At 73.9% G+C, this 56,950-nt stretch carries 44 protein-coding genes and 1 pseudogene (1 of these 45 running past the window's edge); 25 read left to right on the top strand and 20 right to left on the bottom strand.

The annotated features are described in order from the left end of the window. Positions 1-124: 124 nt before the first annotated feature. Positions 125-985: an NAD-dependent protein deacetylase gene (locus WMF33_RS23200; RefSeq protein WP_437339162.1), complete on the top strand. Its 861-nt coding sequence runs from the start codon at positions 125-127 to the stop codon at positions 983-985. 36 nt (positions 986-1,021) lie between these two features. Here the strand turns inward: WMF33_RS23200 and WMF33_RS23195 are convergent, their stop codons facing one another. Continuing rightward, positions 1,022-1,597 carry a 2OG-Fe(II) oxygenase gene (locus WMF33_RS23195; protein WP_437339161.1) on the bottom strand — a complete coding sequence of 192 codons (576 nt, stop codon included), beginning with the start codon at positions 1,595-1,597 and terminating at the stop codon, positions 1,022-1,024. A 122-nt stretch (positions 1,598-1,719) separates the two neighbouring features. Here WMF33_RS23195 and WMF33_RS23190 point away from each other — a divergent pair, with 122 nt between their 5' ends. The 3 genes from WMF33_RS23190 (at position 1,720) to traA (ending at position 6,237) form a co-directional block, all read left to right on the top strand. Next, positions 1,720-3,492, top strand: a complete 1,773-nt coding sequence (locus WMF33_RS23190) for a helix-turn-helix domain-containing protein (RefSeq protein WP_437339160.1) — start codon at positions 1,720-1,722, stop codon at positions 3,490-3,492. 35 nt (positions 3,493-3,527) lie between these two features. Next, complete coding sequence (locus tag WMF33_RS23185; RefSeq protein WP_437339159.1) at positions 3,528-4,727, top strand: hypothetical protein; 1,200 nt, start codon at positions 3,528-3,530, stop codon at positions 4,725-4,727. A gap of 217 nt (positions 4,728-4,944) precedes the next feature. Beyond that, positions 4,945-6,237 carry an outer membrane exchange protein TraA family protein gene (gene traA / locus WMF33_RS23180; protein ID WP_437339158.1) on the top strand — a complete coding sequence of 431 codons (1,293 nt, stop codon included), beginning with the start codon at positions 4,945-4,947 and terminating at the stop codon, positions 6,235-6,237. Between the two features lie 78 nt (positions 6,238-6,315). Here the strand turns inward: traA and WMF33_RS23175 are convergent, their stop codons facing one another. Beyond that, positions 6,316-6,804, bottom strand: a complete 489-nt coding sequence (locus tag WMF33_RS23175) for a type II toxin-antitoxin system RatA family toxin (RefSeq protein WP_437339157.1) — start codon at positions 6,802-6,804, stop codon at positions 6,316-6,318. A gap of 224 nt (positions 6,805-7,028) precedes the next feature. Between WMF33_RS23175 and WMF33_RS23170 the strand changes: the two genes are divergently transcribed. From WMF33_RS23170 to WMF33_RS23135, 8 genes are all read left to right on the top strand, one after another. After that, the gene (locus WMF33_RS23170; RefSeq protein ID WP_437339156.1) at positions 7,029-7,493 is read left to right on the top strand and encodes a hypothetical protein; all 465 of its coding nucleotides are present in this window, start codon (positions 7,029-7,031) and stop codon (positions 7,491-7,493) included. Positions 7,494-7,590: 97 nt separating this feature from the next. Next, on the top strand, positions 7,591-8,184 hold the full coding sequence (locus tag WMF33_RS23165) for a Uma2 family endonuclease (protein WP_437339155.1): 594 nt from the start codon (positions 7,591-7,593) through the stop codon (positions 8,182-8,184). 154 nt (positions 8,185-8,338) lie between these two features. Continuing rightward, the gene (locus tag WMF33_RS23160; protein ID WP_437339154.1) at positions 8,339-13,066 is read left to right on the top strand and encodes a tetratricopeptide repeat protein; all 4,728 of its coding nucleotides are present in this window, start codon (positions 8,339-8,341) and stop codon (positions 13,064-13,066) included. Positions 13,067-13,594: 528 nt separating this feature from the next. After that, positions 13,595-14,482, top strand: a complete 888-nt coding sequence (locus WMF33_RS23155; RefSeq protein WP_437339153.1) for a hypothetical protein — start codon at positions 13,595-13,597, stop codon at positions 14,480-14,482. A gap of 183 nt (positions 14,483-14,665) precedes the next feature. Next, positions 14,666-16,027: an RNA polymerase sigma factor gene (locus WMF33_RS23150; protein WP_437339152.1), complete on the top strand. Its 1,362-nt coding sequence runs from the start codon at positions 14,666-14,668 to the stop codon at positions 16,025-16,027. Then, a complete protein-coding gene (locus tag WMF33_RS23145; RefSeq protein WP_437339151.1) occupies positions 16,024-17,274 on the top strand; it encodes a hypothetical protein in 1,251 nt (416 codons plus the stop codon). The genes WMF33_RS23150 and WMF33_RS23145 overlap by 4 nt, the downstream gene beginning before the upstream one ends. A gap of 145 nt (positions 17,275-17,419) precedes the next feature. Next, positions 17,420-18,565: a hypothetical protein gene (locus WMF33_RS23140; RefSeq protein WP_437339150.1), complete on the top strand. Its 1,146-nt coding sequence runs from the start codon at positions 17,420-17,422 to the stop codon at positions 18,563-18,565. A gap of 36 nt (positions 18,566-18,601) precedes the next feature. Beyond that, positions 18,602-19,069, top strand: coding sequence for a hypothetical protein (locus WMF33_RS23135; protein WP_437339149.1), 468 nt, complete (start codon positions 18,602-18,604; stop codon positions 19,067-19,069). Here the strand turns inward: WMF33_RS23135 and WMF33_RS23130 are convergent. Next, the gene (locus WMF33_RS23130) at positions 19,035-19,415 is read right to left on the bottom strand and encodes a hypothetical protein (RefSeq protein WP_437339148.1); all 381 of its coding nucleotides are present in this window, start codon (positions 19,413-19,415) and stop codon (positions 19,035-19,037) included. The genes WMF33_RS23135 and WMF33_RS23130 overlap by 35 nt on opposite strands. 351 nt (positions 19,416-19,766) lie before the next feature. Here WMF33_RS23130 and WMF33_RS23125 point away from each other — a divergent pair, with 351 nt between their 5' ends. Then, positions 19,767-21,278: a DUF308 domain-containing protein gene (locus WMF33_RS23125; protein WP_437339147.1), complete on the top strand. Its 1,512-nt coding sequence runs from the start codon at positions 19,767-19,769 to the stop codon at positions 21,276-21,278. Positions 21,279-21,354: 76 nt separating this feature from the next. On the opposite strand, the gene WMF33_RS23120 is transcribed toward WMF33_RS23125, so the two are convergent. Together WMF33_RS23120 and WMF33_RS23115 are read right to left on the bottom strand one after the other, a co-directional pair. Further along, entirely contained in the window at positions 21,355-21,789 is a 435-nt protein-coding gene (locus WMF33_RS23120; protein WP_437339146.1) for a hypothetical protein, read from the bottom strand. Next, on the bottom strand, positions 21,771-22,508 hold the full coding sequence (locus tag WMF33_RS23115) for a hypothetical protein (RefSeq protein WP_437339145.1): 738 nt from the start codon (positions 22,506-22,508) through the stop codon (positions 21,771-21,773). Before WMF33_RS23115 ends, WMF33_RS23120 begins: the two co-directional genes overlap by 19 nt. 289 nt (positions 22,509-22,797) lie before the next feature. Between WMF33_RS23115 and WMF33_RS23110 the strand changes: the two genes are divergently transcribed. The 3 genes from WMF33_RS23110 to WMF33_RS23100 are packed head-to-tail and all read left to right on the top strand — an operon-like array spanning position 22,798 to position 27,694. After that, entirely contained in the window at positions 22,798-24,879 is a 2,082-nt protein-coding gene (locus WMF33_RS23110; protein ID WP_437339144.1) for a hypothetical protein, read from the top strand. A gap of 8 nt (positions 24,880-24,887) precedes the next feature. Beyond that, entirely contained in the window at positions 24,888-25,874 is a 987-nt protein-coding gene (locus WMF33_RS23105) for a hypothetical protein (protein ID WP_437339143.1), read from the top strand. Next, positions 25,871-27,694: an ArnT family glycosyltransferase gene (locus WMF33_RS23100; RefSeq protein WP_437339142.1), complete on the top strand. Its 1,824-nt coding sequence runs from the start codon at positions 25,871-25,873 to the stop codon at positions 27,692-27,694. The genes WMF33_RS23105 and WMF33_RS23100 overlap by 4 nt, the downstream gene beginning before the upstream one ends. A 6-nt stretch (positions 27,695-27,700) precedes the next feature. Here the strand turns inward: WMF33_RS23100 and WMF33_RS23095 are convergent, their stop codons facing one another. The 5 genes from WMF33_RS23095 to WMF33_RS23075 form a co-directional block, all read right to left on the bottom strand. Beyond that, positions 27,701-29,164 (bottom strand): hypothetical protein, encoded by a 1,464-nt coding sequence (locus WMF33_RS23095; protein WP_437339141.1) that lies wholly within the window; start codon positions 29,162-29,164, stop codon positions 27,701-27,703. A 65-nt stretch (positions 29,165-29,229) separates the two neighbouring features. After that, positions 29,230-29,445: a hypothetical protein gene (locus WMF33_RS23090; RefSeq protein WP_061628901.1), complete on the bottom strand. Its 216-nt coding sequence runs from the start codon at positions 29,443-29,445 to the stop codon at positions 29,230-29,232. A 55-nt stretch (positions 29,446-29,500) separates the two neighbouring features. Next, positions 29,501-30,592: a hypothetical protein gene (locus WMF33_RS23085; protein WP_437339140.1), complete on the bottom strand. Its 1,092-nt coding sequence runs from the start codon at positions 30,590-30,592 to the stop codon at positions 29,501-29,503. Positions 30,593-30,648: 56 nt separating this feature from the next. After that, positions 30,649-31,665: a tetratricopeptide repeat protein gene (locus tag WMF33_RS23080; protein ID WP_061628897.1), complete on the bottom strand. Its 1,017-nt coding sequence runs from the start codon at positions 31,663-31,665 to the stop codon at positions 30,649-30,651. A gap of 208 nt (positions 31,666-31,873) precedes the next feature. Then, positions 31,874-32,326 (bottom strand): hypothetical protein, encoded by a 453-nt coding sequence (locus WMF33_RS23075; protein WP_061628896.1) that lies wholly within the window; start codon positions 32,324-32,326, stop codon positions 31,874-31,876. Positions 32,327-32,516: 190 nt separating this feature from the next. Here WMF33_RS23075 and WMF33_RS23070 point away from each other — a divergent pair, with 190 nt between their 5' ends. After that, positions 32,517-32,849, top strand: a complete 333-nt coding sequence (locus tag WMF33_RS23070; RefSeq protein WP_437339139.1) for a hypothetical protein — start codon at positions 32,517-32,519, stop codon at positions 32,847-32,849. Positions 32,850-32,931: 82 nt separating this feature from the next. On the opposite strand, the gene moeB is transcribed toward WMF33_RS23070, so the two are convergent. Both moeB and WMF33_RS23060 read right to left on the bottom strand, forming a co-directional pair. Then, positions 32,932-34,095, bottom strand: coding sequence for a molybdopterin-synthase adenylyltransferase MoeB (gene moeB / locus WMF33_RS23065; protein ID WP_020736552.1), 1,164 nt, complete (start codon positions 34,093-34,095; stop codon positions 32,932-32,934). Between the two features lie 94 nt (positions 34,096-34,189). Then, the gene (locus WMF33_RS23060) at positions 34,190-35,740 is read right to left on the bottom strand and encodes a hypothetical protein (protein WP_437339138.1); all 1,551 of its coding nucleotides are present in this window, start codon (positions 35,738-35,740) and stop codon (positions 34,190-34,192) included. A 99-nt stretch (positions 35,741-35,839) separates the two neighbouring features. Here WMF33_RS23060 and WMF33_RS23055 point away from each other — a divergent pair, with 99 nt between their 5' ends. Continuing rightward, positions 35,840-36,550, top strand: coding sequence for a cob(I)yrinic acid a,c-diamide adenosyltransferase (locus tag WMF33_RS23055; protein WP_437339137.1), 711 nt, complete (start codon positions 35,840-35,842; stop codon positions 36,548-36,550). A 47-nt stretch (positions 36,551-36,597) separates the two neighbouring features. Here the strand turns inward: WMF33_RS23055 and WMF33_RS23050 are convergent. The 4 genes and pseudogenes from WMF33_RS23050 to WMF33_RS23035 form a co-directional block, all read right to left on the bottom strand. Then, positions 36,598-37,230: pseudogene (locus WMF33_RS23050) on the bottom strand (phosphatase PAP2 family protein); the annotation flags it as partial. 257 nt (positions 37,231-37,487) lie between these two features. Next, positions 37,488-38,285, bottom strand: coding sequence for a CDP-alcohol phosphatidyltransferase family protein (locus tag WMF33_RS23045; RefSeq protein WP_437339136.1), 798 nt, complete (start codon positions 38,283-38,285; stop codon positions 37,488-37,490). A 213-nt stretch (positions 38,286-38,498) separates the two neighbouring features. After that, a complete protein-coding gene (locus WMF33_RS23040) occupies positions 38,499-39,677 on the bottom strand; it encodes a hypothetical protein (RefSeq protein ID WP_437339135.1) in 1,179 nt (392 codons plus the stop codon). A gap of 353 nt (positions 39,678-40,030) precedes the next feature. Then, positions 40,031-40,513 (bottom strand): MarR family winged helix-turn-helix transcriptional regulator, encoded by a 483-nt coding sequence (locus WMF33_RS23035; protein WP_061625553.1) that lies wholly within the window; start codon positions 40,511-40,513, stop codon positions 40,031-40,033. Positions 40,514-40,738: 225 nt separating this feature from the next. Here WMF33_RS23035 and WMF33_RS23030 point away from each other — a divergent pair, with 225 nt between their 5' ends. Together WMF33_RS23030 and WMF33_RS23025 are read left to right on the top strand one after the other, a co-directional pair. Continuing rightward, positions 40,739-43,516, top strand: coding sequence for a transglycosylase SLT domain-containing protein (locus tag WMF33_RS23030; protein ID WP_437339134.1), 2,778 nt, complete (start codon positions 40,739-40,741; stop codon positions 43,514-43,516). Positions 43,517-43,699: 183 nt separating this feature from the next. Then, positions 43,700-45,052, top strand: coding sequence for a hypothetical protein (locus tag WMF33_RS23025; protein ID WP_437339133.1), 1,353 nt, complete (start codon positions 43,700-43,702; stop codon positions 45,050-45,052). Positions 45,053-45,121: 69 nt separating this feature from the next. Here WMF33_RS23025 and WMF33_RS23020 read toward each other — a convergent pair whose 3' ends face one another. Further along, entirely contained in the window at positions 45,122-49,555 is a 4,434-nt protein-coding gene (locus WMF33_RS23020) for a protein kinase domain-containing protein (protein ID WP_437339132.1), read from the bottom strand. A gap of 293 nt (positions 49,556-49,848) precedes the next feature. Here WMF33_RS23020 and WMF33_RS23015 point away from each other — a divergent pair, with 293 nt between their 5' ends. Beyond that, entirely contained in the window at positions 49,849-50,268 is a 420-nt protein-coding gene (locus WMF33_RS23015) for a response regulator (protein ID WP_237245555.1), read from the top strand. A gap of 103 nt (positions 50,269-50,371) precedes the next feature. Further along, the gene (locus WMF33_RS23010; RefSeq protein ID WP_437339131.1) at positions 50,372-51,142 is read left to right on the top strand and encodes a carbon-nitrogen hydrolase family protein; all 771 of its coding nucleotides are present in this window, start codon (positions 50,372-50,374) and stop codon (positions 51,140-51,142) included. A 46-nt stretch (positions 51,143-51,188) separates the two neighbouring features. Here the strand turns inward: WMF33_RS23010 and WMF33_RS23005 are convergent, their stop codons facing one another. Continuing rightward, positions 51,189-52,130 carry a pyridoxal-phosphate dependent enzyme gene (locus WMF33_RS23005; protein WP_437339130.1) on the bottom strand — a complete coding sequence of 314 codons (942 nt, stop codon included), beginning with the start codon at positions 52,128-52,130 and terminating at the stop codon, positions 51,189-51,191. Between the two features lie 79 nt (positions 52,131-52,209). Beyond that, positions 52,210-53,445, bottom strand: coding sequence for a radical SAM family heme chaperone HemW (hemW, locus tag WMF33_RS23000; RefSeq protein ID WP_437339129.1), 1,236 nt, complete (start codon positions 53,443-53,445; stop codon positions 52,210-52,212). Between the two features lie 56 nt (positions 53,446-53,501). Here hemW and WMF33_RS22995 point away from each other — a divergent pair, with 56 nt between their 5' ends. Together WMF33_RS22995 and WMF33_RS22990 are read left to right on the top strand one after the other, a co-directional pair. Further along, positions 53,502-53,774 carry a hypothetical protein gene (locus WMF33_RS22995; RefSeq protein WP_437339128.1) on the top strand — a complete coding sequence of 91 codons (273 nt, stop codon included), beginning with the start codon at positions 53,502-53,504 and terminating at the stop codon, positions 53,772-53,774. A gap of 42 nt (positions 53,775-53,816) precedes the next feature. After that, positions 53,817-55,991 carry a RelA/SpoT family protein gene (locus WMF33_RS22990; protein WP_061625547.1) on the top strand — a complete coding sequence of 725 codons (2,175 nt, stop codon included), beginning with the start codon at positions 53,817-53,819 and terminating at the stop codon, positions 55,989-55,991. A 9-nt stretch (positions 55,992-56,000) separates the two neighbouring features. Here WMF33_RS22990 and WMF33_RS22985 read toward each other — a convergent pair whose 3' ends face one another. After that, complete coding sequence (locus tag WMF33_RS22985) at positions 56,001-56,603, bottom strand: YkgJ family cysteine cluster protein (protein ID WP_437339127.1); 603 nt, start codon at positions 56,601-56,603, stop codon at positions 56,001-56,003. A gap of 259 nt (positions 56,604-56,862) precedes the next feature. Between WMF33_RS22985 and amrB the strand changes: the two genes are divergently transcribed. After that, positions 56,863-56,950 carry the start of an AmmeMemoRadiSam system protein B gene (gene amrB / locus WMF33_RS22980; RefSeq protein WP_437339126.1) on the top strand. The gene runs 1,178 nt beyond the window's last position, so the window shows 88 of its 1,266 coding nt (coding positions 1-88); the start codon lies at positions 56,863-56,865; the stop codon falls past the right edge of the window.

Genomic DNA, 56,950 nt, shown 5'->3' with positions numbered 1-56,950 from the left:
CTTGCCCTTCAGCCCGCGCCCGGCCATGTCGGCGGCGAGGGCGCCGAGCCTGCCGGCATGCGCCGCCGCGCCGGCGCGCGGGCGGCTGGCGGCGTATCCGGCGGCGGGTCACAAACGGGGGCCCATGCCGCTCAGCCACGCGCTCCTCGCGGATCCGGTCGACGACCTCATCGCGCTCCTGCGCGGCAAGCGCCTCGTGGCGCTGACCGGGGCGGGGTGCAGCACCGAGTCCGGCATCCCGGACTACCGCGGTCCCGAGACGCGGCGCCGCGCGCGCAACCCGATCCAGGGGCGGGAGTTCTCGAGTTCGGCCGAGATCCGGCAGCGCTACTGGGCGCGCGCCGTGATCGGCTGGGAGCGGTTCTCGCGGGCCGAGCCCAACCCGGCGCACCGCGCCCTCGCGCGGCTCGAGCAGGATGGGCTGATCGATGGCCTCATCACGCAGAACGTCGACGGCCTCCACCAGGCCGCCGGCAGCCGCCGCGTCATCGAGCTGCACGGGACGCTCGCCGAGGTCGCGTGCCTCGCGTGCGGCGCGATGGAGCCGCGCGCCGCCCTCCAGCAGCGGCTCCTCGCTCGCAACCCCGGCTGGCTGCGGCTCGCGGCCGACGTCGCGCCCGACGGCGACGCCGACCTGCCCGCCGAGCACGTGGCCGGCTTCCAGACGCCCCCCTGCCTGCGCTGCGACGGGCCGCTCAAGCCGCGCGTCGTCTTCTTCGGCGAGAACGTGGCGCGGCCGGTCGTCGACGCGGCGTTCGCGCTGGTCGACGCGGCGGAGGCGCTCCTCGTGGTGGGCTCCTCGCTGGCGGTCTTCTCGGGGTACCGCTTCGTGCTGCGCGCCGCGCAGCGGGGCATCCCGATCGCGATGGTCAACCTGGGGTCCGCGCGCGGCGAGGAGCTCGGCGCGCTCAAGGTCGAGGCCCGGGCGGGCGAGGTGCTGCCGCGCCTCGCCGACGCGCTGGCCGGCGCGCCGCGGCCGCAATGAGGGCGCGGCGCGGGGCCGGGCGCGCCGCGCCGGACGTCAGCCGCGCCGGTACATCACGTCGGTGCGGAGCACGTACTTGCGCCCCCGCGTCACGGCGGCGCCCCGGTGGAGCCGCCGGTGCTCGAACACGAGCGCCATCCCGCGCCGCGGGACGATGCTCTGGCCGCCCCAGAAGTCGGTCGTGCCGCCCTCGAAGTCGTCGTTCAGGTAGATCATCGCGGTGAACAGGCTCCGCTCGATCTCCGATCGCGGGAACGACCCGTCGCCGTGCCAGTTGAAGTACTCGCCCTCGGCGTACCGGTAGTAGCGGAAGCGCTCGTTGAGCCCGACCGCGCGGACGGCGCCCCAGGTCGGCGGGGTCCACGGCGCGAGCCGCTCCCAGAGGCGGGCCGCGAGCGCCGGATCGTCCAGCATGACACGGCCGTTGTTGCGCACCTCGAGGTTGATGACGCTGCCGCCCCCGATCGGCGCCTGCTCGAAGCCGTGCGCCTCGGCGCGCGCGATGAAGCCGTCGCACTCCTCGGGCGACAGGAGGTCCGTCACGGTGAAGATGCGGAGGTCGTCGGTGTAGGAGGTTCGCTGGGCGGGTCGTTCGGCGTGCATCGTGCTCATGCGTCGACCATGCGTCCCGGCGGACCGGATCCGGAAGGACGGGACCGGGCAGGACCGGGCAGGACCGGGCAGCGCGGTGGACAGGACGGCGCGGCATCGCCGATGATCGAGGGCGCGCAGCGATGGCACAGGTCCCCAGGGCGGGCCGAGGCGCGGAGCCCGCGGTCCATTTCAACCACGCGCTCCTGCTGCGGGCGCGCCTCGAGCTCGACCTGACGCAGGAGCAGGTCGCCGCGTCGATCGGCGTCGACGTGCGGACCTACCGCCGCTACGAGTCGGGCGCGGTCAACGACCCGCGGCTCGGCTTCTCGGTCCGGAGCCCGTCACGGCGGCGCATCCTCGAGCGGCTCGGCGCCGAGCTCGGCCTCGCCGAGGGGGACCTGCTCGTCGTCGAGGCGGTGGGAGCGCCGGCGGCGGAGGGCGCGGCGGCGAGCGGGGCGGGGGAGGCGCCGGCCGGGGCCGGGGAGGCGGCCGCCAGGGCCGGAGACGCGACCGCCAGGGCCGAGGAGGCGGCCGCCAGGGCCGAGGAGGCGCCCGCTACGGCCGAGGAGGCGCCCGCCGGCGCAGCCGCCGCAGCCGAGGCGCAGGCCCCGCCCATCGCGCCCACCGCCGCGCAGGGCGCCGCCCCGGCGTGGCGCCCGCTGCACGCGCACACGCTCCAGCGGGCCCGGCACTTCGTCGGGCGCGGCGAGATCCTCGACCGGCTCGCCGTGTGGGCCGCCGCCTCGCCGCCGTCGCCCCCGGTGATCGCGCTCCTCGGCGTCGGCGGCGCGGGCAAGACCTCCATCGCCGAGCGCTTCCTCCAGGGGCTCGGCGACGCCCCGCGCCCCGGCGGGGTGCTCGTCTGGAGCTTCTACGACGACCCCAGGACCGAGGCGTTCCTCGACCAGGCGGCGGCATACTTCGCGCCGGGCCCCGGCGCGGCGGCGCCGCGGGCCCCGGCGGCGCCCGGCGAGCAGCTCGCGCGCCTCAAGGAAGCGCTGGGGCAGGGCCCGCCGCACCTGCTCGTGCTCGACGGCCTCGAGACCGTGCAGGCCGAGGGGGGCGCCGGCCGCGCGCACGGCGAGCTCCACGACGCGCTCCTCCGCCGGCTGCTCTGCGCGATCGCCGCGGGGCTCGGCGGCGCGCGCGCGCTCGTCACGTCGCGCTTCGAGCTCGCGGACCTCGCCGCCTGGGCCGACGGCGGGCTCGCGACGATCCGCCCGGAGCCGCTCGGCGAGGGCGACGCCGCGTCGCTCCTGCGCCGCTGGGGCATCCGCGGCGAGGGCGACGCCCTCCGCGCGCTGTTCGAGCAGACCGGCGGCCACGCGCTCTCGGTCGCCGTGGTCGGCTCCTACGTGGGCGCGTTCCTCGGCGGCGACGCGGCCCGGCTCTCCGCGGCGGGCGCGGCGCACCTCGCCGAGGCCGAGCGCGACGACGTCCTCGCCCGCCGCCTGAGCTCGGTGCTCTCGGCCTACGCGCGCGCGCTGCCCCCGGGCGAGCGGGACCTGCTCGCGCGCCTCTCGGTGTTCCCGGGCGGCGCGGGCGAGGCGGCGCTGCTCCAGCTGGTCCGGGCCGGCGGTGAGATCGCGGGCGCCATGGCGGGGTGGGGCGCCGCGGAGCTCGCCCGCGGGCTCGCGCGGCTCGAGCGGCTGGGGCTCGTGTTCGCGGCGCGGCAGGGCGACCTCGGCTACTCGACGCACCCCTTCGTGCGGCAGCACTTCAAGTCGCTGCTCGGCGTGCCGCCGGATCGCATCCACGCCGCGGGGAGCGCCGCGCCGCCGCCGCGCCTCGACGAGGCCCCGCGCCGGGCGCCGCGGAGCGCCGGGCGGTCGACGCGTACGAGGCGATCATCGCCGAGCTGCTCGGCGCCGGGCGCGCGAGCGAGGCTTACGAGATCTACGCGTTCGGGCTAGGCGGCTTCGCGCACCTCGGGCTCAAGCTCGGCGACATGGCCCGCGGCGCCCGCATCCTGCGCGTGTTCGCCGGCGGCGACGACCCCCGCGGCATGCCGGCCTCGCTGCCCGCGCGCGTGCGCGCGTCGCTCGCGTACGACGCGGGCCTCTACGCGGGCGCGCTCGGCGATCTCGCGTTCGCCTGCGCCTGCTACGCGGCGCACAACGAGATCGCCGGGGCGCTCGCGGACCCGGCGCCGCTCTCGACCGGCCTGCGCACGCTGGCGTACACGGAGCGGCTGCGGGGCCGCCTGACCGAGGCGCGCCGCCTGCTCGAGCGCGCGTCGGAGGTCGATCGGCGCGGCGCGACGAGCGGCGTGCGCGCCTCGGACAGCGGCCAGGCGGTGCGCATCGCGGCGCTGCTCGCCGCGGTGCTGCACGACCTCGGCGAGGTCGACGCGGCGGGCGAGCATTTCGCGAGGGTGCGGGAGCTCGGCGACGCGCCGGTGGCGCGCCGCGCGCTCTGGGAGGCGGAGCACGACCTCGCGCTCGGGCGCCGGGACAGGGCGCGCGAGGCCACGGAGCGGAACATCGCCGAGTGCCGGCGGCGGGGCTGGGAGGGCCACGTGGCGCACGGCCACACGCTGATCGGCCTCGCGCTGCTCGACGGCGGCGGCGGCGGCGAAGGCGTGGACGGCCGCGTCGCGCAGGCGGAGGCGCACCTCGTCGAGGCGCGGCGCTGGGCCGCGGCGACGGGCGAGGTGGAGGTCGCGCTGCGGTGCCACGAGCTCGCGGCGCGGCTCGCGCTCGCGGCCGGGCGGCCCGACGAGGGCGCGCGGCAGGCGCTGGAGGGGCTGCACGTGGCGGAGACGTGCGGGTTCGGCCCGTTCCGCGCGCGGCTCGCCGTGGTCGCCGCGCGGTGCGCGCAGGCCCGCGGCGCGGGGGAGGCGACGTCCGCGGCGGCGCTGGCCGACGCGGCGGTGGCGTGGGCGGGCGAGGACGCGTGGGCGAGGGCGGACGCGCTGCACTGGGCGGGCGTGGCGCGCGCGGCGGCGGCGCGCGGCGAGGAGCGCGCGGCGGCGGCGCGCGGCGAGGAGCGCGCTGCGGCGGCGCGCGGCGGGGAGCGCGCTGCGGCGGCGCGCGGCGGGGAGCTCGCGCGTGGCCGGGAGCTGTTGACCGAGGCGGCGGCGCTGCGGGAGCGCCTGCGCCACCCGGAGGCGGGGGCATCCCGGGCGGCGCTGGCGGAGCTCGGGTGAGGCGAGGGAGCGCGTCGCGAGTCGTGCGAGAGCGCGGCCGCGCGCTGGCGAACGGGCGCGCGGATTTGTGCTTTTCCCCGTTTGGTGGTCGGAGGCCGGGGCGCCCGTGTACCATTTCGCGGTCGCCTTCAGGTGATGTCGACCAGCATCCACGCAGCTTCCGCGACCGGTTGCGCCGGCTGCGCCGGCTGCACTCCCTTCTTCGCAAGGAGCGTACATGTCCGCCCGACCTTCCTCCCTTACCGTCTCCTCCGTCATCGCCCTCTCCCTCGCGCTCGGAGCCTCGGGCTCCGCGAGCGCCGAGCCGGTGAGCATCACCGGAGATCCGGTCGCTCCGCTCCCCGCCGAGAAGGGCGCCGGCCTGTGCGGCGCGCACAGGATATCGGCCGACCCGGAGAGCGACTTCTACGTCTCGCCGGCCACGGCCGAGGGTTTCATCGAGAAGATGACCGCGTTCTTCGATGCGGGGCAACCTGATGCCGATATCGAGAGCTTCGTGGTGAGCGCGCCGCTCGATTTCTCGAACAACTACGCCGCCGGGAACGAGTGGAGCTTCGGCGATTTCGTCAACGCGGTCCCCGACTGTTCGGAGGGAGGATGCGATTTCGAGTCGAACGAGCCCAACGTGTCGTTCGGCATGCGCCTGCGCGGCTACCTGGCCGTGTCGCCCGAGCACGTCGATCAGCCGGTCCACTTCGGCATCTTCGCCGACGACGCCGTGGCCCTGGTGCTCTACGACGCGGAGCAGACCGCCTATCCGGTGCTGGCGCAGCCCCTCAAGCTCGGCCTCACCACCTGGCGCATGACGAACACCGTCACGTTCGCGAAGGAGGGCCTGTATCCGGTCGAGGTCCTCTACGCCGGCATCGCCGAGCATTCGGCGCTCGAGGTGTCTCTGCTGGTCGGCGAGTTCGAGGATTTTCAGCTCGGCGCCGGAGAGACTGGCAGCGTGAGCCTCGAGGAGTCCGGCTTCGCCATCATCGAGCCGGCGTCGCTCTATCAGGCCTTGTCGGGCGGCGACGCGAACCCGGACGAGGCCTCCTGTGCGCAGTGCAGCCGCGAGCTCGTCGACAAGGCTGGAGAGGCGACCGGCTGCGCGGCGGGCGCCTACTGCAACAGCGCCGCGCTGTGCGCGCCGTGCGCCGTCGACGGCTTCTGCGGGCCCTCCTGCAGCCCGTGCCGCGGCGAGACGCCGCGCTGCGCCCTGGTGGATGGGACGCCGGAGTGCGTGGCGTGCGCGAGCGACGCGGACTGCGGCGACGGCGAGGTCTGCGACCTCGAGGCGCACGCCTGTGTCGCGGACCCGTCCGAGCCGGGCGCGGGCGGCGCGGGCGGGGACGGCGGGGGCGGCGGCGGCGCGGCGCCCAACCCGGGTCCGGTGGACGATGGCGGCGGCTGCGGGGTCGGCGGCGAGCGGCGGCCGGGCGGCGGGCTCGCCTTGGCGCTCGCGGGGGTCGGGCTCGCGCTCGCTCGCGCGCGCGCTCGCCGCACGCGGGCGGCCTCGCGGTAGAGCGCGTCCACGGAGCGCGCCTCGCGCTGAGCTCCGGCGGCGCGGCCTCCTCTCCGGCAGCGCCGCCTCGCCGCGGCGTCAGGCGGCCGCCGGGCCGCGCCGCGGCAGGCGCTGCAGGATGTCCGTCGTCTCGGCGCTCTGCTTGAGCCCGGCGAGGCGCTGCTCGATGTCGCGCCTCAGCACGGCCGCCAGGACCGGCTCCAGCACCGGGGCGAGGACCCGCGGGCGCGCCGTGAAGTTGTAGCGGAAGGTGACGCGGGTCCGCCGCGGCGACAGCGCCTTGAAGAGCCACGCGCCCGAGAACTGGCGGAAGATCCCCGGCCCGTCGACCATGGTGATGGCCACCTGCTCCGGCGGGTTCAGGGTGATGTAGCGGGCCTCCATCGACAGCCCGTTCTTCGCCCGCACCCACACCCGCACGCCGACGGCGGGCTCGGTCGCGCCGTCGCGGTAGCGCATCTCGCGGAGGAACGGGTCCCACTCGAGCCGGAGATCGTAGTCCTGGGACAGCGCGAAGAGCTCGTCGGGAGCGGCGTCGATCTCGGCGGTGCTCTGGATCGTGGGCATGGCGCTCAGGATAGGGCCGCGGGGAGAGCGGTGGCGAGGGCGCGCTGCGCTTCCGGCTCGTGCGCGCTGCACTTCCGGCTCGTGCGCGCTCGATGGCGCTGAGTTATCTGGGCTCCTCCGGGGATGAGCAGCGCATTCACGCGCTCATCGAGCCGTGATTGGCTGCCGGTGTGGTGCGCGCCGCCTCGTTGACGTCTCGCGGGGAGCCAGGTAGTCCGCCTCGCATGGGATACCGATCGGTGTTCGTGCTTGTTGTCGTGGCTGCTGCGGCGTTTGCGCTGAGCGGCTGCAACCGGGGGTATCAGACGGCCGCCGAGCTCGAGTCCGCCGAGCGCGGGCCGACCCACTGCGCCAGCTCCTGTTACTCGCTCGGGATGCGGATGTCCGCCTTCGTGCTCGTGGACCGCGCCGTGGCGGGCTGCGTGTGCGAGCCGGTGCAGGCTCCGGCCGGCCCTTACGCCGCGCCGCCGCCGGCCGGAGTGGCGCCGGCCGCGCCGCCTCCCGGTGCCCCGCCGCTTCCTGCTGCCGCGCCACCTCCCGCTGCCGCGCCGCCCCCGACGGCCGCGCCCCCGGCCGCGCAGCCCCAGGGCCGCGCGTGGGTGGGGGCCGCGGCGGCCTACGCCGTGATCGAGGCGTATCGGAACCAGCAGGAGGAGCAGCAGGCGATGCGGGCCGCGCAGCCGAAGTGAACTCGCCGGGGGGCAGCGCGACGAGACCTGCCCCTCGGAGGAGGCTCACGGCACCGTTGGCTCTTGGAGGAGCCCGCGTGCCATCCTCGGCAGGACCATGAACGAGCCGGCTCGCAAGATCATCTGGACGTACGCGGAGTATCTCGACCAGGAGCGGGCGAGCCCGACGAAGCACGAGTTCCTGAACGGCGAAATCTTCGCGATGGTCGGCGGGACGCCCGAGCATGCGCGCCTGTGCCTGAGCGTCGGCGCCGAGCTCCGGGCGCACCTCCGCGGGCGGCCCTGCGTGGTCTATTCCTCGGACCTGCGCGTCCGGGTGCAGGCGACGGGGCTCTCCACGTACCCGGACGTCAGCGTCGTTTGCGGCAGGCTCGAGCGCGATCCCGAGGACACGGACGCTGCGCTCAACCCGATCGTCCTGATCGAGGTCCTCTCCGACAGCTCGGAGGCGTACGACCGGGGGCAGAAGTTCGCGCACTGCCGGTGTATCCCCTCGCTCCGGGAATACGTGCTCGTCTCGCAGCACGAGCCGCGCATCGAGGTGTTCCACCGCAACGAGGATGGCTCGTGGACGCTCCGGGAGGCGCGTGCTGGGAAGGGGGCGGAGCTCCAGGCGATCGGGTGCACCCTGTCGGTCGACGACGCGTACCGAGATCCGCTCGCCCAGGCCGCGCCGGAGGCGGAGGGGTGACTTCGTGAATCACGATGAGCTCCCAACGGTCGGCTGGATGAGCCGCATGCTCTGAACGTCATTGCGCGGCCGGCCGATGTTGCGGGGGGCGTCGAGGACCAGCGCCCCGACCGCGCCCTTCACCGTGCATCCCCCGTCGCGTACGATACCGCGAATGTCCAGGTCGCTGCCCGCGATGGTCGACCTCCGGCTGGATCCGGGGGGCGCCTTGATCCTGAGCTGGACCGAGGCGCCCGGGTCCAGGAACAAGGCCGTTCCCCCCGAGGAAATCGCGCACCTCCGCCGCCTGGCCGAGGCGGTAAGCCGCGCCGAAAGCCAGCGCGAGAGCGTCGCGATCGTCGAGACCCGCGCGGCCCTGAGCGCCGCCCTTGTCGAGCTGCTCGACCGCCCCGAGCGCGCCCTCGGGCAGCGCATCGCGCGGGCGGACGCCGAGCGCCGCCGGCTCGATCTCGTCGTGCGCGCGCGGAGCGACGACCGCGACGCGCTGCGCGCGCACCCCGCGACGTGGATGCGGTGGGAGCTCCTGCCGTTCGCGGAGACGCGCCGCCGCGGCGCGCCGCCGCTCACGGTCGTCCTGCAGCTCGGTCCGCAGGACCTCGCCGCTCCTCGCGTGCTGGAGGGCGGCGGCCTGCGCATCGCGTTCATGGCGTTCTCTCCTCACGATGCCCGGCCCGAGTTCGACTTCGAGCGGGAAGAAGAGGAGCTGCTCGCCGCGATCGCGCCCATGGCCGAGCGGCGCCGCGCTCGGTTGCGCGTCGTCGAGGGGGGCACGCTGGAGGAGCTCCGCGACGTGTTGCTCCTCGAGCGCTTCGACGTCGTGCACCTGAGCGGCCACGGGGTGCAGACGCCGGGCGGACCGCGGCTCGTCCTGGAGGACGCGTTCGGGGCCCGGCGCGACGTCGAGCCGGCGGAGCTCATCGAGGTGCTGGAGCGGGCGAAGGCGATGCCGGAGCTCGTGATGGTCTCGTGCTGCAACAGCGCCGAGGTCCGCGGCTCGGTCGCGAGCTTCGCGGCGGAGCTCGTGGCGGCGGGCGTGCCCAACGTGGTCGGCTGGACGCGTCCGGTCGGCGACGGGATCGCCATGCTGGCCGCGTCGGTGCTGTACGAGCAGATCGGCGCCGGCAAGACGCCGGTCGAGGCCATGTATCGCGCCCGCGAGCAGATGCGCCGCGAGGAGGAGCGCACGCCCGCGCCGGCGCATGCCTGGGGAACGCTGCACCTCGTCAGCGGCTCCGCGGCTGGATTCCGCGTCGACGATCGCGCCGAGCCGCTGAGCGAACGCGTCGATCGCGACGAGGTCTACAGGTTCCTGGGCAGCCGCATGCGCGTGCTCGAGACGGGCTTCGTGGGCCGGCGGCGCCTCGTGCAGCGGCTGCTCCGCGTCATCGTTCGCGGGCAAGATCTCCAGAGGAGCGGTGCACGCGATGTGGCAGGGGCCTGCGTCTTCGGGATGAAGGGCGTCGGCAAGTCGTGCGTGGTGGGCCGGGCCATCGAGCGCGCCAAGCAGCACACGCCGGAGCTCGGCGTGGTGGTCGTGCACGGCGCGATCGACGAGCGCGCCGTGCTCGATGCGTTCCAGGAGGCTGTTGCCGTTGGGGGAGGGGACGGGACCGCGGAGAAGCTGCTCGCCCGCACGGAGGAGCGGGTGTTCCAGCGCGTGCGGCGCCTGATGGAGCACTGGCGCAGGAGGCCTATCGTTATCGTGCTCGACGACTTCGAGCAAAACCTGGATCGAGGCACGAGTGGTCCCTGGCTGGTGAAGCCCGAGGCGGCCGCGCTGCTGGAGGCGCTGCTGCCCACCTGCGCGACGGGCAAGCCGAAGCTCTTGATCACGTCGACGGCCGAGTTTCGGGTGCCGTGGGCGAACGAGCGGGCGCTCGCCTTCGTGCCGGTCGGCGCTCTCGACGAAGCGGCCGTGAGAAAGCTCTGGATGCGCGGGCGGGCGTCGAATGAGCTCGCCAACGTATCGCTCGAGGGCTGGCACGACCTGGCCGACCGGCTGGGGCGCAACGCGCGCGTCCTTGCGTGGGCGCGCGCGCTGCTGGCGGGCAAGACGGACGAGGAGCTCGCCGCCGTCGCTGCCAGCGCGTCGGCGAAGCTGCCGGTCTGGGCGCCGGGCGACGAGGCGAGCGAGAACAAGCACGCCGAGCTGGCGGAGCTGTTCTTGCGCCACATGGCCTACGAGCAGGCCCGGGCGGCCTTTGGCGAGCCGGCGCTCGAGTTCGTGAAGCGTGCGCGCGTCTTCGAGGACGCGGTGCCAAAGGACGCTTTCGCGGCGCTCGCCGAGGGGCTCGCCGTCGACCTTGACCGGGATCTGGGCGTGCTGGCGAGCTGGGGTCTCCTGGAGGTGGGCGAGCTTGATGGCGTGCGAGCGTACCGGGTGAATCCGCTCGTCGAGCCGCAGTTCAAGGCGGACGATGCCGCGCGGTGGCATGAAGTGGCGGCCGAGGCCTGGGAAGCGCTGGCAGAGAAGGCAACGTCGGGCGTGACGTGGCTCGAGCGCACGGAGGCGGCGTGGGAGCATGCGCTGCGGGGCAGGCATGTGGCGCGCGCGGAGCGCCTCGCGCGCCGCATTGACGCAGCGCTCTACAATGCGGGTCTCTACGCCCATAACCTCCGGCTGGCCGAGCGTCATGTGGAGGCGTTGCCGGAGTCGGCCTTCGGGCAGCGGTGGCTTGGCTACGCCGAGTTCAAGGCGGGGCGGGCTCCGGCTCGCGCCGGAGAGCGCATCCAACGGGGCCATGCGCTTCTCATCCGTGCGCACGGCACGGAGGAGCACCCCGAGGTGGCCACGTCGCTGAACGAGCTGGGCGGCGTGCTGAGGGCGCAGGGCGACTTTGCGGGAGCGCGAAAGGCGCTGGAGCGCTCGCTGGCAATCCAGGCCAAGGTGCACGGCACGGAGGAGCACCCGTCGGTGGCCGCGTCGCTGCACGAGCTGGGCGGCGTGCTGAGGGCGCAGGGCGACCTTGCGGGAGCGCGAAAGGCGCTGGAGCGCTCGCTGGCGATCCAAGCCGAGGTGCACGGCACGGAGGAGCACCCGTCGGTGACCGCGTCGCTGCACGCGCTGGGCGGTGTGCTGATGGCGCAGGGCGACCTTGCGGGAGCGCGAAAGGCGCTGGAGCGCTCGCTAGCGATCAAGGCCGAGGTGCACGGCACGGAGGAGCACCCCGAGGTGGCCGCGTCGCTGCACGCGCTGGGCGGCGTGCTGATGGCGCAGGGCGACCTTGCGGGAGCACGAAAGGCGCTGGAGCGCTCGCTGGCGATCCAAGCCGAGGTGCACGGCACGGAGGAGCACCCCGAGGTGGCCGCGTCGCTGCACGAGCTGGGCAGCGTGCTGATGGCGCAGGGCGACCTTGCGGGAGCACGAAAGGCGCTGGAGCGCTCGCTGGCGATCGATGCCAAGGTGCACGGCACGGAGGAGCACCCCGAGGTGGCCGCGTCGTTGCACGAGCTGGGCCGCGTGCTGAGGGCGCAGGGCGACCTTGCGGGAGCACGAAAGGCGCTGGAGCGCTCGCTGGCGATCGATGCCAAGGTGTACGGCACGGAGGAGCACCCGTCGGTGGCCGTGTCGCTGCACGAGCTGGGCAGCGTGCTGAGGGCGCAGGGCGACCTTGCGGGAGCGCGAAAGGCGCTGGAGCGCTCGCTGGCGATCAAGGCCAAGGTGTACGGCACGGAGGAGCACCCGTCGGTGGCCGCGTCGCTGCACGCGTTGGGCGGCGTGCTGAGGGCGCAGGACGATCTTGCGGGAGCGCGAGAGGCGCTGGAGCGCTCGCTGGCGATCAAGGCCAAGGTGTACGGCACGGAGGAGCACCCGTCGGTGGCCGCGTCGCTGCACGCGCTGGGCGGCGTGCTGATGGCGCAGGGCGACCTTGCGGGAGCACGAAAGGCGCTGGAGCGCTCGCTGGCGATCAAGGCCAAGGTGCACGGGACGGAGGAGCACCCGTCGGTGGCCGCGTCGCTGCACGAGCTGGGCCGCGTGCTGAGGGCGCAGGGCGACCTTGCGGGAGCACGAAAGGCGCTGGAGCGCTCGCTGGCGATCGATGCCAAGGTGCACGGCACGGAGGAGCACCCGTCGGTGGCCGTGTCGCTGCACGAGCTGGGCAGCGTGCTGAGGGCGCAGGGCGATCTTGCGGGAGCGCGAAAGGCGCTGGAGCGCTCGCTGGCGATCAAGGCCAAGGTGTACGGCACGGAGGAGCACCCGTCGGTGGCCGTGTCGCTGCACGCGTTGGGCGGCGTGCTGAGGGCGCAGGACGATCTTGCGGGAGCGCGAGAGGCGCTGGAGCGCTCGCTGGCGATCAAGGCCAAGGTGTACGGCACGGAGGAGCACCCGTCGGTGGCCGCGTCGCTGCACGAGCTGGGCGGCGTGTTGAGGGCGCAGGGCGACCTTGCGGGAGCGCGAAAGGCGCTGGAGCGCTCGCTGGCGATCCAGGCCAAGGTGCACGGGACGGAGGAGCACCCGAACGTGGCCACGTCGCTGCACGAGCTGGGCGGCGTGCTGAGGGCGCAGGGCGACCTTGCGGGAGCGCGAAAGGCGCTGGAGCGCTCGCTGGGGATCCAGGCCAAGGCGCACGGCACGGAGGACCACCCCTCCGTGGCAGCGTCGCTGCACGGGTTGGCACGAGTGCTGGAGGCCGAGGGCGAGCTCGATCAGGCAGCGGAGCAATATCGCCGCGTTTTGGCCATCGAGAAGAAGTGCTTCGGCACCCTAGACCAGTACCACTCGGCCGAGACCGAGGCGGCGCTCGCCATGCTGCTTTTTCGCCTCGGCCAGCAGGAAGAGGCCGGCGGCCTTGTTCAGCACGCCCTGCAGGTCCTTGCCGAGCAGGTACCGAACCATCCCATGCTGCCGCAGTTACGTGCGCTGATGCAGCAACCGCTCTAGCCTGCATCTCCCCCCCGTGCCCCCGGCCGATCTCCTCGGCCGTGCCGCCGTGGTCTCGGCCCGTCCGACGCGGCCGGCCTCGCCCCGCTCCGCGCGCCTCTCCTCAGCCGCCTGCGCTTCGGACTGGGTGCCCAACGTCGCGCTGCGCGGATAGGCGCTCTTCGAGCCTCGTCGCCGTGCCGGGTGACACCACGCATGCCCGAGCGCCGCCCCCAGGCCCTGCCAAGTGACACTACGTGCGCCCCTCCGCATACAGACCTGCCTGCGAAATGACACTACGTGTGTCCCGCCGTTTACAGACCTGCCTGCAAAATGACACTACGTGTGTCCCGCCGTTTACAGATCTGCCTGCAAAATGACACTACGTGACCCCATCCACACCCGCCCCAGGCTCCGCGGCCAGCCTACGCGCCTCCCATCGCAGCCCCACCCCCGTCGCGTCGAACTCCTGCGCTCCTCCCCGTCCGAGCACACATCCGGCGCCGATCTGCCCCCACGGCCCCGCTCGCTCGGATCTACGTTCCCAAGATGGCCAAAGCCAAGACCCAACAACCCCCCACCGGGAAGTCGCCCACCGCGACTCCCACGGCACACGCAACCTACCGCGCCTGCTATCAGCGCTTCGCCCCGCTGGCCGCCGATCTCCCGGAGCGCGACGTCGAGATCTGCCGCGCGGACGTGCGGATCGCCTTCGCCAACGTGAAGCGCGGCGTCCAGGCCGCCTGCGCCGACCCGGCGCGCATCCGCAAGGCCCTTCCCGAGCTGCCGCTCGATGACGTGCTCGCGCTGCCGGACCTCGGCCGTGCCCTGGTCTTCGCCGCCACGCGCGTCACGGCGAAGGCCGCGAGCACTCGTGAGATCGACGCAAAGCTGAAGCTCGTCATCGAGCTCCGCGAGCCGATGCTCACGCTCGCCGAGACGCTGGCCAAGCGCGGCCTCCTGCCGAAGGACGTGGTGGCCGAGATCCGCGCCGGCAGCGGCAAATACGACCTCGCCAGCGACGGCATGGCGCTCGCCCACCTGTACGAGGAGCACGCGGCCGCGCTCCGCGGAAAGCACCCCTTCACCCAGGAAGAGCTCAATCTGCTGCGGGAAGCGAGCGAGTGGCTGCTCGACACCCTCACCCCCGAGGGCGCCCGCCGGCCCGCGGCCAAGCAGCGCGGCGAGGCCGAGAAGATGCGCGACCGGCTCTGGACCCTCCTGGTCCGCCGGTACGCGGACCTCCGGAAGATCGCCTATTACTTCCACGGCGACGCGTTCGAGGACGTGACTCCGAAGCTCCTGTCCCGCCTGTCGAGCTCCGCCGCCGAGGACGACAGCGAAGAGATCGAGGCCGAAGACGACGGCAGCGAGGACGCCGACGGGGGAGGCAGCGGCGGGGCCGTCGACCGGCCCGCCAGCCCGCCGTCGCCGTAAACCGCGCTTTACCCCCACCGCGCCGCGCGCCGGCGGCGGCGGACGCGCGCCGGCGGACGCGCGCCGGCGAAACACAAACGGGTCCGGAGAGCCCCCCGCAATGAAAGGGGTATGAGCGCACCTCTCTCGCCACCCGCCGGCACCTCCCGCGATCGCACCTGGAACGCCCTTCATACAGCCGCAGTGGAAACGCTCCCCGGCGTGTTCCGGCTCCTGGGCGTGGCCGAGCCCGACATCGACGACCTCCTCCAGGAGGTCCTCCTCACGGCGTACAAGACCCTGGATCGCTTCGATCCCAACTGGCAGCCACCCCAGCCCAGCTGGCATCCGCCCCAGACCGAGGTGGGCGTCGCCGGCGATCCCGCGCGCCGGGGAGACCGAGCTCAGCACCGCAGCGCCGAGGCGCGGTGGGTGTTCGGGATCGCCTGGCGGAAGGTCGGCCGCTACCTGGGTCGCGCCCGTCGCCGCCGCGAGCTGGCGCATGGCCTTGTGCCCGCGTGGTGCTCCGAAGCGGTCGATCCCGCGCCGCTCAGCGAGCAGCGCGCCGTGGCGCGAGAGCGGCTGGAGCTCGCGATCGACCTGCTCTGGACGCTGGCCCCGGAGCGGCGGCTCATCCTGGTCCTGCACGAGGCGTACGAGGTGCCGCTCGCCGAGATCGCGCGCGATCTCGGCATCAACTACAACACCGCCACGAGCCGGCTGCGCCTCGCCCGCGCGGACTACCGCGCTGCCGTCCAGCGGCTGCGCCCGGAGCAGCGAGACGCGCTCCGCGGCTGCTGGCTCGGGTTTCCGCTGGCGTCTGCGTTTCTCGCGCGCGAGCACGCCGGAACGACCGCGCCGGCGCTTCCCGAGGCTGCGCCGCCTGCGCCCGCGCTTCCTGAGGCCGCATCGCCCGAAGCCGCGCTGCCTGACGCCGCGCTGGCGCCGCCGGCACCCCCTGCGCTGGCGCCGCCGGCACCCCCTGCGCTGGCGCCGCCGGCACCCCCTGCGCTGCCGCCGCCGGCATCTGCGCCAGCGGGGCTCGCGGGCTGGCTCGCCCGGCTGGCCCAGGTGAGACCCGCGCTCCGGTGGACCGCGGCGAGCGCTGGATACGCCGTGGCCTTGCTGCTGGCGCTCGCGCCGCCGCGACCGCTCTGGGCTGACCGCTTCGGCGCGCCTCTGGCCGAGCTGCTCCGCGCGCGCAGCGCCCGCGCCATGGAGGTGGCGCCGCGGGAGACGCCGGCTCCGCAGCCCACCGCGGCGGCGCCCGACGTGACCTCCCGGCGCGCCGTGGCGCCGCCTCCAGCGCGTGACGTCACGCCGCGTCCAGCGCCGTCGATGAGCGCTCGGGAAGACTCGTTCGTCGAGGAGTACCGGGTGCTCGACGCGGCGCAGGCGATGCTCTCCGCCGGCGATCCCGCCGGGGCGCTCCAGCAGCTCGCCCTGCACGAGCAGCGGTTCCCGAGCGGCCGTCTGAGGTCGGTGCGCGAGCGGTTCCGGGAGCTCGCGCAGGCGCGCCTGGCCGGCTCTGCCGAGGGCGCGGCGAGCGCGGAGCCGCCGCGATGAGCCGGCCCCACGACGGACGGGCGCGGCGGGCGCGGCCCGCGCACGGCGCCTCGAGGCCTCGACGCCATGTCCGGCGCGCGGCGCTCGCCGGTGCCACCGCCCTCGGGGCCGCGTACCTGCTCTCCATCGAGGCAGCTCACGCCGAGCCGGAGCCGCGTCCGAGGGCGGCGCGCCTCGAGTACGTGCGCGGTCGGGGCGCCGAACGCTGCCCTGACGCGTCGTTCCTGCGCGCGGAGGTGGCGCGGGTGGTCGGCGCCGATCCGTTCCGGGACGATGCTCCGCTCCTGATCTCGGCCACGATCGAGCGCCAGGGGACCGAGCTCGTCGCCTCCCTGGCGCTGCGCGACAGCGAGGGGAAGACCCGGTGGGCCGACGGGTTCAGCACCAGCAGAGCCTGCGAGGTGCTCGTCGCCGGCGTGGGGCTCGCTGTCGCAGCGCAGCTCCTGAGCATGCCGGAGCGAGGGTCGCGTGAGGCTTCGCCGCGTGGAGGTGCGCAGGCGCCGGGGGCGCCCGGGCCGATGCCGCCTGCGCAGGCGCCGCAGGGGGCGCCCGGGCCTATGCCGTCTGCGCAAGGGGCGCAGGCCCCGCAGGCGCCCTCCGGGCATGCGCAGGCCCCGGAGGGGCCGCCGAGGGCCTCGCCGCCCCCGCAGACGGCGCGCACGGCGCCGGCGCCGTCCGGACGGGCTGCGCCGGCGCTGCCTACCTCCTCCGATAAGGGCGCGCCGGCTGGTGCTTCCGAGCCGTTGCGGATCGAGGCGGGGCTCGGGGCGACCGTCGGACTGGGGATCACGCCGGGGGTCGCGGCCGGGACGACCCTGGCCATCGGCGCGCGCTGGTCCGACTGGTCGGTCGCCGTGGAGGGGCGGGGGCTCGTCTCGCTGGCGAAGGAGGTCGAGGGCGTGCCCCTCGGGACAACGGCCTTCACGGCAGCCACCGTCGCCTGCCTTCGCGGTCGCCACCTGTTCGGCTGCGGGCTCGCGACGCTCGGCGCCGTCCGATTCGCCCCGGAAGAGCCGTGGGACCTGCGTGTGCGCAGCAAGGCCCTGTTCGGGATAGGGGCGCGGCTCGGCAGCGCGTGGCGGCTATCGGACAGGTGGTCTGCGCATGTCCACGCCGAGGCGATCGGGATCGTGGAAGAAGCGCGGCTCAGGCGTCAGGTGGACCATGGCGTGACGCCAGCGCCGCTCTACTGGACGTCTCCGCCGCTCGGCGCCGCTTTCGGGCTGGGGGTTACGGCCAGCTACTGAGCGGACCTGCGAGACGGGACCCAGATCCGTGAGGATTGATGAGAAAAATATGTTCGAATTTGTAATGACGAGCTCGCGGATGACTACGACCGTCACGAGAGGTGGTCGTTGTCTGCGTGGAGCGGTATGGGGTACCTTGCCACGCATGCGGATCTACCCGTTGTTGATGGCAGGGCTCCTCGTGTTGCCGGGCTGCGCCGGCGATCCGACCATCTACGGGCCCTGTCAGCCCAGTGAATACGGCTCTCCAGCATGCCCGTACCCCGAAGCGGGCACCGGGGATGCGGGCGACGGCGGTGATGGGGGCGGAGGCTCCGGCGGCGGGACCGGCGCCGGCGGGACCGGCGGCGGCGACGAGAGCGCCTGCGCCGGCGACTGCATCCCGCCGGCGCCCCTCGGCTGGTTCGGCCCGGCGCTCCTCTGGTACGGCCCGCCGGACCAGGCGCCCAACTGCCCCGCCGAGGCGCCGAACGTCGGCTACCAGGGCTTCGCCGACCTGGCGCCAGCCCCGCTCGCCTGCGCGGCCTGCCTCTGCGACCCGCCGGCGTCGGCCTCGTGCGAGCTCCCGCTGGGCTGGTCGGCGCACACGGCCGCGGCGTGTACCGCCGGCGGCCCCGGCAGCGTCGAGACCACCTTCGCGGCGCCCGACGGTTGGGACGGCGCCTGCACCGCGACGAACGCGATCCCCGCGGGCCAGGACTGCGGCGGACAGCCGTGCGTGCAGTCGCTCTCGGTCGACGCGCCGACCGTGCTGGTGACCGCCGCGTGCACGCCCAGGGTGGACGAGCCCCCGCCGCCGACGCGCGAGGACCCGTGGCAGACCTGGGCGCTCGCCTGCCTGCCCGGTGCCTACACCGAGTGCCCGGACGACCGGAGCACCTGCATGCCGTCGCCTGGCGAGCCCGGGGTACCGCCGCCCGGCGGCTTCCTGACGTGCATCTTCCACGAGGGCGACGTGACCTGCGAGAGCCCTTATCTGGACAGGCACGTCTTCTACGGCGGCGCCGAGGACACGCGCGGCTGCTCCGAGTGCGCCTGCGGGGCGCCGGAGGGCGCGTCGTGCACGATCATGGCGTCGGTCTACAGCGACGGCGCCTGCACGGCGACGCTCGTCTCCGCCGTCGTGAGCTCGACGACGCCGTTCTGCGGGGTCACGCCGCCCGGCGTCGCGCTCGGCAGCAAGTCGGCGGAGGTCGTCGCCGTGGATCCCGGCGCCTGCGCGCCGAGCGGCGGCGAGCCGACGGGCGAGCTGCTGCCGGCAGAACCGTCGACCTTCTGCTGCCTCGCATAGGCTCGATCCATCGGGTGACCGGACTAGATTCCGGGCATGACTCACCCGGATCCGCCCCTCAGCAACGACGACGAAGAGGACGAGGAGCTGCTCAGCGAAGAGGACGAGGATCTGCTCGACTGGGCGTCTTGGGCCACGTTCTACGCCGTCGGCTATGTCCGCATCCTCGCCGACGCGATCGAGCGAGGTGACGCCGATCTCCAGGTGGATCCCGGGGCGTGGGAAAACACCCTGACCGCCGCCGAGGGAGCGATGGCAGAGCAAATCCGCGGTCGCCTGCACGGGCCTACATCCATCACCGTGGAAGACGTCGAGCGGATGCGGCGACTCCGCGAACTGGGTTCCGCAGCGCTCTCGGGCGGTGAGCGGTCACCCGAGCTCGGCCCGCTCGCTCTGCGATCCATGGAGTCTCTGTTCGGACCGGACTGGAAGCGCGCGTCGCGGGAAGCCGCGTTCTACGCGCGCGCTCTCAATCAGGAGTTCCACCCTCATAGCCGCACTTGACGGGAACTCCGACGATGAAAACGCAGATATCTCCGTTCTCGTAATAATACCAGCAGCTGCTGGCCAGGCCGAGGGCTCTGCATTGCATCAGTAGTCCGGTTTTGACGTTGTTTTTGTAGGGATGACGTCGTCCTGCCGGGCAGGATACCCCTGCGTCGGCGCACTTCATCATGCAGTCAGCGCCGTACTCACGTCGCTTGCAGTGGATGATTTTGAAACTGCCGATCGCGTCCGTTTCGGCCGTGGGTCCGTTCTCCGTCTCGTCGTCAAGTGCCAGGTTGTCAGATCCTGGATCGCTGTTTGGTATGTCGACCTCCGTCTCATCGACGTTTTCTGATGGGTGCATGACACAAGATGCAACGCATAGAGCGACTCCATGGAGCGAGACGATGACGGCGACCGTCGGAACCATTCGCATGGTACGGGCGACGCAAGCTGCGAGCCACCTCGGTCGAGTGTGACGGTGCCACGCGGCGCGCATGCTGGAGCCGTAAGACGAGGAAGACCCGCCGAGCGCGCTGGACGCCGGCGGCCCCGCGCTGGTGCTCAGCAACACCGACACCCAGCGACGGCTGCCCGCCTGCTCGACCCCGAGCTCGCCCTCCTGCGCGCCGTCGAGGCACGCGGCTTGCGTTTCATGCGGCGCAGGGGGCGCGGCCGGTCTCATGGCGGGATCGCTCGACCCCGGAGCAAGGCGATGGACGGCGCAGCCAGGGACATCTTCGTCATCAGCGACCTGCACCTCGGCGACGGCGGCGTGCGCGACAACTTCGAGACAGGCAAGAAGACGCCACAGCTGCGCGCATTTCTCGACCACGTGGGCAGCGAGGGGGGCGAGCTCTTCGTCCTCGGCGACCTCTTCGAGCTCTGGCAGATGAACCTCAGCCTGCTGCTCGTGAAGCGGCGCTCGCTCCTCGACCAGCTCGCCACGCTGCGGCTCACCTACGTGCCCGGCAACCACGACATCGACCTCGCGCACTTCATCGACACGGACTTCCTCCATCACCCCTTCTTCGCCGCCATGCGCGCGCCGTTCGTCCGGGAGCGCGGGGGCAGGCGGTTCCGCTTCTCGCACGGGCACGAGACCGATCCCTTCAACGCCGGGGACGATCCCGGCTTCGGCCGCATGCTCGCCATCTTCGCCGGCGTGTGGGAGGACGAGAACGGCTCTCCCCTCCTCGAGAGCGGCGAGAGCGTGGAGGACGTCCTCGAGCAGTTCGGCGAGTCGATGCTGACGATCTGGCGGCGCGCCCTTTCGACGATGCACCCCCGCGGACCGGAGCGGGACGTGCGCCCCACCTCGGCCCTGACGCCGGCGCAGAACCCGGATCGGCTCGGCGAGCACGTGGCCGGGGTCCGCGCAGCGCTGGAGAGGGGGGGCGATCATGACGTGGCGGTGCTCGGGCACACCCACAAGCCAGGTCGCATCGGCGACTGGTACTTCAACAGCGGATCCTGGACCGGCCCCCGCAACCCCTTTCTCCGCATCTCCCCGGACGGTCACGTGCGCTATCTCGAGTGGAAGGACGGCCGCGAGATCGAGCGCGAGATGCCGGTGGTGCGCCCGGAGGCGGGGCCAGGCCGCGCACCGCCGACGAAGAAGAATCCGATCGTCGCGGCCCGCACCGCCGCGCGGACGCTCTTCCCGAAGCCGACCCGGCCGGAGCGCTCCCGGTGGGTCCTCATCGCGCAGGGCGTCCTCGCGCTCGCCGTGGGCGCCGGCGTCCTGACGATCTCCGTCGGTCAGGGCTCGTCCGCGGGGTGGCGGCTGCTCGTCTCGGCGTTCGCGGTCTACGCGCTCGCCGATGGCGCCCTGTCGCTGCTCGGGGCGTCGCGCGAGCCGCCCGTCCGGCGCCTCCTCTCGCGCGTGCGCGGCGTGGCGAGCCTGCTGCTCGGCCTGCTCGTGCTCCGGCGCGGCTACGTGGTCGAGATCTTCGTGGTCCTCGTCGGGATCTGGGCGTTCGTCTCCGGCGCGCTGCGCGTCGCGGCGTCGGTCGTGCTCAAGGGCATGGTGGAGTCGAGGTGGCTCTTCCTGGTGGGCACAGGCTCGATGCTCGCCAGCCTCGTCCTGCTCTCGCTCCCCGCGTCGGCGGTGCTGCTCAAGTACGCGCTCGCCGCGTATCTCTGCTACTACGGCGCGGGAGAGCTCCTGGCCGGCATCTTCGGACAGCGGGTGCCCAGGGCGGCGCGCCTCCACCCCTCGGCCTGAGGCGGCCGGCGCGTCATGAAAAGGGCAACGGGACAGGAACGCTGAGGCGATCGAAGGCTCGCGGAATGCCCGGGCCTCATTGTGGGTCGGGCTTGCTGGTCAACACGGCCTGGGTCTCCTCTGGAGGTCCTTCGAACGCGTCCCAACCCTCCTGCGGTTCTATGCCGAACTCGTCAAGGAACGCGCGCGCTCCCTGCACGATATCAGCCGGAATATCAACGCCGGGCATCCACGCGCTGAAAAGATCGCGCAGCTTCTGGGCGTGAGCCGTCGTTATCCGCCTGGTGCTGCCGTCGTAGTTTCTCTCCCATTCCGCAGCTACGGGGATGTAAGCGTCCAGGTGCTGCAGGATGTGTTCGCGACTCGGCAAGCTGGCGCCCCTCGCCGCAAGCCGCGGCGATGCGAAGAACGCCATGATATCCAGCAGGCACATGAAGGATGTCATGAAATCCTTGAATCGTGCCTGTTGCTCGATCTCCGTGTTGTGAGCGCTCATTTTAGCATCTTCCATTCGCCGTCGATATAGCTGAAGGAAACGGGGACGCCCCGGAAACTGCTGATTATCGTGCCTGCAGAACCAACGACCTCCGCGTTGACGATGCAGACATACGAGCACCATCCCTTGACCGCAAGGTTCGCGAGCGACCCGAACCACTCAGGGCACGGCTTGCACCGTCCATCACCGCAGTCGTTCGGACCGCAGACGGCCCATCGCTGCTTGGATCTGGACCAGACCTTGTGGCTGTAAGGACAACCAAACTCGTCGGCGCACTCGTACCTCACGATGTAGCCCATCGGAAGCGCAGGGAGAAAAGCGGGGTCCATGGTTGCCACCCAAGCATCGGCTTGCTCCAGCGCCCACGGAAGATGGCGCTCGACCAACATGCTTAGCGCCACTTCGTCGAGCGACTCCGGTGCCACCCCTTCGCTTTCGATAGCGCCGTCAAGCAGGTACAGAGCGTAGCTCGTCCTGGCTGTGGCGACGGCTAATTGGAGCGGATCTGCGCTCGCTATTGCATCGGTAAACACGTCTTCTTCGGACGCGGGCTCAGTGGGGCTTCGCGGGGCGTTCTCCTCCTCTCCTGGGTCGCTGAAATCCGTCAAATCGTCGGAACGATCTGCGTCTTCCGAGCCGGTGCCAAATCGGAACGTGCAACTTGGCGTCAGTGCTACACCGAGCGCCGCGGAACATGCGAGGGCGCAGATTCTCATGAGGACGTGCTGCGTCATGCGACGATGGCTCCTTTCACGTCATACCAGATCGAGGCCACGCACCTGGCGAGCGGGGCCTTGGGGACGAAACGGTAGAACTTCGCCGCCATGGCACGAGGGTCGCCACGAACACGTTCGCGATCAAGCCGAGCGGAGGCTCGAGGTAGAGGGTCGCGACGCGGAGCTCGCTCACGTGGATTCCGCCCGCGGACGTGACGTCATCGGCCGAGACGCTCAGGGCGACGAGACCTCGCCTGCAGAAAAGGGGTCGGAGCCCCGAGCGCGCCCAACTACGGTAGCTCCAGCCATGAAGACCGCCCTCCCGACCCCCGCCTCCCGCGCCCCGCTCGCCGCGCTCGCCGGGCTCGCCGCCCTCGCCGCGGGGGCCGCCTGCGTGCAGCCGCACGCCCCCCCGCCGGCCGAGCCGCCCAAGGCCGCCGAGCCAGCGCCCCCCGCCGCCCAGGCCGCGCCCTCGCCGCCGCGGTTCGGGCAGATCCCCCGGCTCGACTTCAACCGCATCGCCGTGGAGCTCGATCTGCCGCTCTTCTGGATCGCGGACCGGAACGGCTCGGGCGCCGTCGAGCCCGACGAGGTCGCCGCCCTCTGGCACCACACCAAGGCGCCCGCCTGGGTCGCTTCCGGGGCGTTCACCCCGGAGTTCACCTCGGCCTACGCCGCGATGCTCAAGATCAAGGCCGAGGGCCACCCGCGCGCCGGCCTCGACGAGGCCGAGCAGCGCCGCCGCGACGCCGTGCTCGCGGAGCTCGCGGCCGGCCGGCCGTCGCTCCTCCGGTCCGACTTCCGCGGCGCGTCCGCCGAGGACCGGGCCATCGTCGGCCACCTGCTCAAGGTGGCGGCGCTGATCGACCAGATCCACGCGAAGCAGCTCGGCTCCGCGGGCATGGCCGACAAGATCCCGGCCGACGACCCGGCGAGCCGGGCGCTCTTCTGGCGCAACCAGGGGCCCTGGTGCGAGCAGCCGAAGACCCGCAACGATCCGAGCTGCAACGCGCTGCCCGGCAAGCCGCCCCGCGTGACCGGCGCCTACCCGGCGCGGCTCCAGCAGGACAAGAAGTTCTGCGCCGCGCTCGAGGCGCGGCGCGACCAGCAGGCGCTCCTCTCGCCGTTCACCCTGGTCGTCGAGGAGGGCGGCGCCCTCAAGGCCGTGCCGTACAGTGAGGCCTACAAGCCCGAGATGGAGGCGGTGAGCCGGGAGCTCAAGGCCGCGGCGGAGGCGATCCAGAGCCCCGGCGAGGCCGCCTTCAAGGCGTACCTGCTCGCGGCGTCGCAGGCGTTCCTCGACAACCAGTGGGAGCTCGCGGACGAGCCGTGGTCGAAGATGAACGCCGAGAACTCGGCGTGGTACCTGCGCGTGGGGCCGGACGAGACGTACTGGGAGCCGTGCAGCCGCAAGGCGGGCTTCCACGTGAGCTTCGCGCGCATCAACCAGGAGTCGCTCGCCTGGCAGAAGAAGCTCGACCCGGCGAAGGCCGACATGGAGGCGGCCTTCGCGAGGCTCGCGGGCGCGCCGTACAAGGAGCGCAAGGTCGCGTTCCACCTGCCCGACTTCATCGACGTCGTGCTGAACGCCGGCGACTCGCGCGCCGCGACCGGCGGGACCGCGGGGCAGAGCCTGCCGAACTGGGGGCGGGTCGCGACCGAGGGCCGCGGCCGCACCGTGGCCATGGTGAACCTCTTCGACGACGACGACAGCCGCGCCGCCCTCCGGGAGGCCGCCGCGTCGCTCCTCTGCAAGGCCACGATGGAGAGCGTCTCGCTCGAGCGGCCCGTCGCGACGCTGGGCACGGTGCTGCACGAGGCGGCCCACAACCTCGGGCCGACGCAGAACTACAAGGTGAAGGGCAAGACCGACAACGAGACCTTCGGCGGGCCGCTCGCCACGATGCTCGAGGAGTTCAAGGCGCAGACCGGTGCGCTCTTCTTCACCGGCTGGCTCGCCGAGCGGGGCGTGATCGATCCGGCGCTCGCCCGCATGGCGGAGACGCGGGAGGTGATCTGGGCGCTCGGGCAGGTGGGGCAGGGGATGTACACCGCGGGCGGCGAGCCGCGGCCGTACGGCCAGCTCGCCGCGATCCAGCTCGGCAGCCTGCTCGACGCGGGCGCGCTCGGCTTCTACCGCGGCGAGGTGGCGGCGAACGGCGCGGACAAGGGGTGCTTCTCGATCCAGGCCGACAAGCTGCCCGCCGCGGCGGAGGCGCTCGCGAGGACGGTGCTCGGCATCAAGGCGCGCGGCGACAAGGCCGCCGCGCAGCGCCTGCGCGACGACTACGTCGAGAAGGAAGGGGCGTGGAAGGCGCTGCGCGGGGTGATCGAGGAGCGCATGCAGCGCATGCCGCTCGGCAGCGTCGTGTACGCGATCGAGCTGTAGGCGTCGCCATGACCGCGGCGCAACCGCAACAGACGACCCCGCCCGCGCGCCGCTCGGCGAGCGCGCGCGGGCGGCGCCGCGCCCTCGGCCTGCTCGCGCTTCTCGGCCTCCCCGCGCTCGGCCTCGGCGAGCTCGCGGCGCACGTCCACTTCAGCGAGCGCGCGCCGGGCTTCGACGCATGGCGCGAGGTGAAGGCGCCCCTCGAGGCGATGAGGCAGCCCGGCGACCTCGTGGTCGTGGCGCCCGCGTGGGCCGATCCGGCGGCGCGCCGCGCGCTCGGCGACGCGCTGATGCCCCTGCGCGACGCCGCGCGGCCCGACGAGAGCCGGTACGCGGCCGCCGTGGAGATCAGCGTCCTCGGGCAGCGCGCCGAGGAGCTCGCGGGCTTCCGCGAGGAGGCGCGGCAGCAGCACGGCCGCTTCGTGCTCCGGCGCCTCGTGAACCCGTCGCCCGCGCGCGTCGTCTACGACTTCGTCGATCACGTCGCGCCCGCGTCGGCGGACGCGCGCGTCACCGAGCCGCCCGCCGCGTGCCGCTGGAACCCGCGCGCGCGGATCGCCGCCGGCGGCCTCGGCGGCCACCCGACGTTCCCCGCAGCGCGCTTCGAGTGCCCGGGCGGCCCGTTCTTCAACGTGGGGGTGACGGTGATCGCCGACGAGGAGTTCCGCCCGCGCCGGTGCATCTGGTCGCACCCGCCCAGGGACGGCGAGATCGTCACGCGCTTCCGCGACGTGCCGCTCGGCTCGGTGATCCGGGGGCACGCGGGCATGTACTGGATCATCGAGCGCGAGCGGCAGGGCGCGCCGGTCACGCTGTCCGTGCGCGTGAACGGCGAGACCGTGGGCGAGGCGACGCACCACGACGGCGACGGGTGGGCGGCGTTCGAGTTCCCGCTCGCCGCCCACGCGGGCGCGGCGAACGCCGAGGTGGAGTTCGCCGTGAGGTCCGCGGATTACACGCACCGCCACTACTGCTTCGAGGCCGACACCCGATGAAGCGAACGGCGCCCCTCGCGCCCGCCGACGGGCTCGTCGCGGTCGCGCTCGCGGCGGCGTACGTCGCCCTGCTGCTCGCGACCGCGGGCGATCTCGGCTACGCGCGCGACGAGGGGTTCTACTTCTTCGCCGCGAACCGCTACGGCGCGTGGTTCCAGGCGCTCCTCGAGGCGCCCCGCGCCGCGCTCCGCCCGGAGGTCGTCGACGCCGCCTGGTCGGTGAACCACGAGCACCCCGGCCTGATCAAGTCGCTGTTCGCGCTGTCGAACCTGCTCCTGCAGAAGCGGCTCGGGCTCTTCGCCATGGAAGGAACGAGCTACCGCTTCCCGGCGATGGCGCTCTCGGGCGCCGGGGTCGCGCTCGTGTACCTCTGGGGAACGCAGGCGCGCGATCGGCTCGCCGGCGCGTCCGCGGCCGTGCTCTTCGCGATGCTGCCGCGGTACTTCTACCACGCGCACCTCGCGTGCTTCGACGCGCCGATCGTGACCGTGTGGGCCGCGTGCGCCTACGCGTACTGGCGCTCGCTGCGCGACGGCGGCGCGCTCTGGCCCGTGCTCACCGGCATCGCCTTCGGCCTCGCGCTCGACACCAAGCACAACTCGTGGTTTTTGCCGATCGTCTGCGTCGCGCACGCCGTCGCGCTGGAGCTCCGGGAGCGGATCGTCGCGCGCCCGGAGGCGGCGGAGGCCGCGCCGGCGCCGCCGCGAGGAGCCCGGCGCTCGGCCAACGCGCTCGCCGCGCTCGCCGCCATGGCGACGATCGGCCCGCTCGTCTTCTACGCGCTCTGGCCGTGGATCTGGCGCGACACGCTCGCGCGCCTGCGCGAGTACGCGTCGTTCCACCTGAACCACGAGTACTACAACATGGAGTTCCTCGGCCGGAACTACTGGACGCCGCCGATGCCGAGGGCCTACGCGCCCCTGATGACGGCGGCGACGGTGCCCGCCGTGACGCTCTGCCTCTTCGCCGCGGGGCTCTGCGCGGCCGCGCGCGAGCGCCTCGTCTACCCGCTCGCGCGGGCCGCGGCGCGGCTCGCGCCGGAGAGCGGGAGGCTCGCCGCCGCCCGCGCGTTCGCCGCGCGCCTCCGCCCGCCGCCGCCCGACGCCGGCGGCACGGCGCTGCTCTGGTTCCTCGCCATCGCCGCCGTCTACGGCGCGTGGCTCTCGCCGAGCACGCCGATCTTCGGCGGCACCAAGCACTGGATGACGGCCTATCCGTTCATCGCCCTGTTCGCCGGCGCCGCGTTCTCCGCCGCGGTGAGGCGCGCGCGCGTCGGGCTCCGCGCGCTGCTCGTCGCCCGGCGCGGCGCCGGCGCGACCGCCGGCGCCTCCGCGCCGGGGGCCGCGCTCGCCGCCGCGGCGCGCGGGCCGCTGGTCCCGGCGCTGCTCGGGGCGGCGGTGGTCGCGGCGCCCATCGCCGAGACGCTGCGCGCGCACCCGTGGGCGCTCTCGGCCTACACGCCGCTGGTCGGCGGCGCGCCCGGCGCGGCGAGCCTCGGGCTGAACCGCACCTTCTGGGGCTACGCCACGGGCGCGGTCGTGGACTACCTCAACGAGCACGTCCCGCCCCGGGGGACGGTGTACATCCACGACACCGCCGGCCAGGCGTGGGACATGCTGCTGCGCGACGGGCGCCTGCGAAAGGACATCCGCGGCGTCGGGGCGGTCGCGGGCGCCGACTTCGCCCTGTACCACCACGAGAAGCACATGCTCGGGCAGGCGTACCAGGCGTGGGTCGCGTTCGGGACCACGAGCCCGGATCACGTCGCCGGGCTCGACGGCGTGCCGGTGATCTTGGTCTACCGGAACCGGGCCCGCTGAGGGCGATCAGCGCTTCTTCGCCGCCGCCTTCTTCGCCGGCGCCTTCGCCGCCTTCTTCGCGGGGGCGGGCGAGGACTTCTTGGCGGCGGGGGCCTTCGCCTTCTTGGCGGCGGTCGCCGCGGTCTTCGCCGTCGCCGCCCGCTCCGACGCGGGCGCCTTCTTCGTCGCGGCGGCCGCCTTCTTCGCCGGCGCCTTCTTCGCGCCCCGCGCCGCCGCGGCCCTGGGCTTGCTCGCCGCGGGCCGCTCGGACGCCGGCTCGGCCGGCTTGCGGGGCTTCCCGCGCGCGGCGAGCTTCTTGGACGGCGTCTCGTCCTCGATCTCCTCGCCCTCGTCCTCGATCTCCTCGTCGTCGAGGTCCTCGGCGTCCCCCTCGTCGTCGAGCTCCTCGTCGTCGAGGTCCTCGTCCTCGAGATCGTCGTCGTCGAGATCGTCGTCCTCGAGATCGTCGTCCTCGTCGACGCCGTCCTCGTCGAGGTCGTCGTCCGCGCGCACCGGCTGCGGCGCGGGCTCGCGGCGCCGCGACGCCGGGGCTTCGCCGCGCTGCGGGGCGGCGGCCGGCCTGCTCGCCGCGCCGGGCGCGCCGAGCGGCTCGCCGAGCAGGGCGGCGACGTCGCGCGTGAACTCCGTCATGTGGCTGTCGACCTCGAGCGCGTCCTGCTCGGACAGCGGGGTGAGCTTGAGCCGGAGGACGCGGTCGCCCGCGATCTCCCACGACGCGGCGCAGCCGCCCTCGCGCAGCATCCTCGAGGCGATGGCGTCGATCCGCTGGCGCAGGCCGGCGCGCGCGCCGGGGTCGATCTTGCGCTGCAGCTCGAAGCGGCGCTCCAGCATCGGGAGCGTCACCACCTTCGCCTCGACGAGATCGGAGAGCTCGTCGGCCACCGCCTCCTCGATCTCGAGCCGGGCGTCCGGGTCGCTGCTCCCCAGCGAGAACGTCGCCTCGCGGAGCTCGGGATCGTACGACGTCAGCTTGCCGCCGGCGCTCTGGGCCGCGCGCGCCAGCGACTCGCGCAGCACCTCCGCCGGCGCGCGCTTGCCGACCGTCGAGGCGACGTACCCGAGCGTGTCGAGCCGCACGTGCACCGGGCCGTCGTCCTCGAGGCCGAGCTCGGGCCGCGGGCCGAGCAGCGCGTCGCGCATCACACGGAAGACGTCGCGCTTGATCACGTTGTCCTCGGTGAAGATGTCCTCGACGTGCTCGGAGTCCATCAGCGTGCTCGTCAGGCTCGCGACGAGCTCCTCGACCTGGTCGTCGATCTCGTCGGTGCCGAACGTTGTCGTGACCTCCCCGTCGACGAGGGCCCACGGCTCGAGCCGGGGCGCGATGGCCGCGATATCCGCGGACATCTTGTCCTCGAGCTCGCGCGCCAGCGCGGTCGCGCCGCCCCTGGCCACGAGGATGTGCCCGTGAGCCTTCAGCGCATCGACGATGCTCGTGGAAAGTCGGCGGGAGAGGTTGCGCTCGTTCACGAGGCGCGCAGCTTACACGGTTTGCGCGGCCTGGCGATACTTCGGAGCGCGCGGATCGGCCGTGCTCAGGGGTCGTTCTCGATCACCTTGATCAGCACGCCGCCGATCCGCTGCGGGATGGCCGCGCGCGCTGCCTCGGCCCCTCCGGACCGGACGCTCACGCGGACGATGAAGCCGACCCCGTCCTCTCGCTCGACCCCGACGCCGACACACCACGGCTCGCCGGCGATCTTGGCCTTGAGCTCGTCCTTGGCCCGCCGGGCCGATCCCACGTCGCTCATCTCGTTCACCTCTCCGTAAGTTGGCGCGCGAGCGCGCCGCTGCATCCGCCCGCGCTCACTCGCTGTATCCGACCGCCAACACCTGCCACGTCGCGGGCGCGTCGGCGACATCCACGATGCTCGCCGTGAACTCGCCGCTCGCCGACGGGGCGAGATCGCCGCCCGCCACGGGGATCTGACCGACGCTGACGATCTTGCCGTCGGCGCCGTAGAGCGAGACGATCGCGAGCACGGACCGGGCCGCGAAGGCGGACTCGTTCGTGATCCTGCCGGCCACCTGGTACGGGCTCTGCCCGCGCGTCGGCGTGAATTTCGTGTCCGCGATGTTGAGCCTGGCCAGCTTCCCCCGGAACGTGGCGGGCGCGGGGGCGACCTCGGCCTTGAACGTGGCGAGCCCGGGGGGACGCGGGGTGGCGAACGCGCAAGGGACCTTCTCGCCCGGCGGCAAGAGGCGCACCTGGGTCGCGCAGTCGCCGCTCAGGAGAGCGACGTCGCCGGCGCCGTAGAGCGTGATCTTCGCGCTCGGGGAGCCGATGGCCACCGTGCCGGTGTTGTGGATCTCGCCGACGAAATGCAGGAGCTTCCCGGCGCGCGCCGGGAAGCTCCGGAGGTCGCGGATCTCGGCGCGGAGCACGCCTCGCTCCGCGGCCGCGTCGGGCGCGTCGACGGGGGGATCGGCGACGGGCGCCGTGGGCAGCGGCTCGGGGAGCCTGGCCATCTCGCGGGCGGTGACGCCCGTGGAGAAGTAGATGAGCACCGCGCCCGCGAGGATGCAGAGCAGGAAGACGGCCCCGCAGCCGATGCCGAGGAACAGCGCGAGGTTCGACCGCCGCGGCGGAGGCCCGACCGGCGCGCCGCCGAAGCCGCCCGGAGCGGGGCCGAACGCCTGCGGGAGCGGGCCGTAGCCGCCCGGAGGACCGTGGCCGCCCGGAGGACCGTGGCCGCCCGGAGGACCGTGGCCGCCGGGAGGACCGTGGCCGCCGGGAGGGCCGTGGCCGCCGGGAGGGCCGTAGCCGCCGGGAGGGCCGTAGCCGCCGGGAGGGCCGTAGCCGCCGGGAGGGCCGTGGCCGCCGGGAGGGGCTCCACCCGGCGGATAGCCGCCAGGGGGGTGGTTTGCCGCGCCGAGCGGTGCGCCCTGCTGGTCCATGCGGCCCGCAGTATGCCGGAAAAGAGGCCCGACCGATCCACCCCGCGGCGCGCCGGTCAGAGGTGCCGGCGCGCGATCTCGGCCCACGTGCCGGTCGGCTCGATCTCCAGGTACCGGCGCCAGCACGGGCGCGCCTTCGTCGGATCGCCGATCTGCTCGTACGCCATCGCGAGGTTGTAATAGGCGTCCGCGAAGCGCGGATCGCTCTCGATCGCGCCGCGGAAGTACCGGATCGCCTCGGCCGCCCGGCCGCGCTCCAGCATCACGTAGCCGAGGTTGTACTGCGCCTCGGGCTGCGCCGCGTCGAGGGTGAGCGCCTTCAGGTAGAGCGCCTCGGCCTGCTCCTCGGCGTTGCGCCGGAAGCAGATGTTGCCGAGGTTCGTGTACGCGATCGCCAGCCAGGGGTCGATCTCGAGCGCGCGGCGGTAGAGCGCCTCCGCCTCGTCCATCGTCGCCGGATCCTCGTCGAGCTGGCTGGCCTGCATGTAGAGCTCGTAGGCCGTGCGCGCGCGATCCCTGCCGACCCGCGGGCGGAGCACGCGCACGACGTCGTCGCGCAGCTCCTTCACCTCGAAGTCGAGCACCATCTGCCCGGTGAGCGGCTCGAACGCGCCCGACGCGCTGCGGACCACGACCGCCTTGCCGTCGAAGGCGACGCGGAGCTCGGCGAGGGGGCGCGTCACCTTGGGCAGCGCGGCGCGGATGTTGTCGATCGCCCGCGCGACGTCGCGCAGGCGCACCTTGCGCGCGATGAGATCGCGCGCGGCGCGCAGGGCGATCAGATCCGAGAAGGTGTACGCGCGCCGCCCGCGCCGGCGGCCGCTCGGCGGCGCGATGCCGGCGCGATCGAGCGAGCGCAGTCGCCCGGGCGAGATGCCGAGCAGCCGCGCGACCTCGGTGCCGGTGAACATGTCGGTGACCGGCTCGCGCGCGCCCGGCGCAGGCTGCGGCGCCTCCGGCTCGCCGGTCCGCAGGGGGGGCGGGGGCTCGGACACCCGCCCTCCACCAGGGCCGAACACGACGTGGATCACCTTGTCGGAATCGCCGGAGGCGGAACGGTCCTTCTTGCTCATCGCAGCGTCGCGGGCTCCGCGCCGAGGATCGACAGAAGCAGAGCGCGCCGTGTGGAGCCTACCCCGCCTCGAGCCGGAGCGCTCCCGTTCTTCACGTGGGCACGCGCGTCAAGAGGGCACGCGGCGGAGGGCGCGAGCGGTCGCCGCGGCGCTGCGCCGGCGCGCGGCGCTCGGGGTGCATTTTTGCTTTCAGTGACGATCACCGTGATCACGCGCGCGCCGTCCTGTCCGTGGTGAGCAGCACGCGCGCCGTGACGTCCACGGTCAGCGCGAACGAGACCGCCGCCGCGCGCGGCGCGAGCCCGCAGCGGATCTCGGCGTGCATCGGCCCGAGCGGGCCGCCCGCCCGCGCGGCCGCCTCGCGCTGCGCGACGCGGAGCGCCCGCAGCCGGAGGTGGGGGTCGAGCGCGAGCGCTCGGTCGAGCGGCGCCGCGAGCGGCGCGTCCGGCGGCAGCGCGACGAGCAGGCTGGTCGACCCGTAGTACACGAGCGCGCCCCCCTCGCTGCGCGTGCTGCCCTCGCTCACCACGTCGGCGCCGTCGAACAGGGCGTGGAGGCGCCCCGCCGAGCACGCCACGAGCTCGACGTGACGCCGCTGGAGGAGCGGAGGTCGCTTGACCTTCGCCAGACCGGGACCGGGGAGACGCTCGCTGCGAGACATTCCGATCGCGATCGTGGCATTGCCGGACGCGGCTTCCCAAAAGCCCGCGGAGATCCGCACAAAGTTGCGGAGGCACCCGCTTTCGTGCGGGACGCAGGGGGCCGCGCGTCGGCGACGAACTTGGCCATGCGCGGCGCGCCTTGCCACGATGCGCGCCGCGCCGAGGGGCGCGAAGGAGCGACGAGCGACCATGAGCTACACGGGCAACGAGCGCCGCAGGCACCGCGTCTTCATCACCCGCAACACGGAGTACCACGTCCGCGACGAAGTCTGCGTCGCCGTGCGCGACCGGGCGGCGCGGAAGTTCAGGACGTCGCACCTCGCGCTGCACCTGAAGCTCCAGGGCGCGGTCCGGATCAACCCGAACGGCGTCGTGATCCCGGAGCCGCACAACGCGCGCGTCGGCTCCCCCATCTACTTCACGCAGGTGGACCCCGACGGGCAGGAGCGGCAGGTCGTGACGAGCCGCGTGGAGCGCATCGAGCGGCCCGAGAAGAACACCGTGATGCAGTACCCGTCGTGACGCCGCGGAGGCCGCGCCTGGCGGCGCGGCTCGGTGGGCGGCGGTTCGTGTGCGGCGCGCGCGCCGCGCCGTCGCGCGGCGATCAGCCGATGAGGCAGAAGCCTTCGTAGTCGATGTAGCTGGTGATGGTCGGCGACTCGCCGCACGCCGGGCAGCTCTTGTCGCGGCGCAGCTTGAGCTCGCCGAACTTCATCCGCAGCGAGTCGTAGGTGAGGAGCCGGCCGATGAGCGGCGTCCCCTGGCCGAGGATCAGCTTCACCGCCTCGGTCGCCTGGATGATGCCGATGATGCCGGGGAGGATCCCGAGCACGCCCGCCTCCTGGCAGCTCGGCGCGAGGTGCGGGGGCGGCGGCTCGGGGTAGAGGCACCGGTAGCAGGGGCCGACGCCCGGCATGAACGTCGTCACCTGGCCCTCGAAGCGGAAGATCGACCCGTGGACGACCGGCTTCTTCTTGAAGACCGAGGCGTCGTTCACGAGGTAGCGGGTCGGGAAGTTGTCGCACCCGTCGACGATGATGTCGAACTGGTCGAAGATGCGGTCGACGTTGGAGCTGTCGACGCGCTCCTGGAACTTCACGACCTTCACGTCGGGGTTCAGGTCGCGGATCGCGGTCTCGGCGCTGTCGACCTTGGGCATGCCCACCCGCGAGGTCGCGTGGAGGATCTGCCGCTGGAGGTTCGAGTTGTCGACGACGTCGGCGTCGACGAGGCCGAGCGTCCCCACGCCGGCGGCGGCCAGGTACAGGGCGGCCGGGCTGCCGAGGCCGCCGGCGCCGAGGAGGAGGACCTTGGAGGCGAGCAGCTTGGCCTGCCCCGCCTCGCCGACCTCGGGCAGGAGCAGGTGGCGCGAGTACCGATCCCGCTGCGCCTCGGTGAGGTTGGGCGGCAGCTCGACCGGGTAGCTCAGGTCCTTCCAGCGGACGAAGCCCGGGTTGGCGCTCTCCACGTTGGTGTAGCCGAGCTCCTGGAGCGTCTTCGCGGCGAGCGCCGAGCGCGTGCCGCCGGCGCAATAGGCCACGATGTGCGCCGACTTGTCCGGCAGCTTCTGCTCCACTTGCATCTCCAGGAAGGCGCGCGGGATCGAGATCGCGCCCGGGATGAAGCCGGCGCGGTACTCCTCCTTCTCGCGCACATCCAGGAGCACCATCGGGACCTTGTCGTCGAGGCGGCGCTTGAGCTCGCTCAGCGAGAGCTCGCGGATGGACTTGCGGACGTCGGAGATGAGGTCGCTATAGGTCGTAGGCATCGTGGCTCCTCAGGGATAGGGAGACTTAGGTGCGCGGCGCTACGAGTCAACGACGGACGGACGGGGGCGGGTTTTCTGCTGGCCGAGAGGCACCCTAGCGCGTGCGGGGCAGGAGGTCGGGCCTCGCTCGGAGCGAGGCGAGCGGCTCCTCCTTCTGCGCGCCCCCCTCGCACTCGATGCGCGCGACCCGGCCCGCGGGCGGGACGTCGACGATCGTCGCGGGCTCGTTCTCCGACTTGCAGAGGGCGAGGACCTTCGTGCCCGGGGCGAGGCGCCCGCTGCGGAGCTGCTTGCGCTGGACCTTGACCTCCACGTCGTCCGCGAGCCGCCGGACGAGGATGTCGGCGCCCTGGACGTCGCTCACGACGCCGAGCTCGAGCGTCGGCTGCTTCTCCCGGAGCGGGCCCCACACGCGCTCGCCCTTCAGCTGATCGTTCGGCGGGAGCCAGTCGGCGGTGGGCTCCCGGGCGAGGCGCGGCAGCGGCGCCCAGCCGATCGCGAGCTCGAGCGCCGCCGTGAGCACGGCCGTGGCGGGCTCGACCGCGGTCACCAGGGCGCGGTCCTTGGTCTGGCCGAGGACCCAGACGGGGGTCGAGGGCGGGAGGCTGCGCTTCGGCTCGCCGTCGCTGTCGGAGGCGGGCGCGACCGCGATCGTGCCGTGCGACCAGCGCTTCTCGGGCCTCTTCATCGGCTTCATCCGGACCTGCATCGCCTCGACCCAGGCCGCGAGGGCCGAGCGCTTCCGCGCGAGCGCCTCGGGCAGCGCGTTGCTCCCGGGGAGGTCGGCCGTCTCCGGGGCGGGCGCCTCCCAGCGCAGCAGCGCGATGGTCGCGTCGAGCTGCGCCAGCGCGGCGGCCGCGTCCTGCGCGCCGACCGCCTTGCCGGCGAGCTCCGTCAGCCGCGGCGTCGCGGCGCCGCGGGCGCGCGCGAGCACCGTGCGCCCCTGCTCCTCGGAGGCGTCGCCCCGCTTGACGGCGGCGTCGATCTTCTCGACGACGCTCGACCAGCGCCCGGCCGTGATGTCGGCCTCGAGCTGCCCGTAGAGCGCCTCGGTGATCGTGGCGTCGAGCTCCGCCGCGAGCCGATCCGCGGCCTCGTCGCCGAGGACCGCCCGCGTGGGCGCCGCCGCGATGAACGCGCGCGCCTCCGCGAACTTCCCGGCGGTGGTCGCCGCGTCGATCTTCCCGCTCGCGCACGCCGCGGCCTGCGAGGCCACGAGCCGCCGGGCCTCGTGCGCGAACGCCTCGCTCTTCAGCGCGTCCATCCGCGACGACAGCGTGGCGAAGGCGCCCTCGCAGTCCTGCCGATCGAGCAGCTCGGCGGCCTCGCTGGCCCGGACCTTCGCCTCGCGGCGGTCGAGCTTGTCGCGCAGCTCGCCGATCTGGTAGCGGTGCGAGTCGACGCCGAGGCCGCTCGCCTTGTCGAGCAGGGCGCGCGCGTCCTCGTACCGCTTGTCGGACAGCGCGCGGCTCGCCTCGTCGTAGAGCCGCTGGCTCTCGGCGATGCGCGCCGTCTCGGCCGTGACGGCGGGCTGCGGCGCGGGCCGCGGGGCGGGCTCGGCGGCGCAGCCGGACGCGACGGGGAGCGCGGCGAGCAGGAGGACGGCGGGGAGCGAACGGCGGAGCGGCGGCCCGGGGGAGCGCATAGGGACAGGACTGTTCCACTCCCCGCCGAGGATCGTCAATGCCGCCCCGCCTGCGCGGTTCCTTGACCCGCGCAGGCGCTCGCTTTACGTGAAATCCCCGTGAGCGACGACGATACGCGCGGGACGGGCGCTGCCCGGGCCGGGGCCGAGGACAACAGCGGGCGCGTCTTCAGCGCGCCGAAGATCACGATCAACCGCGTCTACACCCGGCAGGGCGACGGCGGGCAGACCCGGCTCGTCGGCGGGCAGCTCGTCCCGAAGGACGACGCGCGGATCGAGACCTACGGCACGGTCGACGAGCTCAACGCGCTGGTCGGGGCCGCGCGGCAGACGCTGATGGAGCTGCTGCCGGGCGCGCCCGCCGCGAGCGTCGTGCGGCTCCACGACCTCGGGCGCGCGCTGCTCCGCGTGCAGCACGAGCTCTTCAACCTCGGCTCGATCCTCGCGACGCTCCCCGAGGACGTGCACCCGAAGCAGCCCCGCGTGACGCAGGCGGAGATCGCGCTCCTCGAGGCCGAGATGGACCGCTGCCAGGCCGATCTGGCGCCGCTGCGCTCGTTCGTGCTCCCGGGCGGCTCGCGGCTCAACACGGATCTCCACGTGGCGCGGACGGTGTGCCGCCGGGCCGAGCGCTGCTGCGTGCGCCTCGCGCAGGCGGGCCACGCCGATCCGCTGGCGGTCGGCTACCTGAACCGCCTGAGCGACGCGCTCTTCGTCTGGAGCCGCTGGGCGTCCGCGCTCCTCGGCACGCCCGAGATCCTCTGGGAGCCCGACGTCTCGGCGAGCGGCGGCAAGGCGCAGCCCGCCTGACCCGAGCCGCCCCGGTCGGGGAAGGCCCGGAGGACGAGCGCCCACGCGAGCGCGACGTAGGCGTAGCCGAGCAGCGCGTCGATGAGCCAGTGGTGGGCGAGGTAGAGCGCCGCGAACAGCATGAGCGCGGCGTAGGCGAGCTGGACGGCGAGCGACGGCGCGCTCGCCCGGCGGAAGGTCGCGAGCAGCCCGTAGAGCGGGTACGTGACGTGGAGCGACGGCAGCGCGCCGTAGACGGTCGCGCCGCGGCTGTAGAGGTCGCGGAAGTAGGTGATCCCGAGCATCGCGTCGACGCGCGCGAGCGCGGCGGGGGAGCTCTGGGCGGCCGGATCGAGCGCGCACCCGTGGGCCTCGACGTACCAGGGCGGCGCGGCCGGCAAGAGGCGGTACGTGGCGAGGCCGAGGAGGTGCGTGGCGAACGCGAGCCAGGCGAACCTCCGCGCCGCGAGGGCCTCGCTCCGGTAGAGGTGGAGCCAGTGCCCCACCATCACGAGCACGTAGCCGCCGTACGGGAGGGCGCAGAGCAGGTCGAGCGCGGGCCGCTCCAGCCCGGCGAGCAGCTGGCCCGGCGTGAGCCGGCGGCCGCCGATCTCCACGCCGAAGAGCGCGAGCTCGGCCGCGCGCAGCTCGCAGCCGAGGACGTGGGCCGGCGCGGCGAGCCCGCCGTCGAGCTGCTTCATGCCGTCGTACGCGAGGAACAGCAGGAAGAAGGGCAGGGCGCTCAGGAAGAACCGGCGGGAGCGCTCGCCCGCGCAGACGCTCGTCGCGGCGAGGGCGGCCACGGCGAGGTGGTCCCAGCGCGCGGCGCCGCGCGGCGCGAGGAGGGCGACGTAGGCGAGCCACGGCAGCGCCGGCAGCCAGGAGAGCGCCGGCAGCCAGGAGAGCGCCTGCAGCCAGGAGAATGCGCCCCAGCGGGCGCGCGCGCGCCGGAGCATGATCAGAGCGGCGCGCTCGTGGCCTTGCCGTCGCCGAGCAGGCGACGGCGCTCTCCTTCGGGGCGCGCCGTCGCCCGCGGCCCGGTCGGCGGCGCCGCGTCGGCGGCCGCGAGGGCGGCGCGCGTCCGCTGCACGAGCCGCAGGCCGGCGGCGAGCCCGACGCCCGCGACGAGGGCGACGCAGGCGAGCGTGATCGGGAAGGGGAGCGCGCCGGTGAGCGGCGAGGCCGGCACGGCCGGGCCGAAGACGAGCGCGGCGACGAGGTAGGCGAGCCGCTCGTGCCGGCGCATGAGCCCGCTCGGCAGCGCGACGCGGTAGACGTCGGCCTTGGCGCGCGCGTAGCTCACGAGCGACGAGGCGACCATGGCGACGAGCGGGATCGCGAGCGCGACGGCGTGATGGCGGTAGAAGACGGCGAGGCCGATGAGCGGCGCGGCGTCGGACACGCGGTCGAGGCACGAGTCGAGCACGGCGCCGGCGCGCGACGCCTTGCCGCCCTCGCGCGCCACCATGCCGTCGAGCGCGTCGAGGACGGCGCCGGCCATGAGCAGCGCGGCGCCGGCGCGGAAGCGGCCGACCGCGAGCAGCGGCGCGCAGGCGAGCGACAGGGCGAGCGAGAGGTAGGTGAGGGTGTCCGGCGAGACGCGGAGGCGCACGAGCGCCCGGGCGGGGGCGTGGAACGACCAGTAGAAGGCCTCGACGACCGGGCCGGGGAGCAGCGCGCTCCCCGGAGAGGCGCCGAGCCGCGGCATCGCGGGCCGACCGTGGCGCGCGACGCGCACGGCGTAGGCGCCGAGCACGGCTGTGCAGATTAGGATCGCAAGGGCGCAGGGGAGAACGGCCACCCCGGGGGCGGTTGCAGGGTTCGATCCGGGCCGGCGCGGGCGGCCGTCCTGCGCCGCCGGGGGCGGGCCGGGCGCGCCCGCCGCCGGGGGCGGGCCGGGCGCGCTGCCGCTGGAGGCGGGCGGCCTCCGGCGGCGTGGCGGGGAGGGGGCGAGCGGGCGCGCCGCCGGCTACTTGCAGCTGGCGCGAGAGAGGCGGATGCCCTGGTCCGGCTCCGCGTAGGCGATGCCGAGCTCCTGGCCGGTCCAGGCCAGCGCCGGGTACCGGCCGGGCGTGTCGCCGCTCGCCTTGAGCTCGGCGCCCGCGGGCGACAGATCGCGGTTCAGCAGCGCCACGAACACGGCCGCGGGGCCGTCGCGGAACTGGTAGTACGCGACGGCCAGGTGGCGCCCGGTCCACGCGAGCGCCGGCCAGTTCGCGCTGCCGTCGCCCGGGGAGACGACGGCCTCGCGGGACACCTCGTCCTGCGCGGAGATCCGGATCGCGCGGATCTGCTCGGCGCCGGCGCGGGTGTCCTCCCAGACGACGAAGGCGTCGTCGCCGCCGAGCGCGACGCGCGTCAGCTTCGCGTCGACGCCCTGGTGCGCGATCCGGTCGAGCGGCGCGCTCCCCTGGCGCGGCCGGGCGAAGAAGAGCGCGTCGCCCTGGCTCCAGGCGAGCGCCGTCCGCTCGCCGTCGGTCGCGACCGCGGGGAACTTCGCCTGGTCCAGCGGCGTCGCGCTGCCCAGCGCGCCGCGCTCGAGGGAGCTGATCAGCGAGCCGCCCGCGTCCATCCAGGCGACGACGATCCCGTCCCGGCCCGCGGCGGCGATGGGCCACGACTCGGCCGCGCTGCTCTCGACGAGGTCGAAGGCGGCGCCCTCGGGGACGCCCTCCAGCGTCGCGCGGCGGCCGCGCACGACGCTGCCCGTGCCGTCCTGGTCCTGCCAGACGACGAGCAGGCCCTCTCCGTCGCGCTGGACGCTCGGGTGGCTCGAGACGCCGGGGCCCGCCGCGATCGCCTCTTCCCGCAGCTTGTTGCCGTCGGCGTCGATCACCGCGAGGTGGATGTCGCCCTCGTCGGCCCCTCGCTCCTGCCAGGCGACGGCGTACCCCGCCCCGGTCCCCGCGATCGCGGGCGTGGTCCCGCGGCCGCTGCTCACCTCCAGGCCTCGCGACGTGATCGTGCAGGCCGCGGCGTGGGTCCCGGTCCCCCCTCCGCCCGTCGCTGCTCCGCTGCCCCCCGTGCCTTCGCCGCCCGCGCCGCCGCCGCCCCCCGTGTCGGCTCCGCCGCCTCGTCCTCCGGAGCCGCAGCCCCACGCCGCGGCGATGATCGCCGCGCTGATCGCGCCATGAACCCAGTGCTTCATTGTTCCCCCGTCGTGGTGATGAGAGGCCCTCGGCGCGGCGCGCGCCGGGCGGAGGCCGCACCGAAGGCCCCGGGTCGCGGGTCCGCGCGGCGGCTCCCGCCGCCTCGGGGCGGCGGGAGGCGGGTTGCCGTGCCGGACGACCGCTGCTCCTCCGTTCGATGTCCGCGGGGTCGGCCGGTCGCGGCGGAGCCGCGCGTTCGCGCAGATCGCGCGACGCTCCCGGGCGCGAACCGCCGTTCGCTCCCCCGCGGCGCGGCGCCTGCGCCTCGCGGCTGCCGCGCCGGCCAGGCGCGCGCCGATCGGCGCTGCCCCCGCTGGAACGCGCGCGGCGCGCGCCGATCCGGCCGGCGACGCTACTCGTCGGCCGGCTGCGGCTGCAGCGCCTCGGCGACGGCCGCGAGCACATCCTGCGCGGCCTCGAGCTTGCGCCGCGGCATCGCCTTGATGGCCTGCCGCACGGCCGACTCCACCGTCCCGGTGCGGAGGCTGTCGAGCTCGCGCCCGCGCGCGGTGAGGCCCAGGAGCGCGCGGCGGCCGTCCTTCGGGTCGGCCCGGCGCTCGATGATGCCGCGCTCCTGCAGCCGCTTGAGCACGCCCGTGAGGGTGCTCGGGTGCAGCTGCATGATCTCGGCGAGCTGCCCCGCGGAGATCCCGGGGTAGCGCCCGACGATGCGGATGACGAGCCGCTGCGGGCCCGTCACGCCCATCTTCGCCTCCATGCGCTTCGACGTCGACTGCAGGCCGTGATCAACGGCCCACAGGAGCTTCATGAAGTCGAGCACCTCGCCGAGCCGAGAGGCCTTCTCTGCAGGGGGAGCGGCGTGGGACGAGCGCATCGCCGACGCTTGCTAGCTCGCCCGGGCCCAGGTGGCTAGCACCACTGCGGGAAGTCGGGCCGGGGAGGGAACCCGGACCGGAAGGGAAGGGGACGGAGCCGCCGCGGAGGAGCAGGGATGGCGCGCCCCGGCGGGGCGCGCGCTGGCGAGCAGCGCACATCGCCGCCGCGGTCTCCGCGCTTTGCCGTAGCGCCGGCGGGCGGTTTCGGAGCAAGATCGGCGTTGATGAGCTGGGCACGGCGAGCCGCTCTGTGGACCGGGCTCGGCGCGCTGATCTGCATATCAGGCGCGGCCGTCGGCCAGGCGCCCTCGCTGCGCGCGTCCTTCTCGGCGGCGTACCGCGCCTTCCGCGATCCCGGCTTGCTCGATCGCCAGCCGACCGACGTCGCGCCGGCGCTCGCGTGCGCTCCGCCGGCGCCGGCCGGCGACGCGCCGCCCGCCGTCACGGCGCTCCTCGTGCGCGAGTTCCAGGCCGCGACGGACGAGGATCTCGAGGACCCCGACGGGGCGACGCTGTCCACGCTGGCGATGCCGGATCTCGACGTCCCGCTCACGCGCCGCACGATGCGGTTCGTCCGCTTCTTCGCCCAGTCGGACGAGGGGCGCGCCGTGTTCCAGCGCCGCTTCCGGCGCGCCGGCGCGTACCGCGAGATCATCGAGCGCTCGCTCCGCGAGGCGGGCCTCCCGGAGGACCTCCTCTGGGTCGCGGCGGTGGAGAGCGGCTTCGATCCGCGGGCGGTCTCGCCGGCCGGCGCGGCGGGGCTCTGGCAGTTCATGCCGAGGACCGGCGAGGCCTACGGCCTGGAGCAGTCCGAGTGGATCGACGCGCGCATGAGCCTCACGCGCGCCACGGACGCCGCGACCGCGCACCTGCGCGACCTCTACGAGCGCTTCGGCCGCTGGGATCTCGCGCTCGCGGCGTACAACTTCGGCCACGAGGGCGTCCTCCGCGCGCTCGCGAAGGTCGCGGCGGAGCGCGATCCCGAGGCCCGCGGGCCCGTCGGGCTCGCCGAGCTCGCGCAGGCCGGCGCCGTCCCCAAGGAGACCGCGGACTACGTGCCGCAGATCGTGGCGTTCGCGATCGTCGCGGCGAACCGCGCGCGCTTCGGGCTCGACCTGCCCGACGTCGCGCCGCTCGCGCCGCTCGACCTCGGCGAGGTCGCGGTGCCGCCGGGGACGCGGCTCCGCACCATCGCGCGCGCCGCGGGCATCTCCACGGCCGCGCTGCGCGAGCACAACCCCGAGCTCCTGCGCGACCGCGTCCCGCCGGGCCGCGCCGACCACCTGATCGCGCTGCCCGCCGATCGCGTCGCGCGCGCGATGGCGCTCTTCCCGGCGTACCTCGACCACGAGGTGCTCGACGAGGACGAGGGCGACGGCCTGGCCGGCGCGTCCGCCGCGCTGCCGCCGCGCGGCGCGGGCGGCGAGCTCGGCGAGCTCGCGCTGAGCGACGGGTCGCTGCCGCCCCGCCCCGTGTCGCTCGGCCGGAACCGGCTCCCGCTCTTCACCCCGCCGGGCCAGGCGCCGGCGCCGATGCCGCTCCTCGGCAACCCGGAGGCGCTGGAGGCCAAGCTCCCGATCGTGATGATCGGCGGCGACGTCGGCTTCCGCCCCGCGTTCGAGGACGATCCGCTCGGCCTGCGGAGCGGCCGCCTCGCCCCGGCGTCGCCGTTCGACGCCCTCGAGGGCCCGGGCGCGCGGCGCGCCCTCAAGGGCCGAGAGGCGGCGATCGAGAAGCAGATCGGCCTGCTCGCCGGGCTCGGCCTGGAGCAGGTGCAGCGCTTCCGGCTCCCGAACGGCATCGCGGTCGACCTCCGGGAGGACCCCGCGGCGCCGCTCGTCTCGATCAGCGCGTCCGTCGCGGTGCCGGCGCGGTCCGCGGGCGACGCCGGGGCGGCGGGGCCGGCGCTCGCCAGCGAGGCGCGCGTCGCGATCACCGTCCCGCCGCGCGATCTCGAGGTCGGCGTCGACCTTGTCGCGGCGCGGCTCCGGATGCTGCTCGACGAGGCGAGCGCGGGGCGCGTGGCCGAGCTCCGGAGGCAGGCCAGCGCGGCCTCGCGGCGCGCGCTCGAGCGGGCGCCGTACGGCCCGTCGTGGCTCGCGCTCGGGGAGGCGCTGTTCCCCGCGGGCCACCCGCTCGAGGGCACGCTGCTCGGGGCGCGCGCCGACGCGGGCGCGGCCAGCGAGCTCCTGCTCACCGAGTCGCTCCGGCGCGAGCGCGCCGCGGCCCAGGCGACGATCGCGCTCTCCGGCGACGTCTCGCGCGCGGCGGTCGAGCAGGCGCTCGCGCGCTCGCTCCAGCGCGTCGCCGCCGAGCCGGAGCGGCCGATCGGGCCGCACCCGCGCGAGGATCGGATCGTCCTCGAGGACGCGGTGCCGTCGCCGCGGCTGCTCTACGGCTGGATCGCGCCGCCGGAGGGGGGCGCGGACGAGGCGCCGCTCCGCGTGGCGATGGAGATCCTCACCGGCCCGCGCGTCGCGCGGCTCGCGAAGGCGCTCGTGACCGAGGGGCAGCTCGCGTCCGAGGTGACCGGGCGGCTGTCGCTCGGCGCGCAGGCGAGCGTGGCGGCGGTGGAGCTCACGCCCGCTCCGTCGCGCAGCGCCGCCGAGCTGGAGCAGCGCCTCGACGCCGAGCTCGCGGCGCTCGCGACGTCCGGGCCGACCTGGAAGGAGCTCGCCCTCGCCAAGGCGCTGCTCAAGATCGAGCTGGAGAAGGAGCTCGCGCGCCGCGCCGCCGTCGCGCCGCCGCCCGCGTCCCCGCGGCCGATCACGGAGCTGCGGCTGCGCGCCGCGCTCGATCCGGGCAGCCTGCCGCGGCTCCTGCGCGCGCTCGAGGAGGTCGAGCCGGCCGACGTGCGCGCCGTGGTCGCGCGGACCTTCGGCCGCGAGCACCGGGTGAGCGTCACGACGTGGCCCCGCGGCGGCCCCGGCGGCGTACGCGGCGCGAGCGCGCTCGCGACGGACGTCCCCACCTCCGCTGCGCCGCCCGCGCCATCGCCCTGACGGCGGCGATCGCCGCGCGCCGTCACGTTGCTGCGCCGCGTGCTTGACGCGACGCAAGAGGGAACCGCGCGTTCAGCCGCCGTAGCAGCATTCTGTCGACACCTGGTGAGCCAGCTGTCCTTCGAGGGATGGACTTATGGACAGGTATGGACATCTGGCATCACTTGGAGATAGCACGGGAGAATGACGACCCCTGTAAAGCCGCTGATGGCCGCCATACCAGCAAGCGAGCACGCCGCGCACTTCCACGACGCCGCCTACCTGCCCCCTCTCTCCTTGACGACGGAGGCGCCGCTTCACGCGCCCCGCGTGACGCGGAGCGGCGTGGTGGAGCGCTCGACGCGGATCGTCGCGAGGGGGACGCTCGCCGAGACGTCCGAGCCGGCCTCGCTGCTCGACAGGGTGCACGAGGTCATCGCGCTCTCGGATCAGCCGGTGCTGCGCAACCTGCTCATCACGCAGTGCTACTACGAGATCTCGGCGGAGCTCGTGAGGCTGCTCGGCGGCGGCAACGCCCACTGGTGCACGTTCGCGACGTGGGCCTCCAAGACCGCGGGGAGGTTCATCCGCAACGAGGAGGTGCCGTCGGTGCTCCGGTGGCTGATCCTCTCGGACGACGAGGAGCGGGAGGCGGTCGTGCCGCGCCTCCTCAGGCGGCGCGGGCAGGGCGAGCCGGAGCGGGCGAGCGCGTGGCGGCTCAGCGCCGTCGAGCTGATCTCGCCCTGGTGGGGGCAGGGGTTCGGGCTCATGGAGCTGCCGGAGCGGATCCTGTCCGAGCTCAGCGCGGACATCGCGCTCGGCAACCTCAAGGTGTTCGAGGAGCTCGGGCCGCTCTTCGCCCGCATGATCCAGCTCTACCGGGGCTGCGCGCGGCCGGGGAAGAAGGAGCTCGCGGAGCTGCTCGAGGGGCTGGAGCGGGGGCCGTCCACGGATGGAGGGCAGGGGCTGCTCCGCAGCGCCATGGAGCACTACCACGACGCGATGCTCACGGAGGACAAGGACAAGAAGGCGGAGCTCATCCTCCTCGCCAACGCGCGCGTCGGGCTGCACGAGCAGGTGCGGCTCCAGCCGTACATCGCGCGGGCGCTCAACGCGCCCGTCCGCTGCGCGGTCGACACGGTCGGCCTCCCCGAGGCGCTCCAGTCGATGGTCCTCGACAAGGTCGAGAAGCTGAAGGCGTTCTGGCGCGCGATCGCGACCAAGGAGATGATGACCATGTGCCTGCCGGACGAGATCCTCGAGCTCGGCCACGATCTCCCCGCGCCGCCCGGCCTGCCGCTGCACTGCGTCGAGCTCGCCACCATCGAGGATCGCGAGCTCTACGAGCTCCTGCTCAAGTACGACGCCCACGACCAGACGACGGCCGGCTGCGGCGCCAAGGACTGGGCGTTGCTGAGCGAGCGCATGGGCTACATCCTCGAGCTGTTCCGCTCGCGGCAGTGCTGCCCCCGGCTCCTCGAGCGGCCCTTCAGCTGCGAGCAGCACGCCGAGATCGCCGCGTGGCGGGTGCCGTCGCCGATCCACGGCGATCTCTAGCGCCGCGCGCCGGCGCGCCCCTGCCGGATCTCCGCCCACTGCGTCGCGCCGCGCTGCGCGCGCCGCCCCTCACCGCTCTTCCTGCGCGTCCCCCGCGTCGGCCCGCGCCCCGCGGCGATCGAAGATCTGCGTCAGGAGGCCGAGCGCGCCCTGCCGCTCGGCGATCTCGCGCCCCTTCCGGAAGGAGGCCGCCGCGCGCGCCCGCGCCTCCGCGGCGGTCGGCGCGCCGCGCGCGAGCGCGATCTCGCCCTCGAGCCGGCAGAGCTCGGCCTCGAAGTAGCGCTCGTCGCTCTTCTCGACGAAGGAGAGCGTGTCGTCGAGCAGGGCGCTGGCCTCGTCGACGTTGCCGGCGCCGAGCTCCGCGTCGATGAGCGCCGCTCGCCAGTAGGTCAGCGACACGCGGCTGCCGACGCCCATCAGCATCGTCAGGCCGCCGCGGATGCGCGTGGCGCCCTCGGCGTAGCGCGCGCGCGCCTCCGCGCCGGCCGGCCCCTGCGCCGCGCGCGCCGCCGCCGCCCAGCCGAAATCGATCTGGCTGAGCGCCGCCCAGTGGGGCATGCCCACCTCCTCGGCGAGCTTGCCGAGCACGCTCGCGTGCGCCTCCGCGCCGGCGACGTCGCCGACCAGGCAGCACAGGACCGCGGCGAAGTGCTCGACGAAGCCCCGGCTCACGGGCTGGTTCAGCTCCTCGCACAGCGCGATCGCCTCGTCGATCGACGCCTTGCCCCGCTCCGGCTCGCCGAGGTGGAACGCGATCCAGGCGAGGTGCGACAGCGAGAACGCCGCGGCGTCGTGGCCGAAGAGGAAGGCGAGCGGCAGGTGACGCGCGGGATCGTAGATCGACAGCACCCTGTTGAAGTGCTCGCGCGCCTCGCCGAGGCGCCCCCGGAGGAAGCGCGTCGCGCCGAGCGCCTGGTGCGCGCCGAGCGAGATCCCCGGGTCGCCCGTGCTCTCGGCGAGCGCGAGCAGCTGCTCGCCGTGCTGCTCCGCGAGCGCGTAGTCGCCGCGGACGTGGAAGAAGATCCAGAGCCCCCACAGCGCGGGGAAGAGCTGCGGCGAGGAGCCCGCCTCGCGGCAGAGCGCGTGCGCGCGCGCGTACGCCGCCTCGACCTCCGGGGCGGCGTAGCCGCGCGTGATCATCAGCGGGACGCCGAGCGTCGTCTGCAGGGTGATCTCGTCGCGCGCCCGCTCCTTCGTCTCCGGCAGCTGCTTGAGGAGCTCGAGCCCGCGGCGGAGGTGGCTCTTCGCCTCGGCGTGCGCGGACGAGATGAGCGACGCCTCCCCGGCGCGCTGCCAGGCCGCGACGGCGGGGCCGATCAGCGCGGCCTCGGTGTAGTGGTGCGCGAGCAGCTCGGGCGGCGTCCCGGGGAAGCGCTCGGCGAGCACGGCGGCGATGCGCGCGTGGTACACCTGCCGGGTGCTGCGCAGCAGCGACTGGTAGGCCGCGTCCTGCACCAGCGCGTGCTTGAACGTGTACGTCGCGCGCGGGGGGCGCCCCCGCTGGAAGAGCAGCTCGGCGTCGACGAGCTGCGCGAGCGCCTCGCGCAGCGCCGCGGGGCTCGACGCCATGAGGAGCGGCTCGCCGCCCGCGCCGCCCCCCGCGCAGAGCTCGAGCGCCTCGTAGCCGAAGGTGCGGCCGAACACCGCGCCGAGCTGCGCGACCTCCTTCGCCGGGCCGAGGCGGTCGAGGCGCGACGTCAGCGAGTGCTGGAGGGTGACCGGCGTCTCGAGCGCGCTCAGCCACCCGCTACGCGCGCTCGGCGAGCCGGCCGCCTCCCATGCGGCCGCCTTGGCGGCGGCCGCCTCGAGGACCATGCGCGTGAGCTCCTCGGCGAACAGCGGGACGCCGTCGCTGCGCTCGGCCAGCGTCCGGATCACCTCGTCGGGCAGCGGGGCCTGGATGGCCGACGCGCCGCTCGTCGCGTACGCGCCGGCCAGCTGCTGGATGAGCGCCCGCATCCGGTCGGCGCTGAGCGGCGCGAGGTAGATCTGGGTGAAGTGCGATCGCAGCGGCCACGGCGGCGTGAACGTGGGGCGCGCGGTCAGGAGCAGCAGCAGCGGCGACGGCCGCCCCTCGTCGATGAGCCGGCCGAGCAGCTCCAGGGTCGACGGATCGGCCCAGTGCAGGTCCTCGGCCGCGAGCACGAGCGGCTGCCGATCGGCGAGCCCGAGGAAGAGCTGGAGGAGCGAGGCGATGGTCTCCTGCCGCTGGCGCTGCGGGGTGAGCGCCGGCGCCGGGTGGCGCCCCTCGGTCGGGATCGACAGCAGCGCGGCGAGCAGCGGCACGGCGAGCGGCCCCGCCTCCGCCTCGGCGAGCAGCTGCTCCAGCCGCTCGAGCCGGTCTTCGCCCTTGTCGAGCGACGCCCCGCGCTCGCTCGGCGCCGCGGCCGAGCCGCTCAGCGTGCTCGCGCGGTCGCGATCGCCCGCGAGCAGCGCGTTGAGCAGCTCGATCACCGCATAGAACGCGCTGTTCTGGAGCTGCGGCGAGCAGCGCGCCTCGAGCCAGAGGTGCGGCGTCCCGGCCAGCCGGTCGCGGAAGGCGCGCACGCTCCGCGACTTGCCGATGCCGGCCTCGCCCGTCACCAGCACGACCTGCCCGGCGCCGCCCGAGGCCCGCGACCACCGGGCCGCGAGCTCGTCGAGCTCGCTGTCCCGCCCGACGAGCGGGGTGAGCCCGTGGTGCATCCTCGCGTCGAGCCGGTCCCGCGCGGTCGTGCGCCCCTGCACCGCGAAGATCTCGATCGGCTGGCGCGCGCCCTTCGGGCTGATCTCGCCGAGCGCGTCCACGTAGTAGTAGCCCTCGATGAGCTTCTGCGTGGCGCGGCTGACGAGCACCGTGCCCGGCTCGGCGTGGGCCTTCAGCTGCGTCGCGGCGTTCAGGGTCGGGCCGGCGAGCGAGGGCACGGCGTCGCTGTCGGCCACGACCACGATCCCGGTGTGCACGCCGACCTGCACCGACAGGGGCACGGACACGATCTCCCGCGCGTTCAGGCGGGATATGTGCTCGACGAGATCGAGCGCCGCCTGCACCGCGCGGAGGGCGTCGTCCTCCTTGGCCACGGGGTGGCCGAAGTAGGCGATCGTCTCCTCGCCGGGCGAGCGGAGGAACACCCCCTCCTGCGCCCCGATCACCTGGGCGCACGCGGCCTGGAACATCTGCACGAGCTCGTGGAACGCCTCGCTGTCGACCGTGTCGGCGATGCGCTCGGCGCCGGCGAGCCCGCAGACCAGCACGGTCAGCTGGCGGCGCTCGCCGCGGCCGGTGGCGGTCACCGGCCGCGTCCCGGGCGCGGCGCTCGGCAAGGAGGGGAGCTTCGGGGCCAGCGGCGCCTCCTGGGTGCCGGCGGCGCCGGGGTGGAACGACGCGCTGCGGATCGGCCTCACCGACGGCCCGGCGGGCGCGAGGCCGCGGCCCGGGATCGCGAGCGTCGGCGCTGCGCCGAGCCGCTCGTCCTGCCACTGCTGCTCGGGCGATCTGCGCTGCGTGCCCGGCGGCGGCTCGGGCTCGGAGGGCACGAGCTGCGTCTCCTGGTCCGCCGCGGCGTCGTGCACCGCGCGCGTCGCGATGGCCCGCTGCTCCGGCGAGCCGCCGCGCTCGTCGTCGCGAGGCAGCGGCCACGGGATCGCCGACACGTCGCAGCCCTCCAGCAGCTCGTACGCGTCGCGGGCGGACCGGAAGCGGTGCGCCGGCGACTTGGCGGTCGCCTGCGCCAGCAGCGCGCCGAGCGGGTGGCCGCGGAGGGCGCGGGGGATGGGCACCGGCTCGGGGCTCAGCTGGCGAAAGATGACCTCGGCGACCGTCGCCTCGTGCATCACCGGCGCGCCGATCAGGCACTCGAGAAAGGTGAGCCCCCATGCGTAGATGTCCGCCGCTGTGGTCGGGGTCGACTGCACGAGCTGCTCCGGGGCCATGTAGGCCGGGGTCCCGTTGAACTCGCCGGTGCGCGTGAGCGCGCGGTAGTCGGCGGCGCGGGCCTCGCCGATCAGCGCGGCGATGCCGAAGTCGAGCACCTTGACGTGCGTCCGCTTGCCGGAGCCGGCGACCATGATGTTGTGCGGCTTGAGGTCGCGGTGGATGACGCCGCGCTCGTGGGCGAAGCCGATGGCGTCGAGCACCTGGAGCATCAGCCGCTTCGCCTCGTTCGGCTCGATCCCCCGCGTGCGCTGGCAGCGCGCGCTCAGCGTCTCGCCGTCGACGTACTCCAGGGCCAGGTAGAGCTCGCCGTCGGGCAAGCGTCCGGCGTCGAGGAGGCGGACGATGTTCGGGTGGCTCAGCTGGGCGATGACCTGCATCTCCCGCTCGAAGCGCGCCTCCTGCGAGCCGGACTCGCGCGAGCGCCGCAGCGCCTCGGGCCGCAGCAGCTTGAGGGCCACGCGCTGGGTGGTCACGATCTGGCGCGCGTCGTAAACGACGCTATGACCACCGCTGCCGAGGTGGCCGAGCACCTGATACCGGCCGTCCACGAGCGCGCCGACCTCGAGCAATCCATCGCGAGCGGACATCTCTTGATCTCTTACAGCCGAACGCCGCCGGAGGGGATCGTGAACGCCGCTGACAGCCCAGGTTGATCGCTCGCGCGTCCCGAGGCCGGCGCGCTCGTGGACGGCCGCGAGGTGGGGAGCTGGCCCACGCCTCCGCGGCGCCCACCCCTCTGGCCCCGCGGCGCAGCGCGCTTCGCGGTCCGGCGCTGAGCGTGAGTCAGGCAACCGAGATTACTTCGGCTTGAGCGCGTGGTGCGGGAGGACGAGGTCTGATACCCTCGCGCTTGATGGGCAATGCCCCGCATTCTGGCAGCATGCCGCCACCTTCGAGTGGCCGGGGCCAAGGAACGCTCCTCTACGCCGTCGACGACGAGGAGAGCAACCTGGACCTCATGGACCGGGCGCTCCGCTCCGGCTACCAGGTCCGCACCTTCGGCGATCCGCGCCGCGCGCTCGCGGCGGCGGTGAAGGAGCCGCCCTCCGTCGTCGTCGCGGACTACCGGATGCCTCATTTCAGCGGGCTCGCGCTGCTGCGCGAGCTGCGCCGGCAGGGGCTGAGCTACGTCCCGGTGCTCGTCTGCGCGCCGACCGACGTGGAGCAGATCCAGAAGATCTCCCGGGAGAGCGCGAGCTTCCGGATCATCACGAAGCCCTGGATCGCCTCGGATCTGCGCCGTCAGGTCGACCTCGCGGTGAGCCTGCACCAGCTCCAGGCGACGAAGAACCTCCGCTGAGCCGAGCGCGCCCCGTGACCCTCCGGCGCGCGGTGCACGTCGACATGCCGGGAGCGCCGCCGGCCTCCGCGGCCTCTCGGTCGCGGCGCAGGCGCGCCGGGCGATGGCGGTGAGCGCCCGCTCCCTCGACGTTGTCGCGCTCGAGCTGCCGCAGCGCTTCGGCGACCTCCGGGGCTCGCTCGCGGAGATCGATCGCCTCCTCGGCGCGCCCGCGCTGGCCGGGGCCGACCTCGCGCTCCTGCCCGAGCTGATCGTCACGGGCTACGTCTCGCCGCGGGGCGACAGCGATCTGCGCCGCTTCGCGGAGGCGCTCGACGGCGAGTCCGCGCGGCGGCTCTCCGAGCTCGCGCGCGAGCACGGCGTCGCGCTGGCGGGCCCGCTCGTCGAGGAGAGCCGGGGCCGCTTCTACAACACCCTGCTCGTCTTCGACCGCGACGGGCGGCGCGTCGGCCACTACCGCAAGCGCCACCCCTGGTTCCCGGAGCGCTGGGCGGCGCCTGGCGATCTCGGGACCCCGGTGCTCGATCTGCTCGGCGTGAAGGTGACGGTCGCGATCTGCTTCGACGTCCACTTCCTCTCCGAGGACGCGGGCGAGGCGCTCGACGCGGCCGATCTGCTGCTCTTCCCGACGGCCTGGGTCGATCCGCCCGGGGAGGGCGACGCGCGCGCCGAGCTCCTGCCCGCGCTCGCGCGGCGCCATCGCGTGGCGATCGTGAACGCGAACTGGGGGCCGTCCCGCCCCGCGCTGGACGGCCAGGGCGGCTCGCGCATCCTCGACGCCGACGGGCGAACGGTGGCGGCGGCGCCGCCCGGTCCGGGGCCGAGCGTCGTGCGCGCCGCCTTGCGCCTCCGGCAGGACCGGCGCGACAGCTGAGGGGAGCCGAGGGGGCTCGCCCAGCGCCGGCGCGCCGCGATCGCGCTCAGGCGAACGGGAGCTTGCTCAGGTCGACGTTTCCCCCGCTCAGGATGACGCCGATCCGCGCTCCCTGGACCTTGCGCAGCAGGACGGCCGCCACCGGGACCGCAGAGCTCGGCTCGATGAGGATCTTCATCCGCTCCCAGACGACGCGCATCGCCTTGACGATGTCCTCTTCGCCCACGGTGACGATCTCGACCCCGCGCTCGCGCAGGACCCCGAAGGTGAGCTCGCCGAGCGAGGTCCGGAGGCCGTCCGCGATCGTGATCGGGTCGTTCGAGGGGAGGATCTTCCCCTCGCGCAGCGAGCGGGCCGCGTCGTCGGCCGCCTGGGGCTCGGCGCCGACCGTGCGCGCGCGCGACAGCGCGCTCGTCGCGATGGCGGTGCCCGAGAGCAGCCCGCCGCCGCCGACGGGCGCGACCACGGCGTCGAGGTCCTCCACCTGGCCCGCGAGCTCCAGCGCGGCCGTGCCCTGGCCGGCGATGACGTGCGCGTCGTTGTACGGGTGGACCAGGATCGCGCCCGTCTCGGACAGCACGCGGGCGAGCGTCTCCTCGCGCGACCGGAGCGTCGGGGCGCAGGTCACGATCCGGGCGCCGTAGCCCTCCACGGCGGCGCGCTTCACGGCGGGCGCGCTCTCGGGCATGACGATGTGCGCGGGGACGCTGCGGATGCGGGCGGCGAGCGCGAGCGCGGCGGCGTGGTTGCCCGAGGAGTGGGTGGCGACGCCGCGGCGCGCGTCCTCGTCCGAGAGGGCCAGGACCGCGTTGCACGCGCCGCGGAACTTGAACGCGCCGACCCGCTGCAGGTTCTCGCACTTGAAGAAGACGCGCGCGCCCGCCATGCCGTCGATCGTCCGGCTGGTCAGGACGGGGGTCACGTGGGCGTGCGGCGCGAGGCGCGCGGCGGCGCGGCGGATGTCCTCGATCCTCGGCAAGGGGCTCATGGACGGGCATCGGAGCGCGGCCTGCGCCCGACGTCCACCGCGAGCGCGCCGCGCCGGCGCCCGCGAGCGCGGCGCGGCGTCAGAACAGGTCGGCCGCGATGCCGTCGGCGAAGACCCAGGCGGCCCGCGGGACGCTGAGCCGCCCGCCGTCGACCTTCAGGCGGCCGGCGCGCTCGAGCCGCTCCGCGGCCCGCCGTCGCGCGGGCGTCCACGCCGGCACCCCGAGCGCCGCCGCCGTCGCCTCCAGATCGAACCCCTCCCGCAGCCGGAGCCCGAGCATGATCCGCTCGGACAGGCGCGTCTCCGGGTCGAGCCGCTCGTGGCTCTCCACCGGGACGGGCCCGCCGCCCTCGGCCATGGCGGCCATGTACCGATCCGGGCTCACGACGTTCCGGTAGCGGATCGCGAACGCCTCGCCGCCGTCCTCCGCGCCGGCCGAGCCCAGGCCCCAGCGCGGATCCGGGCGCGATACGGTCCCGTAGGCGGCGCACCCGAGCCCGACGTAATCGACGCCTTTCCAGTAGCCGAGGTTGTGGCGCGCCTCGTGGCCGGGCTTCGCGTAATTCGAGACCTCGTAGTGGGCGAGCCCCTCGGCCTCGAGCGCCTCGTCGATCGCGAAGAACGTGTCCGCCACCCCGTCGTCTCCGGCGAGCGGCAGGCGCCCGCGCCGCGCCAGCTCTCCGAACGAGGTGCCCGGCTCGACCGTGAGGCTGTACGCCGAGATGTGGGTCACGCCGGTCGAGGCCACGGCGCGCGCCTCGGCGGCGGCCTGCTCCGGGCGCTGCTCCCGCGCTTCCTCGGCCGTCCCCACCGCGACACCGTAGATGAGATCGCCGCTCACGCGCGGCATCCCGGACCGGAGCGCCGCCGCGAGCGCGCCGAGCCCGCCGTCGGGGTCGTGCAGGCGCCCGAGGAACCGGAGCCGCTCCACGTCGAGCCCCTGAACGCCGACGCTCAGACGGTTGACCCCGATCGCTCGGAACGCTCGGGCCCGCTGCTCGTCGAGGGAGGTCGGGTTGCACTCGACGGTCACCTCGAGGTCGGGCGAGAGGCGGCCGGCGGCCGCGGTGATGGCGGACAGCACCCTGCCCATCTCCTCCGGCTCCCACAGGGATGGCGTCCCCCCGCCGAAGAACACGCTCCGGAGCTCGCGCTCGCCCAGCGCATCCGCCCGCCTCCGGAGCTCGGCGAGCACGGCGTCGGCATAGCCGCGGTGGTCGATCGCCTCCCGCGCCTTCGCGAAAGAGACGAAGTCGCAGTAGGGACACTTCTTGAGGCACCAGGGGAAGTGGACGTAGGCGGTGATCGGCTCCATGGAATCCATGAACATAGGAGACAGCGGATGCGACGGATGCGGATGCGACGGGTGCGATGGGCGTAACGGACGCGACCGACGCGACCGACGCGACCGACGCGACCGACGCGACCGACGCGACCGGCTCGGCCGAGACGACCGACGCAATCGATGTAGCTGACGTAGCTGACGTAACCGACGCAACTGACGCAACTGACGCGACTGACGCAACCGAGGCGACGGACGCGGCCGGGGCGGCCGCTGCGGGAAATGAGAAATGCATCGGCGGCGCGACCCGCGCCGGAGACGCGCATGGTGACACAATTGCGGGGCCTAGATCGCGGTGTTAGCGTGCCAAAGGGAGAGGGCGCATTGCGCCCGCCGAACTCTTCATGCTGACGTTGACGGAGCTTGTCGATCGCGTTCGGACCTACCAGCCGGCTGCAGACGTCGATCTCATCGCCCGGGCTTACGCCTACAGCTCTGACGCTCACAGGGGGCAGACCCGCAAGAGCGGCGACCCGTATTTCTCCCACCCGGCGAGCGTCGCCGCGATCATCACCGAGCTCAAGCTGGACACCGCGAGCGTCTGTGCCGGGCTCTTGCACGACGTCGTCGAGGACACCCTCGCGACGACCACCGACATCGAGAACACCTTCGGCCAGGAGGTGGCGTTCCTCGTCGACGGCGTGACGAAGCTCTCGAAGATCAACTTCGCCTCCAAGGAGGATCGGCAAGCCGAGAACTTCCGCAAGATGCTGGTGGCGATGGCGCGCGACATCCGCGTGCTCCTCGTGAAGCTGTGCGACCGCCTCGACAACATGCGGACGCTCGAGTTCATGAAGCCCGAGGCGCAGGACCGGATCGCCCGGGAGACGATGGAGATCTACGCCCCGCTCGCGAACCGCCTCGGCATCGCGCGCTTCAAGAGCGAGCTCGAGGACCTGTCGTTCAGGTACATCGAGCCGGAGGCGTGGGCGGACCTCTCGCAGAAGGTCAAGACGACCGCGAAGGAGCGCGACAGGTACATCCACGAGGTCTCGAAGGTGCTCGCGGGCAAGCTCGCGGAGCAGGGCTTCGCGGTCGACGTCACCGGCCGCGCGAAGCACCTCTACTCGATCTGGCGCAAGATGCAGGCGCAGCAGTGCGACTTCGACCAGGTCTACGACGTCATCGCGTTCCGCGTGCTCGTCGAGTCGGTCGCCGACTGCTACGCGACGCTCGGCGTCATCCACTCGCAGTGGACCCCGGTCCCCGGCCGCTTCAAGGACTACGTCGCGCTGCCCAAGCCGAACATGTACCAGTCGCTGCACACGACGGTCATCGGGCCCGGGCGCGAGCGGATCGAGATCCAGATCCGCACCCACGAGATGCACCGCGTGGCGGAGCAGGGCATCGCGGCGCACTGGAAGTACAAGGAGAACAACTCCGGCGGCATCGACCCGAAGGACGCCGCGCGGTTCGGCTGGCTCCGCCAGCTGATGGAGTTCCAAAAGGAGCTCAAGGACCCGGCCGAGTTCCTGGAGAGCGTCAAGGTCGACCTGTTCCAGGACGAGGTGTACGTCTTCACGCCGAAGGGGGACGTGCGCGTCTTCCCCCGCGGCTCGACGCCGATCGACTTCGCCTACGCCATCCACACGAAGGTCGGCGAGCACTGCTCGGGGGCGCGGGTCAACGGCGCCATCGTCCCGCTCCGCTCGAAGCTCCGGAACGGCGACGTCGTCGAGGTGATGACCAACCCGAGCCAGCACCCGTCGAAGGACTGGCTCGACTACGTGTCGACCAGCCGCGCGCGCTCCAAGATCCGCAACTACCTGCGCGCGGAGCAGCGCGAGAAGTCGCTCAAGCTCGGCCGCGAGCTCCTCGAGAAGGAGATGCACCAGCGGACCATGAGCCTGAGCCGCCTCACCAAGAACGAGGCCGAGCTGCGCAAGGTCATGGACAAGTTCGGCGTCGCCTCGGCCGACGAGCTGTTCATCGCGGTCGGCTACGGCAAGGTGAGCGTCCGCGCGGTGTGCGAGTTCCTGGCGCCCACCCCCAAGGAGAACGACAAGGGCACCCCGACGACGCCGCCCGAGTCGATCAAGGAAGGGCGCATCGAGTCGCTCGTCCGCAAGGTGACGGGGCGCGACAGCCCCGGCATCCTCCTGAACGGCATCGACGACGTCCTCGTCCGCTACACGAAGTGCTGCAACCCGCTCCCCGGCGACGAGATCGTCGGGTTCATCACCCGCGGCCGCGGCATCACGGTCCACCGCCGCAACTGCGCCAAGGCGTTCGACACGGACCCCGAGCGCCGCGTGGAGATCTCGTGGGACTCGCGCGCGAAGATCAACCGCCCGGTGCAGATCAAGGTGATGACGGCGAACCGGCCGGGCATCCTCGCGACGGTCGGCCACACGTTCCACGAGCAGGGCATCAACATCAGCGAGGCGACGTGTCGCGCGGGCGACGACGGCCGGGCGATGAACACGTTCACCTTCCTCTGCTCCGATCTCGCGCAGCTGAAGAGCGTCATCCGGCGCCTGCAGCGGATCCCCGGCGTGATGGCGGTCGAGCGGACCTGAGCCGGCGCGTCATCGGCCGCGGCGAGCGCGCGCCCCGCCGCTCGTCCTGGGCGGACCACCTGCGGCGCCCGGGCCGGCGTCCGGGAGCGCGCGGGTGAGGGGGCGGCCGAGGTCGCCGCCCGGCTCGTGCCGCGCCGCGATCTCCTGCACCTTGCGCACGAGCCGGGTCACGTCGTGGTGGCGCACCGGCGCGCCGGCGGCGGCGCGGTCGCAGAAGAACGTGCGGCACCCGAGCGGCCTCGCGGCGTAGATCGCGCAGCGGCCGGCGTCGGTGAGCAGCGGGCACCGCCGCTCGGCGGCCTGCGGCAGCGCGCGCCGCCGGCCCGGCTCGCCGGCGGACGCCGTCGGCTCGGGCGCCGGAGCCCCGCCGGCTCGCACGACGCCCTGGAGCGCCCGGGGGCCGCCCAGGGCCGCGATCGCGCGCCGGACGGCGGCGAGCTCGACGGACGTCACGTACGGCTCGCGGCCCGTGATGCCGAACCGGCAGCACTCGGTCGAGGCCGGGCAGGTCCAGCCCTGGAAGACCTCCTCCGCCTCGCGGTACACGGCCGAAAGCTCGGCGAGCAGATCGGCTTCACGGGCGTGCGGCTCAGGGGTCGCGGTGCGGCGCATTCGTCAGGGCGGGCTCTCGTGCGTCCGCGCGCACGGCGGCGGCCGGCGCGGGGTGGGATCGGAGCGGCGGATCCCGCGTCGCGAGCCTAGTGCCGCGCGGCGCCGCCGCGAAGCGGCAATCCGCGACCGCGCCGGGAGCGCTGACGCGCGGCACCAGCGCGGCCTTCGCGGAGGCGGGCCGCCCTGCGCCGGCGGACGCCGCCGCTGCCGCGGCGGGGCGCGCTGGGCGGCGAGCGCGCACGCGCTATCCTCGCGGACGATGTCATCTCTGCGCCCGAAGCTTCGAGCTCTGGAGGTCGTCGTCATCCAGGATGAGCGCCACGGCCGTGCGCTGATGCTGCGCGACA

Origin of the sequence: Sorangium sp. So ce394 (assembly GCF_051474665.1) — a bacterium.
GTDB lineage: Bacteria > Myxococcota_A > Polyangia > Polyangiales > Polyangiaceae > Sorangium > Sorangium cellulosum_D.
This window is presented reverse-complemented; position numbering and strand designations above follow the sequence as displayed.

Coding starts and splice junctions, on each gene's coding strand:
- WMF33_RS23040 (WP_437339135.1), bottom strand. CDS start 39,677: ATGAAGCACTGGGTTCATGGCGCGATCAGCGCGGCGATCATCGCCGCG.
- WMF33_RS23190 (WP_437339160.1), top strand. CDS start 1,720: ATGGCACAGGTCCCCAGGGCGGGCCGAGGCGCGGAGCCCGCGGTCCAT.
- WMF33_RS23145 (WP_437339151.1), top strand. CDS start 16,024: ATGAGCCGGCCCCACGACGGACGGGCGCGGCGGGCGCGGCCCGCGCAC.
- WMF33_RS23075 (WP_061628896.1), bottom strand. CDS start 32,326: ATGTCTCGCAGCGAGCGTCTCCCCGGTCCCGGTCTGGCGAAGGTCAAG.
- WMF33_RS23165 (WP_437339155.1), top strand. CDS start 7,591: ATGAACGAGCCGGCTCGCAAGATCATCTGGACGTACGCGGAGTATCTC.
- hemW (WP_437339129.1), bottom strand. CDS start 53,445: ATGGAGCCGATCACCGCCTACGTCCACTTCCCCTGGTGCCTCAAGAAG.
- WMF33_RS23070 (WP_437339139.1), top strand. CDS start 32,517: ATGAGCTACACGGGCAACGAGCGCCGCAGGCACCGCGTCTTCATCACC.
- WMF33_RS23085 (WP_437339140.1), bottom strand. CDS start 30,592: ATGGACCAGCAGGGCGCACCGCTCGGCGCGGCAAACCACCCCCCTGGC.
- WMF33_RS22985 (WP_437339127.1), bottom strand. CDS start 56,603: ATGCGCCGCACCGCGACCCCTGAGCCGCACGCCCGTGAAGCCGATCTG.
- WMF33_RS23200 (WP_437339162.1), top strand. CDS start 125: ATGCCGCTCAGCCACGCGCTCCTCGCGGATCCGGTCGACGACCTCATC.
- WMF33_RS23005 (WP_437339130.1), bottom strand. CDS start 52,130: ATGAGCCCCTTGCCGAGGATCGAGGACATCCGCCGCGCCGCCGCGCGC.
- WMF33_RS23060 (WP_437339138.1), bottom strand. CDS start 35,740: ATGCGCTCCCCCGGGCCGCCGCTCCGCCGTTCGCTCCCCGCCGTCCTC.
- WMF33_RS23195 (WP_437339161.1), bottom strand. CDS start 1,597: ATGAGCACGATGCACGCCGAACGACCCGCCCAGCGAACCTCCTACACC.
- WMF33_RS22995 (WP_437339128.1), top strand. CDS start 53,502: ATGGGCGTAACGGACGCGACCGACGCGACCGACGCGACCGACGCGACC.
- WMF33_RS23010 (WP_437339131.1), top strand. CDS start 50,372: ATGGCGGTGAGCGCCCGCTCCCTCGACGTTGTCGCGCTCGAGCTGCCG.
- WMF33_RS23030 (WP_437339134.1), top strand. CDS start 40,739: ATGAGCTGGGCACGGCGAGCCGCTCTGTGGACCGGGCTCGGCGCGCTG.
- WMF33_RS23135 (WP_437339149.1), top strand. CDS start 18,602: ATGACTCACCCGGATCCGCCCCTCAGCAACGACGACGAAGAGGACGAG.
- WMF33_RS23090 (WP_061628901.1), bottom strand. CDS start 29,445: ATGAGCGACGTGGGATCGGCCCGGCGGGCCAAGGACGAGCTCAAGGCC.
- WMF33_RS23185 (WP_437339159.1), top strand. CDS start 3,528: ATGGCCCGCGGCGCCCGCATCCTGCGCGTGTTCGCCGGCGGCGACGAC.
- WMF33_RS23120 (WP_437339146.1), bottom strand. CDS start 21,789: ATGGAAGATGCTAAAATGAGCGCTCACAACACGGAGATCGAGCAACAG.
- moeB (WP_020736552.1), bottom strand. CDS start 34,095: ATGCCTACGACCTATAGCGACCTCATCTCCGACGTCCGCAAGTCCATC.
- WMF33_RS23015 (WP_237245555.1), top strand. CDS start 49,849: ATGCCGCCACCTTCGAGTGGCCGGGGCCAAGGAACGCTCCTCTACGCC.
- WMF33_RS23160 (WP_437339154.1), top strand. CDS start 8,339: ATGTCCAGGTCGCTGCCCGCGATGGTCGACCTCCGGCTGGATCCGGGG.
- WMF33_RS23140 (WP_437339150.1), top strand. CDS start 17,420: ATGCGGATCTACCCGTTGTTGATGGCAGGGCTCCTCGTGTTGCCGGGC.
- WMF33_RS23100 (WP_437339142.1), top strand. CDS start 25,871: ATGAAGCGAACGGCGCCCCTCGCGCCCGCCGACGGGCTCGTCGCGGTC.
- WMF33_RS23020 (WP_437339132.1), bottom strand. CDS start 49,555: ATGTCCGCTCGCGATGGATTGCTCGAGGTCGGCGCGCTCGTGGACGGC.
- WMF33_RS23035 (WP_061625553.1), bottom strand. CDS start 40,513: ATGCGCTCGTCCCACGCCGCTCCCCCTGCAGAGAAGGCCTCTCGGCTC.
- WMF33_RS23175 (WP_437339157.1), bottom strand. CDS start 6,804: ATGCCCACGATCCAGAGCACCGCCGAGATCGACGCCGCTCCCGACGAG.
- traA (WP_437339158.1), top strand. CDS start 4,945: ATGTCCGCCCGACCTTCCTCCCTTACCGTCTCCTCCGTCATCGCCCTC.
- WMF33_RS23170 (WP_437339156.1), top strand. CDS start 7,029: ATGGGATACCGATCGGTGTTCGTGCTTGTTGTCGTGGCTGCTGCGGCG.
- WMF33_RS23155 (WP_437339153.1), top strand. CDS start 13,595: ATGGCCAAAGCCAAGACCCAACAACCCCCCACCGGGAAGTCGCCCACC.
- WMF33_RS23125 (WP_437339147.1), top strand. CDS start 19,767: ATGGACGGCGCAGCCAGGGACATCTTCGTCATCAGCGACCTGCACCTC.
- WMF33_RS23110 (WP_437339144.1), top strand. CDS start 22,798: ATGAAGACCGCCCTCCCGACCCCCGCCTCCCGCGCCCCGCTCGCCGCG.
- WMF33_RS23080 (WP_061628897.1), bottom strand. CDS start 31,665: ATGAGCAAGAAGGACCGTTCCGCCTCCGGCGATTCCGACAAGGTGATC.
- WMF33_RS23130 (WP_437339148.1), bottom strand. CDS start 19,415: ATGCACCCATCAGAAAACGTCGATGAGACGGAGGTCGACATACCAAAC.
- WMF33_RS22990 (WP_061625547.1), top strand. CDS start 53,817: ATGCTGACGTTGACGGAGCTTGTCGATCGCGTTCGGACCTACCAGCCG.
- WMF33_RS23025 (WP_437339133.1), top strand. CDS start 43,700: ATGACGACCCCTGTAAAGCCGCTGATGGCCGCCATACCAGCAAGCGAG.
- WMF33_RS23115 (WP_437339145.1), bottom strand. CDS start 22,508: ATGACGCAGCACGTCCTCATGAGAATCTGCGCCCTCGCATGTTCCGCG.
- WMF33_RS23105 (WP_437339143.1), top strand. CDS start 24,888: ATGACCGCGGCGCAACCGCAACAGACGACCCCGCCCGCGCGCCGCTCG.